53 protein-coding genes and 2 pseudogenes (1 of these 55 running past the window's edge) are annotated in these 56,362 nt (G+C 62.0%); 41 read left to right on the top strand and 14 right to left on the bottom strand.

All coding sequences use genetic code 11. The features are described 5' to 3' along the window. Positions 1-4,008, top strand: partial view of a CheR family methyltransferase gene (locus ACIP02_RS11185; protein ID WP_400616245.1) — the 3' portion only. 141 nt of this gene lie to the left of the window's left edge; the window shows 4,008 of its 4,149 coding nt (coding positions 142-4,149); its start codon lies off the left edge, out of view; its stop codon occupies positions 4,006-4,008. A 91-nt stretch (positions 4,009-4,099) separates the two neighbouring features. Here the strand turns inward: ACIP02_RS11185 and ACIP02_RS11180 are convergent, their stop codons facing one another. Then, on the bottom strand, positions 4,100-4,333 hold the full coding sequence (locus tag ACIP02_RS11180; RefSeq protein ID WP_400616243.1) for a hypothetical protein: 234 nt from the start codon (positions 4,331-4,333) through the stop codon (positions 4,100-4,102). 143 nt (positions 4,334-4,476) lie between these two features. Then, a complete protein-coding gene (locus ACIP02_RS11175; protein ID WP_400616240.1) occupies positions 4,477-5,271 on the bottom strand; it encodes an OBAP family protein in 795 nt (264 codons plus the stop codon). Positions 5,272-5,449: 178 nt separating this feature from the next. On the opposite strand from ACIP02_RS11175, the gene ACIP02_RS11170 reads away from it, so the two are divergent. The 5 genes from ACIP02_RS11170 to ACIP02_RS11150 all read left to right on the top strand — a co-directional run bounded on the left by ACIP02_RS11170 (position 5,450) and on the right by ACIP02_RS11150 (position 8,488). Continuing rightward, positions 5,450-5,959 carry a ferritin-like domain-containing protein gene (locus ACIP02_RS11170; protein WP_400616237.1) on the top strand — a complete coding sequence of 170 codons (510 nt, stop codon included), beginning with the start codon at positions 5,450-5,452 and terminating at the stop codon, positions 5,957-5,959. 188 nt (positions 5,960-6,147) lie between these two features. After that, positions 6,148-6,366, top strand: a complete 219-nt coding sequence (locus ACIP02_RS11165; protein ID WP_400616235.1) for a hypothetical protein — start codon at positions 6,148-6,150, stop codon at positions 6,364-6,366. A gap of 12 nt (positions 6,367-6,378) precedes the next feature. Further along, on the top strand, positions 6,379-6,621 hold the full coding sequence (locus ACIP02_RS11160) for a hypothetical protein (RefSeq protein WP_400616233.1): 243 nt from the start codon (positions 6,379-6,381) through the stop codon (positions 6,619-6,621). A 51-nt stretch (positions 6,622-6,672) separates the two neighbouring features. Next, positions 6,673-7,422, top strand: a complete 750-nt coding sequence (locus ACIP02_RS11155) for a gamma-glutamyl-gamma-aminobutyrate hydrolase family protein (protein ID WP_400616231.1) — start codon at positions 6,673-6,675, stop codon at positions 7,420-7,422. A gap of 769 nt (positions 7,423-8,191) precedes the next feature. After that, positions 8,192-8,488, top strand: coding sequence for a hypothetical protein (locus tag ACIP02_RS11150; RefSeq protein WP_400616229.1), 297 nt, complete (start codon positions 8,192-8,194; stop codon positions 8,486-8,488). A 6-nt stretch (positions 8,489-8,494) separates the two neighbouring features. Here the strand turns inward: ACIP02_RS11150 and ACIP02_RS11145 are convergent, their stop codons facing one another. Continuing rightward, positions 8,495-8,638: a hypothetical protein gene (locus ACIP02_RS11145; protein WP_400616227.1), complete on the bottom strand. Its 144-nt coding sequence runs from the start codon at positions 8,636-8,638 to the stop codon at positions 8,495-8,497. A 131-nt stretch (positions 8,639-8,769) separates the two neighbouring features. Between ACIP02_RS11145 and ACIP02_RS11140 the strand changes: the two genes are divergently transcribed. Continuing rightward, entirely contained in the window at positions 8,770-9,522 is a 753-nt protein-coding gene (locus tag ACIP02_RS11140) for a DUF72 domain-containing protein (protein ID WP_400616452.1), read from the top strand. On the opposite strand, the gene ACIP02_RS11135 is transcribed toward ACIP02_RS11140, so the two are convergent. Next, positions 9,491-10,399, bottom strand: a complete 909-nt coding sequence (locus ACIP02_RS11135) for a LysR family transcriptional regulator (RefSeq protein WP_400616224.1) — start codon at positions 10,397-10,399, stop codon at positions 9,491-9,493. The genes ACIP02_RS11140 and ACIP02_RS11135 overlap by 32 nt on opposite strands. Before the next feature lie 93 nt (positions 10,400-10,492). Between ACIP02_RS11135 and ACIP02_RS11130 the strand changes: the two genes are divergently transcribed. The 10 genes from ACIP02_RS11130 (at position 10,493) to ACIP02_RS11085 (ending at position 19,683) form a co-directional block, all read left to right on the top strand. Continuing rightward, positions 10,493-11,440 (top strand): ketopantoate reductase family protein, encoded by a 948-nt coding sequence (locus ACIP02_RS11130; protein WP_400616221.1) that lies wholly within the window; start codon positions 10,493-10,495, stop codon positions 11,438-11,440. Next, on the top strand, positions 11,437-11,835 hold the full coding sequence (locus ACIP02_RS11125) for a VOC family protein (RefSeq protein ID WP_400616218.1): 399 nt from the start codon (positions 11,437-11,439) through the stop codon (positions 11,833-11,835). The genes ACIP02_RS11130 and ACIP02_RS11125 overlap by 4 nt, the downstream gene beginning before the upstream one ends. After that, on the top strand, positions 11,832-12,287 hold the full coding sequence (locus ACIP02_RS11120) for a MaoC family dehydratase (RefSeq protein WP_400616216.1): 456 nt from the start codon (positions 11,832-11,834) through the stop codon (positions 12,285-12,287). The genes ACIP02_RS11125 and ACIP02_RS11120 overlap by 4 nt, the downstream gene beginning before the upstream one ends. Beyond that, positions 12,284-13,516, top strand: coding sequence for a CaiB/BaiF CoA transferase family protein (locus ACIP02_RS11115; protein ID WP_400616214.1), 1,233 nt, complete (start codon positions 12,284-12,286; stop codon positions 13,514-13,516). The genes ACIP02_RS11120 and ACIP02_RS11115 overlap by 4 nt, the downstream gene beginning before the upstream one ends. After that, on the top strand, positions 13,513-14,331 hold the full coding sequence (gene aroE, locus ACIP02_RS11110; protein WP_400616212.1) for a shikimate dehydrogenase: 819 nt from the start codon (positions 13,513-13,515) through the stop codon (positions 14,329-14,331). The genes ACIP02_RS11115 and aroE overlap by 4 nt, the downstream gene beginning before the upstream one ends. A gap of 4 nt (positions 14,332-14,335) precedes the next feature. Beyond that, complete coding sequence (gene aroQ, locus ACIP02_RS11105) at positions 14,336-14,773, top strand: type II 3-dehydroquinate dehydratase (protein ID WP_400616209.1); 438 nt, start codon at positions 14,336-14,338, stop codon at positions 14,771-14,773. Positions 14,774-15,017: 244 nt separating this feature from the next. Further along, complete coding sequence (locus ACIP02_RS11100) at positions 15,018-16,430, top strand: MFS transporter (RefSeq protein WP_400616207.1); 1,413 nt, start codon at positions 15,018-15,020, stop codon at positions 16,428-16,430. Between the two features lie 177 nt (positions 16,431-16,607). After that, positions 16,608-17,429: an ABC transporter substrate-binding protein gene (locus ACIP02_RS11095; protein ID WP_400616205.1), complete on the top strand. Its 822-nt coding sequence runs from the start codon at positions 16,608-16,610 to the stop codon at positions 17,427-17,429. Further along, positions 17,426-18,271 (top strand): amino acid ABC transporter permease, encoded by an 846-nt coding sequence (locus ACIP02_RS11090; protein ID WP_400616202.1) that lies wholly within the window; start codon positions 17,426-17,428, stop codon positions 18,269-18,271. Before ACIP02_RS11095 ends, ACIP02_RS11090 begins: the two co-directional genes overlap by 4 nt. A gap of 35 nt (positions 18,272-18,306) precedes the next feature. Next, entirely contained in the window at positions 18,307-19,683 is a 1,377-nt protein-coding gene (locus ACIP02_RS11085) for an LLM class flavin-dependent oxidoreductase (protein ID WP_400616200.1), read from the top strand. Positions 19,684-19,745: 62 nt separating this feature from the next. Here the strand turns inward: ACIP02_RS11085 and ACIP02_RS11080 are convergent, their stop codons facing one another. Together ACIP02_RS11080 and ACIP02_RS11075 are read right to left on the bottom strand one after the other, a co-directional pair. Further along, positions 19,746-20,753 carry a zinc-binding alcohol dehydrogenase family protein gene (locus tag ACIP02_RS11080; RefSeq protein WP_400616197.1) on the bottom strand — a complete coding sequence of 336 codons (1,008 nt, stop codon included), beginning with the start codon at positions 20,751-20,753 and terminating at the stop codon, positions 19,746-19,748. A 133-nt stretch (positions 20,754-20,886) separates the two neighbouring features. Then, positions 20,887-21,681: an SDR family NAD(P)-dependent oxidoreductase gene (locus tag ACIP02_RS11075; protein ID WP_400616450.1), complete on the bottom strand. Its 795-nt coding sequence runs from the start codon at positions 21,679-21,681 to the stop codon at positions 20,887-20,889. A gap of 107 nt (positions 21,682-21,788) precedes the next feature. Between ACIP02_RS11075 and ACIP02_RS11070 the strand changes: the two genes are divergently transcribed. Beyond that, entirely contained in the window at positions 21,789-22,739 is a 951-nt protein-coding gene (locus ACIP02_RS11070) for a GlxA family transcriptional regulator (protein WP_400616195.1), read from the top strand. 170 nt (positions 22,740-22,909) lie between these two features. On the opposite strand, the gene ACIP02_RS11065 is transcribed toward ACIP02_RS11070, so the two are convergent. Both ACIP02_RS11065 and ACIP02_RS11060 read right to left on the bottom strand, forming a co-directional pair. Then, positions 22,910-23,263, bottom strand: a complete 354-nt coding sequence (locus tag ACIP02_RS11065; protein ID WP_400616447.1) for a DUF5329 domain-containing protein — start codon at positions 23,261-23,263, stop codon at positions 22,910-22,912. Positions 23,264-23,319: 56 nt separating this feature from the next. Beyond that, entirely contained in the window at positions 23,320-24,906 is a 1,587-nt protein-coding gene (locus tag ACIP02_RS11060) for a phospholipase D family protein (RefSeq protein ID WP_400616192.1), read from the bottom strand. 640 nt (positions 24,907-25,546) lie between these two features. Here ACIP02_RS11060 and ACIP02_RS11055 point away from each other — a divergent pair. From ACIP02_RS11055 to ACIP02_RS11045, 3 genes and pseudogenes are all read left to right on the top strand, one after another. Beyond that, on the top strand, positions 25,547-25,789 hold the full coding sequence (locus ACIP02_RS11055) for a hypothetical protein (protein WP_400616190.1): 243 nt from the start codon (positions 25,547-25,549) through the stop codon (positions 25,787-25,789). 84 nt (positions 25,790-25,873) lie between these two features. Continuing rightward, positions 25,874-26,143 carry a DUF3077 domain-containing protein gene (locus ACIP02_RS11050; protein WP_400616187.1) on the top strand — a complete coding sequence of 90 codons (270 nt, stop codon included), beginning with the start codon at positions 25,874-25,876 and terminating at the stop codon, positions 26,141-26,143. Positions 26,144-26,147: 4 nt separating this feature from the next. Next, positions 26,148-26,258: pseudogene (locus ACIP02_RS11045) on the top strand (IclR family transcriptional regulator); the annotation flags it as partial. Positions 26,259-26,367: 109 nt separating this feature from the next. Here ACIP02_RS11045 and ACIP02_RS11040 read toward each other — a convergent pair. From ACIP02_RS11040 to ACIP02_RS11030, 3 genes are all read right to left on the bottom strand, one after another. Next, entirely contained in the window at positions 26,368-26,829 is a 462-nt protein-coding gene (locus tag ACIP02_RS11040) for a type II toxin-antitoxin system YhaV family toxin (RefSeq protein WP_400616184.1), read from the bottom strand. After that, the gene (locus ACIP02_RS11035; protein ID WP_400616182.1) at positions 26,829-27,146 is read right to left on the bottom strand and encodes a type II toxin-antitoxin system PrlF family antitoxin; all 318 of its coding nucleotides are present in this window, start codon (positions 27,144-27,146) and stop codon (positions 26,829-26,831) included. Before ACIP02_RS11035 ends, ACIP02_RS11040 begins: the two co-directional genes overlap by 1 nt. Positions 27,147-27,344: 198 nt before the next feature. Then, positions 27,345-28,259: a LysR family transcriptional regulator gene (locus tag ACIP02_RS11030; RefSeq protein ID WP_400616180.1), complete on the bottom strand. Its 915-nt coding sequence runs from the start codon at positions 28,257-28,259 to the stop codon at positions 27,345-27,347. A gap of 206 nt (positions 28,260-28,465) precedes the next feature. On the opposite strand from ACIP02_RS11030, the gene ACIP02_RS11025 reads away from it, so the two are divergent. From ACIP02_RS11025 to ACIP02_RS11015, 3 genes are all read left to right on the top strand, one after another. Then, positions 28,466-29,488, top strand: coding sequence for a zinc-dependent alcohol dehydrogenase family protein (locus tag ACIP02_RS11025; RefSeq protein ID WP_400616177.1), 1,023 nt, complete (start codon positions 28,466-28,468; stop codon positions 29,486-29,488). A 494-nt stretch (positions 29,489-29,982) separates the two neighbouring features. Further along, positions 29,983-31,362 carry a hypothetical protein gene (locus tag ACIP02_RS11020; RefSeq protein ID WP_400616175.1) on the top strand — a complete coding sequence of 460 codons (1,380 nt, stop codon included), beginning with the start codon at positions 29,983-29,985 and terminating at the stop codon, positions 31,360-31,362. Next, positions 31,362-32,723: a GntR family transcriptional regulator gene (locus ACIP02_RS11015; RefSeq protein ID WP_400616444.1), complete on the top strand. Its 1,362-nt coding sequence runs from the start codon at positions 31,362-31,364 to the stop codon at positions 32,721-32,723. Before ACIP02_RS11020 ends, ACIP02_RS11015 begins: the two co-directional genes overlap by 1 nt. A gap of 746 nt (positions 32,724-33,469) precedes the next feature. Here ACIP02_RS11015 and ACIP02_RS11010 read toward each other — a convergent pair. Both ACIP02_RS11010 and ACIP02_RS11005 read right to left on the bottom strand, forming a co-directional pair. Further along, positions 33,470-34,777: an MFS transporter gene (locus tag ACIP02_RS11010; RefSeq protein ID WP_400616173.1), complete on the bottom strand. Its 1,308-nt coding sequence runs from the start codon at positions 34,775-34,777 to the stop codon at positions 33,470-33,472. A gap of 65 nt (positions 34,778-34,842) precedes the next feature. After that, complete coding sequence (locus ACIP02_RS11005; protein WP_400616171.1) at positions 34,843-36,156, bottom strand: L-fuconate dehydratase; 1,314 nt, start codon at positions 36,154-36,156, stop codon at positions 34,843-34,845. A 101-nt stretch (positions 36,157-36,257) separates the two neighbouring features. Here ACIP02_RS11005 and ACIP02_RS11000 point away from each other — a divergent pair, with 101 nt between their 5' ends. The 8 genes from ACIP02_RS11000 to ACIP02_RS10965 all read left to right on the top strand — a co-directional run bounded on the left by ACIP02_RS11000 (position 36,258) and on the right by ACIP02_RS10965 (position 47,922). Continuing rightward, the gene (locus ACIP02_RS11000) at positions 36,258-37,205 is read left to right on the top strand and encodes a LysR family transcriptional regulator (RefSeq protein ID WP_400616169.1); all 948 of its coding nucleotides are present in this window, start codon (positions 36,258-36,260) and stop codon (positions 37,203-37,205) included. A 28-nt stretch (positions 37,206-37,233) separates the two neighbouring features. Next, complete coding sequence (locus ACIP02_RS10995) at positions 37,234-38,190, top strand: LysR family transcriptional regulator (protein ID WP_400616166.1); 957 nt, start codon at positions 37,234-37,236, stop codon at positions 38,188-38,190. Between the two features lie 298 nt (positions 38,191-38,488). Further along, positions 38,489-40,030 (top strand): UxaA family hydrolase, encoded by a 1,542-nt coding sequence (locus ACIP02_RS10990; RefSeq protein ID WP_400616164.1) that lies wholly within the window; start codon positions 38,489-38,491, stop codon positions 40,028-40,030. A gap of 34 nt (positions 40,031-40,064) precedes the next feature. Then, positions 40,065-41,123, top strand: a complete 1,059-nt coding sequence (locus tag ACIP02_RS10985; RefSeq protein WP_400616161.1) for an Ldh family oxidoreductase — start codon at positions 40,065-40,067, stop codon at positions 41,121-41,123. Positions 41,124-41,143: 20 nt separating this feature from the next. Beyond that, complete coding sequence (locus ACIP02_RS10980; RefSeq protein WP_400616159.1) at positions 41,144-42,361, top strand: fumarylacetoacetate hydrolase family protein; 1,218 nt, start codon at positions 41,144-41,146, stop codon at positions 42,359-42,361. A 100-nt stretch (positions 42,362-42,461) separates the two neighbouring features. After that, complete coding sequence (locus ACIP02_RS10975) at positions 42,462-43,754, top strand: MFS transporter (RefSeq protein ID WP_400616442.1); 1,293 nt, start codon at positions 42,462-42,464, stop codon at positions 43,752-43,754. Between the two features lie 254 nt (positions 43,755-44,008). Beyond that, on the top strand, positions 44,009-45,658 hold the full coding sequence (locus ACIP02_RS10970) for a VRR-NUC domain-containing protein (RefSeq protein WP_400616157.1): 1,650 nt from the start codon (positions 44,009-44,011) through the stop codon (positions 45,656-45,658). Continuing rightward, positions 45,655-47,922, top strand: coding sequence for an ATP-dependent DNA helicase (locus ACIP02_RS10965; RefSeq protein ID WP_400616154.1), 2,268 nt, complete (start codon positions 45,655-45,657; stop codon positions 47,920-47,922). The genes ACIP02_RS10970 and ACIP02_RS10965 overlap by 4 nt, the downstream gene beginning before the upstream one ends. Positions 47,923-48,136: 214 nt before the next feature. Here the strand turns inward: ACIP02_RS10965 and ACIP02_RS10960 are convergent. Then, positions 48,137-48,727, bottom strand: a pseudogene (locus tag ACIP02_RS10960) (NnrS family protein); the annotation flags it as partial. 215 nt (positions 48,728-48,942) lie between these two features. Here ACIP02_RS10960 and xerC point away from each other — a divergent pair. The 9 genes from xerC (at position 48,943) to ureG (ending at position 55,805) form a co-directional block, all read left to right on the top strand. Continuing rightward, on the top strand, positions 48,943-49,857 hold the full coding sequence (gene xerC, locus ACIP02_RS10955) for a tyrosine recombinase XerC (protein ID WP_400616152.1): 915 nt from the start codon (positions 48,943-48,945) through the stop codon (positions 49,855-49,857). A 378-nt stretch (positions 49,858-50,235) separates the two neighbouring features. After that, positions 50,236-51,069: an urease accessory protein UreD gene (locus tag ACIP02_RS10950; protein ID WP_400616149.1), complete on the top strand. Its 834-nt coding sequence runs from the start codon at positions 50,236-50,238 to the stop codon at positions 51,067-51,069. A 9-nt stretch (positions 51,070-51,078) separates the two neighbouring features. Beyond that, positions 51,079-51,381 (top strand): urease subunit gamma, encoded by a 303-nt coding sequence (locus ACIP02_RS10945; RefSeq protein ID WP_003256923.1) that lies wholly within the window; start codon positions 51,079-51,081, stop codon positions 51,379-51,381. Positions 51,382-51,400: 19 nt separating this feature from the next. Beyond that, positions 51,401-51,718 carry an urease subunit beta gene (locus tag ACIP02_RS10940; protein ID WP_400616440.1) on the top strand — a complete coding sequence of 106 codons (318 nt, stop codon included), beginning with the start codon at positions 51,401-51,403 and terminating at the stop codon, positions 51,716-51,718. Beyond that, complete coding sequence (gene ureC, locus ACIP02_RS10935; protein WP_400616146.1) at positions 51,715-53,418, top strand: urease subunit alpha; 1,704 nt, start codon at positions 51,715-51,717, stop codon at positions 53,416-53,418. Before ACIP02_RS10940 ends, ureC begins: the two co-directional genes overlap by 4 nt. Positions 53,419-53,428: 10 nt before the next feature. Continuing rightward, positions 53,429-53,932, top strand: coding sequence for an urease accessory protein UreE (gene ureE, locus ACIP02_RS10930; RefSeq protein WP_400616144.1), 504 nt, complete (start codon positions 53,429-53,431; stop codon positions 53,930-53,932). Positions 53,933-53,950: 18 nt separating this feature from the next. Then, positions 53,951-54,496 carry a HupE/UreJ family protein gene (locus ACIP02_RS10925; RefSeq protein ID WP_400616142.1) on the top strand — a complete coding sequence of 182 codons (546 nt, stop codon included), beginning with the start codon at positions 53,951-53,953 and terminating at the stop codon, positions 54,494-54,496. Next, positions 54,496-55,170 carry an urease accessory protein UreF gene (locus ACIP02_RS10920; protein ID WP_400616139.1) on the top strand — a complete coding sequence of 225 codons (675 nt, stop codon included), beginning with the start codon at positions 54,496-54,498 and terminating at the stop codon, positions 55,168-55,170. The genes ACIP02_RS10925 and ACIP02_RS10920 overlap by 1 nt, the downstream gene beginning before the upstream one ends. Before the next feature lie 11 nt (positions 55,171-55,181). Further along, entirely contained in the window at positions 55,182-55,805 is a 624-nt protein-coding gene (gene ureG / locus ACIP02_RS10915; RefSeq protein WP_400616136.1) for an urease accessory protein UreG, read from the top strand. Positions 55,806-56,362: the final 557 nt, after the last annotated feature.

Genomic DNA, 56,362 nt, shown 5'->3' with positions numbered 1-56,362 from the left:
GCTGACAGCGGAATGTCGTTTGTCATTATTCTGCATTTGTCGCCAGACCACGAAAGCGTGGCCGACAAGATTATCCAGGCGTGTACGTCGATGCCTGTTTTGCAGGTAACGGACACCGCACCCATTGAGCAAAACAGCGTTTATGTAATCTCGCCCGCCAGCCAGCTGGCCATGAACGATGGCTATTTGAAAGTGATGGCAGCCAATCGCCCGGCCGGCAGCCATGTGGCTATCGACCTGTTTTTCCGCGATCTGGCTGACGTGCACAAGGAATTTGCTTACTGCCTGGTGCTGACCGGCACGGGCAGCGACGGCGCCGTGGGCCTGTCACGTATCAAGGAGCAGGGCGGCATCACCATTGTGCAGAGCCCGAATGATGCTGAATTCGACGGGATGCCCCTGGCGGCAATCGCGACCGGCATGGTCGACGCTGTGCTGCCGGTATCCGAGATACCCAACAAACTGCTCGAGCTGTGGCGTAACACGCGGGCGATCAAGATCCCCGCACCGCACGACATGAAGGTTGCGTCCGCTTACCCCGAACTTGAGCGCGAAGTCGCCGAGCGGGTTCTGCTGGATATTCTGTTACTGCTGCGAACCCGCACCGGGCACGATTTCAAGCACTACAAGCGGGCGACGGTACTGCGGCGTATCGAGCGGCGCCTGCAGGTAACGGCCCAGCCTGATTTGCCCGCGTACTACCAGTACCTCGAAAACACGCCCGAGGAAGCCAAGCAGTTGTTGGGGGACATGCTGATCGGCGTGACCAACTTCTTCCGAGACCGAGAGGCCTTCGAGGCGCTTGAGCGGCACGTGCTGAGCCCTTTGATGTCCACAAGCGATGACAAGGCTCGCCCCGATGAGGTGCGCATCTGGTCGGCTGGATGTTCGACAGGGGAGGAGGCATACAGCCTGACGATCCTGTGCACCGAGCACCAGAAGCTTGAGATCAACCCGGTCAAGGTCCAGGTGTTTGCCACGGATATCGACGAGCGCGCCATTGCGGTCGGCCGGACGGGCGCATACCCGGAAGCGATCATCACCGACGTGCCACCTACGCGCCTGCGGCAGTATTTCATGAAAGAAGGCGAGCACTACCGCGTCCGCAAGGAAGTGCGCGAGAAAGTCTTGTTTGCCAAGCACAGCCTGCTGTCCGACCCGCCATTCTCGCAAATCGACCTCATTGTCTGCCGCAACCTGCTCATCTACCTGGACCGCGACATCCAGCGTGAAATGCTACAGATGTTCCACTTTGCACTTAAGCCGGGTGGTTATCTGTTCATGGGCTCGTCCGAGTCGGCCGATGCCTGCCCAGACCTGTTCACACCGGTCGACAAGCGCAACCGGATTTTCCGGGCGCGAGCCGGCGCCAATATCAATCGCCGGGCGCCTTCCATGCCCCGTGGCGGCTTTGCGCTGTCCAGCCTTGCTGCGCCGCCGCCCATGCTGCCGCCCGCACGCAAATTTTCCTACGCCGATATCCATCAGCGGGCGATGGCCGAGCAGATGCCGCCGAGCATGATTGTCGACCCCAATGGCGACATCCTGCACATGAACGAGGGTGCTGGCAGATTCTTGCGTTACGTCACCGGGGAAGTGGGGCGAAACGTTCTGGTGCTGATCATGCCGCAGTTGCGCCTTGAGCTTCGCACCACGCTGTACCAGGCCCAGCAAAGCGGTAAAGCGACACTGTCCCGCAAGATCCGCGTGAACGACCCTGAAGGCGATTACCTGGTCGATATCACGGCGCGTCCTTTCAAGGACGAAGCCACCGATCAGGACGTGCGAACCATCGTGTTCAACGTCACGTCCATCGAACCGGGCTCCGACTTGCTCGACCTGGATTTGCAGACCGAAAACAAGGTGCTGGCCAGCCTCGAAAACGAGCTGCAGCGAACCAAGACCCACTTGCAGGAAACCATCGAGCAATCGGAGGTCTCGAGCGAAGAACTCAAGGCGTCCAACGAGGAAATGCAGGCCATCAACGAGGAGTTGCGCTCCGCGACCGAAGAGCTGGAAACCAGCAAGGAAGAACTTCAGTCGATAAACGAAGAGCTGCTAACCGTCAACTACGAGCTCAAGACCAAGGTCGAAGAAACCGACAAGATCAACGACTATCTGGCTAACCTCATTGCCTCTACGGATATCGCCACGGTGTTCGTTGACCGCAACATGCATATCCGCTGGTTCACGCCCCGCGCCAAGGAGATTTTCAGCATGTTGCCCGTGGATACCGGGCGCTCGCTGCTGGACATCACCCATCGCCTCAATTATCCGGAATTGGCCGAAGACGCGACGTCCGTTTACGAATCGCTGACCATGCTGGAGCGGGAAGTCAGTAGCGCCGATGGCCGCTGGTACATTGCCCGGCTCCTGCCGTACCGTTCCAGCGAAGACCATATCGATGGCACGGTGTTGACGTTCATCGACATCACCAAGCGCCGCGAGGCCGAAGAAGATCTGCGCCTGGGCCAGGAGCGCATGCGCCTGGTCGCCGAAAGCACCCACGATTTCGCCATTATCATCCTGGATGAGCACGGCAAGATCACGGACTGGAACACCGGGGCTCAGCTGATCTTTGGCTATACCGCTGAAGAAGTCATCGGCTCCTCCTACGCGCTGATTTTCTCCGCTGAAGATCGCAGCGCCGGTGTTCCGCAAAATGAGATGCGCAATGCCCGTGAGCATGGCCGCGGAGAGGATGAGCGTTGGCACGTGCGCAAGGACGGTAGCCGGTTCTTCTGCAGCGGGGAAATCGCCTTGCTCCGTGCCGAAAGCGCGCTGGGGTACGTGAAGATCGCGCGTGACCTGACGGGCCATAAACGGCTGCACGATGAGCAGAGCAAGAAGCTCGCCGAGACCCAAAGTACCATCCTCATGAAGGATGAGTTCTTTGCGGTCATGTCGCATGAACTCAAGCACCCGCTCAACCTGATTCAACTCAACGCAGAAATTCTCCGAAGGCTTCCCGCCGTTCGCAACACCGAGAATGCCAGCAAGGCGGTCGGTGCCATTGGCGAGGCTGTTACCAGCCAGGCGCGCATTATCGATGATTTGCTCGATGTGGCCCGCATTCGCACGGGCAAGCTGAAGTTGAAGACGCGTCTGCTCGACCTTGGCGCCATGCTGAGTGATATCCACGCTGTGATCACCGAAGAATATCCCGACGCAGAGATTTCGCTTGAGAAACCCAGCGCTGAGGCGCCGGCGATGATCATTGACGGCGATCCGACCCGCCTGGAACAAGTGATCTGGAACCTGCTGCAGAACGCGCTGAAATTCAGCGGGGAAGACGCCAAGGTACGTATTGTGCTCAGCAAGGCGGACAAGCATGCCAACATCGATATCATCGACAACGGTGTCGGGTTGCCTACTGCCGACCTTGAGAATGTGTTCGACTTGTTCAAGCAGGCCAAACCCAGACATGCCAGCCATCAACGAGACGGATTGGGCATTGGCCTCTCGCTGGTTCGCCAGCTGGTGCATGCGCATGGGGGCTCGGTAGTGGCCTGGTCTGCGGGTATTGGTCATGGGTGCAAGTTCAGTGTCTCGCTGCCGCTTTCCCAGGAGCAGATCAAAGAGCCGAAGGATGGGCATGAACCCGGCGAGCCCGAGGGGCGACTCAAGGGCCTCAAAGTGCTGCTGGTCGATGACTCGCCAGAAGTCCTGGGGGTGATGCGTATGCTGCTTGAAATGGAAAGTGCGCAGGTGAAAAGCTACAGCGATCCTGCCCAGGCACTCGAGCACTCACTCCAGGAGCGTTTCGATGTCATTCTTACCGACATCGGGATGCCAGAGATGGATGGTCATGAGCTGATCAGTGCCCTGCGAGCTGGCAAGGTTCATCAGTTCACGCCTGCCATTGCGTTGAGTGGTTATGGGGTGGCAACTGACCCCCACAAGCGCAAAGACATGCAGTTTGATCGGCATCTGACCAAACCTGTTCAGTACGACGACCTGGTCGGCACTATCGAGTCGCTATGTAGCGTCGCTTCTTCAGGCGGCTAAGGTTAGCCCTCAGCCCTGATTCCCTCTGGGCTGAGGGTCGCTTCATTTTCCCACGAGCCAGCCAATCTCTTGTTTCACCGATGCTAGAACGTCACTCGTGTTTTTCCAGCAGCCATGCCCACTCAGCGTTGCTGGGGTCGGCTGGCTTCTGCGCGTAGTTCAATGCTTTCAAGGCCTTGAATTGGAACTCCGCTCGGGTGCGCAGTTTCACAGCATCCGTACAACCGCTGTCTGATACCCCCCTGTCACAGGCTCGCAGGGCGCTCATTGCTTGGTTGCAGGCGTTAAGTTGTGCCGTTATCCGACTTGCGTCCGTGTTAGTCATGATCATGCCTCCCGTGTCCTACGCGGTTGGTTTCATTTCTGTCCACCCTAACAGTTGTCGGTCAAATTTCTCGCTCACCCGACGATTGTCCGACAGGCGGCTACGGCGCTACTGAGGTGCATCCCTACACGCTACAGGGGCAGTCAATCGCTTGAACGGCTGTTGGCAGCTGCCGGTGTTGAAGTGGCGGGTCGATGCAAATGAGCGCCTGTTGGGTCGATGATCTGGATAACATTGCCGTGCCGCCAAGCATCCGCCCTGGAATCAGCCGTAGGGACGGGGATGTCAGCTCGCTGAGCTTTGGTTTTTGCCGCGTCCACACCCAGGCGTCGATTGCGCTGGTCGATCATCGCTGCATCAGCCTGGCCATCTGCAGTGAAACCCATCATCAGCTGCGGAACGCCCACCGGTAGCGCTTTGTCTTGATCGGTGTGCCACGTGTGCCATGTCTTGCCATAGGTATGGGCAAGCCGTTTCATCAAGGCGTGCTCGGCAGGCGCGGGAATACCGGGGGCAATCAACTGCCCGGAAGACACTTCGTAGCCATGGCTGTGCCACAACGCTTTCTCCTTGGCCGGTAACCCGGTAAAGAGCCGCTTGTCGATGATGTACTCGACACCCATGATTTTCGCTTCCTTGGTATTGCCGTCGAAGATGACGCACTGAATGACATCGTCGTTGAGGATGGAGCAGTAGTGATGCGCCTCCATCTGCACGCCGGGATGGCCGTTATAGAAGTGGAAGCCGTCCAGGTAGGCGTTGATAGCCTCGATGGGCGGCTTGGCCTGCAGTGTCGCTGCCCCGGCTTCCAACAGCTGAGTCGTCGCTGATTCCGGCCTGCCGGGTGCCTTCACAGGCGACTTCGTTTCGGGAGCGGAACACGCCCACAGCAAAGAGCAGGCGAGGGTAAGGGTTATCGATCGAGATAGCTGTCGCATGGGAATGGCTCTGGCTGGTGTCCTCGAAAGACAGCCCGGACGCGCGATGCAAACAGCCCAACAGACGAATGGTCTGATTGCTACTTCGTAAAATACTCCCTTTCGTCGGTTCAACCGACTAAGGCACCGCTGAGCATTCTCTGAAGAAATACCTATCACTGGATGCGAGGTATTGAGAATGGCAAATCCAAAGGAAAACCTGCTCGACTGGCTGCGTGATGCCCACGCGATGGAGCAACAGGCTGAGAGCATGCTGAAAGGTCAGGCTGAGCGCTTGGAGCACTACCCTGAACTGAAAGGTCGAATTGTTCAGCATATCGAGGAGACGCAAGGGCAACAGCGTTTGCTGGTTGAATGCATCGAGCGTCTGGGCGGTAGCACATCAACCTTCAAGGATCTTGCGGGCAAGCTCATGGCTTTTGGGCAGGCTGTAGGCGGGATGACCATGAGCGACGAGGTGGTCAAAGGTGCCATGGCAGGGTACGTGTTCGAAAACCTGGAAATTGCGTCCTACACGGTGCTGATAGAGGCCGCTGAAGCGGTCGGCGACAGTGCGACTGCGCAAGCCTGTCGCTCGATCCTCAAGGAAGAAGTCGCCATGGCTGAATGGCTGAAGGAGCATTTGCCGGAAGTGACGCGTGCATTCCTGGCCCGGTCGGCCGACCCTGAGGCAGAAGCAAAGCGTTAAATGCGTCACCTGCGCCGGATGAGCTCCGGCGCGGGTTCCTTCCACAGCTGTTCACCTTTTCATCTTTTGCTCCAGCCGGCGTTGGCGCTGTGGCTACGCCATACGTCAAACGGGTGGAACGGATGCTACCGCGTCAGGCTCAACCCAATAGATTCGTTTCTTACTCCATCTGCCTGGGGACCTTCAAAATGGCCAGCTACCTGTACTTGATCAGCTACATCCTCGACAACCAGCCCGGGACTTGCGAGTTCCGCAGCCAGCAGGAGGACCTGAGCCGCGAAGCTGCGCGCGAATATTTGCAAGGCTTGCATCGAAACGAAGCGTCATCATTCACCGACGTACAGGTTCAGCGTCTAGAGCATGATCATGAGCCAGGCACATCGCCAGGACATTACCAGCAACCCTGACGGGCTATCGGCATGAACGCGGTTAGCGAACAGATAAGCCAGGAACAGCGCCGACTCGTTGCAATCAACAAGTGGTTTCTGCTTTATGACGACGTGAAACAACGATGTGATTGCCCGAGTACCCATCATGAAGAACTGCTTCGTCAAGCCGACGAGATGGACCGTCTTGGGCTGGTGGACTGGCGTGAATGGCGAGACCTGCGCAGGCTTGCAGATAGAGGCTTTCTCAAAGCCATTGCAGGTTGTGATAACTAGTGTAGCCATGCGCTCCGGCTGCAGCGACAACAGGCCTGGCAAGGGGGATAAATGTCACGGCTGCCAATAATCGGGGTGACGGCCTGTAGCTACAAGGTCGGCCCGCACGCAGTGCAATTGAATGATGACAAGAATGCGCGGGCGGTGGCCACTGCTGCCCATGGTTTGCCGTTGATTCTGCCAATGTTTCCAGAGCTCCTGAACATAGCAGACATAATCGAGGGCCTGGATGGGCTGCTGTTCACCGGTTCACCGTCCAATATCGAGCCTCACCATTACCATGGTCCGCCCAGCCCGCCGGGTACCCAAAAAGACGCCGCCCGTGATCACCTCACTCTGCCGCTGTGGCGTGCGGCAGTAAAAGCGGGGTTGCCCGTGCTCGGCGTGTGCCGGGGTTTTCAGGAGATGAATGTGGCTTTCGGCGGCACCCTCGTCCAGCAGCTCCATCAACCTGGCGTGGATCATGAGCCCCCGAGCAACGAACCTCTTGAAGACCAGTACGCACCCGCTCACAGGCTCACGGTGCGAGCAGGTGGGGTATTACAAGGGCTGGGGTTTCCCGAGGTAATCGAAGTCAACTCGGTACATGGGCAAGGTATAGAGCGGGTCGGCGAAGGTTTGCGCATCGAGGCTGTGGCAACGGATGGCCTCGTTGAAGCATTGTCGGTGGAAGGAAGTCGCTCATTTGCCCTCGGCGTGCAGTGGCATCCGGAGTGGCAAGTGATGTTCTATCCACAATACCGTGCGATCTTCGAGGCGTTCGGAGCCGCCTGCCGAGTGCGGGCGGCATACCGGCAATAAGCGTCTACCGGTCTGTCGTGAATCCGTAGATAGGAAAAGATCAAGCCACAGTATGGCCCGCTGTGGACGTGGCACACCGCCGCGTCCACAGGTATGGCGTCAGCTTTGCGCGGGGCAGCCGGTATCAACCTCCGGACCCACCGCTGCCCGAGCCACCACCGCCAGCGCCACTTCCGGTTCCGCTACCAGTGCCGGACCCTGTACCTGAACCCGAACCGTTGCCCGTGCCAGTCCCCGTACCGCCACTTCCCGATCCGTCCATCCCGGGAGCACTGCCCGAGCCGTTGGTAGTGCCGTCGCCACCGGTATTGTCGGTGCCATTGCTGCCGGTACCGCTAGATCCGCTACCTATGCCATCACCCGGTGTTCCAGACCCGCTGGCTCCACCGTTCATTTGGCCATCTTCTTGCGTTTGCGTGCCAGGAGCGCGTTGATCGTTCATGTTGGTAGCCGACAGCACGATGGGTGCGTTTAGACCCAGGCACAGCGCCAACAGCCAGGTATGAGGCTTCATTATCTTCATGTTGAATCTCCTTTTTCGCGGTGTTCGCCTTGTGTTCGGCCAACGGCGGCCTGGGCCGTGCAATGCCGTCGACGGACGGGCCTACCGTTCAGACGCTTCTGATTTTCAGGCCCTTACGGCCTGCCCTCGGTTGTACAAATTCCGCGTTTCGTACAGCTAGGCCGGCTGTCTGAAGGTCCTGATTCATTTCGACCGGCACGGCGGATCGGGTGATCTACCGTCGACAACATCGGCGAGGGCAGACACATGAAACGAAGAGGCAAGACCTACAGGCAATGGCGCGACCCGATCCTGCATCATCAGACTCATGAAGAGACCCTCGACGACGGCACCTGCCTGGAAGTGCAGACGCGCCTTTCGCGCACCGGTGCGACGCAGTTGTTCATCGGTGTGTACCGTGCTGACGGGACGGTGCTATGTGAGCGGGCCTACGCCCAGCGCGCCGGTGAAAGCATGAGCCGGGCGCTGGTGTGGGGGGTGGGGTATGCCAGGCGAGTGGCGGTGGAAGGTACAGCGAGCCGCGCCGAGCCTGCGAGCAACTGACCTGCATCAGCCGTCGGACTGTTCCTCAGGTGGAACCTGGCCATCAGGCCAGTCCGGCGCCTCTTGTTCCGTGTCAGGTGCAGGCACAGGCTCGCCCGGGTTATGCGGCACTTCGTCAACGTAAGGGTCGGGGTGGTTAGGGTCAATCATGTCAAGTCCTCCAGGGTGATTACCCGGTTTAGGTCGCGCTGTTGCGGTGGCTGTTCCATGCGAATGCCAACTGAACGATGACCGGCGCTGACGACTCCATTGCAGCAACAGCGTGCTTTTGGAGTGCCATGATGATTCACCTGGGGTGCGCGGGGTGGAGCTTGTCCCGCCAGTACGCCGATGAGTTCCTGCAACCGGGTAGCCACCTGCAGCGCTATGCAGGCCGGCTTGATGCCGTCGAGATCAACAGCGCCTTTTACCGGCCGCACCGGCCCGCGACCTATGCCCGTTGGGCGGCGTCGGTACCGGAGCATTTTCGCTTTTCCGTCAAACTGCCCAGGGTCATCACCCACGAGCTGCGCCTGGAAAATTGTGAGGTTGCGCTTGATGCGTTTCTTGGCCAAATCCAGCACTTGGGTTACCGCCTGGGTTGCCTGCTGGTACAGCTGCCTCCATCACTCGCCCATGATGCCCGCCGTGATCGGTACTTTTTTGAAGCCCTTCGCCGACGCCATGCCGGCCCGGTGGCGGTTGAGCCCAGGCACGCCAGTTGGCAAGCGGCGGGGTCAATGCTGACTGACTTGTGCATTGCCCAGGTCGCAGCGAGCCCTTCACGTTTCGCTGCCGATGCGCAACCCGCTGGCTGGCCTGGGTTGGTCTACTGGCGTCTGCACGGTGTGCCGCGGATCTATCACAGCGAGTATTCGCAACAGTGCCTGCTACAGCTGGCTGAACGGCTGCAGTGCAGCCACGGCGCAGGTGCAGAAACCTGGTGCATCTTCGACAACACGGCCTCCGGTGCAGCACTGGGCAACGCGCTGGCGCTTCGACGATGGGCCAGCGCAACGTACCCTAGCTTGCTGGATGAAACAATTCACGAATGACTTCCCTCAACCACCGGTTCCCACTGTCCTGATGATAGCGGGCATGCCAATGCTGTTTGACTGTGAACCCTTCCACTTCAAACGGGCAGTCATGCACCCTTAACCCATGCATGTCAGCCAGTGTCTGCCCGATATGTCGCGGCAAGGTGGCCAGCAGATCCGTCGTCCCGATTATCATCCCCAACCCGAGAAACGCCGGCAGCTCCAGCATGATCCGCCGTTCGATCCCGGCACGTGCCAATCCTGCCTCCAGCAATTTCTGCCCAGTGCCGAAACTGATCTGCACATGCCCCTCGGCGCGGTAGCGCGGCAAGCTCATGCCGTTGCCCAGGCGCGGATGCTGCGCGTTGCTCAGGCATACCCAGTCCTGCTCGAACAGCATCTGCTGGTACATCCCCCCACCCATCCAAGGCACGAAGCCAATGGCCAGGTCCGCTTCGCCTGATTCCAGTGCGCGTTCGGTATTGCCATCGATCCGCGCCGCCTCCAGGCGGATACCCGGCGCATGGCTGCGCAGGTGGTTGAGGATACTCGGCAGCAGGGTGATATGGCTGGCATCACTGACACATAGGCGAAAACGCCGCTGCGCCGTGGCTGCCATGAACTGCGGCTCCCATGCCGTTAGCCTGCGCAAGGACTCCAGCACCTCGCGGCACGGTCCGATCAGTTGATCGGCCCGTGGCGTAGGGGCCATGCCCCCAGGCGTGCGCACGAACAACGGGTCGCTCAGCTGCTCGCGCAGGCGCGCCAGCCAAATGCTGATGGTCGGCTGGCTCTGCCCCAGTTGGTCGGCCGCGCGGGTCACACTGCGGCAGTGGTACAGCACGTCGAACAGTTGCAGAAGCTTAGGTTCGGGCAGAGCCTCCAAGGCATGCATTATTGCAAATCTCAATAGTTGTATTGAGGTCATTGTATAGCCCAAATAACCCTCGCTGCATAAGGTAGTCGCAAACCACAGGAGGTCTGCGACGTGAAAATCTGCATTCTGGGCGCCGGTGCCTTGGGTTGTGCCATTGGTGCGGCCCTGAGCGAGGCGGGGCATGAAACCTGGCTGTTGAACCGTGGCCGCGCCCACGTCGAGGCAATGAACCTGTATGGGTTGCAGGTGCATGACGAGCGTGGCGAGCGCAAGGTGCGGGTCAATGCGGCCATCGACGCCGAAGACGTGGGTGTGGCCGACCTGGTGGTGGTGCTGGTCAAGTCGTTCCACACTGGCGAAGCCATCGCTGGCGCAGCTGCACTGGTCGGGCCGCAGACGCTTGTGCTGTCGCTGCAGAACGGCTTGGGCCACGAGGACATCCTGGCCGAGGCGGTGGGGCGTGAGCGGGTGCTGGCCGGCAAGACCTACGTCGGCGGCGTGCTGTTGGCGCCGGGCTCGATCCGCGCCGGTGTGGCGGGCAAGCAGACCTTCATCGGCGAACTCGATGGCCAGTTGACGCCACGTGTACAAGCTATCGCCGATGCGTTCAATGCCGCCGGGCTGGCCACCACGGTCAGCGACAACATCCTTGGCACCATGTGGGACAAGTTGCTGGTCAATGTCGCCACCGGCGCGCTGAGCGGTATCACGATGCTCAGCTACGGCCAGCTGTACAGCGAACCGCTGCTGGAAAGCACTGCCAAGGCAGCCGTGGCCGAAGCCATTGCCGTGGCCAAACGCGCCGGTATCCGCCTTGGCCTGAGCAGCCCCGAGGCCGCCTGGGCCCTGGCCGCCGAGGGCCTGCCGGCGAGTTTCCGCACCTCGATGCTACAGAGCCTGGAAAAGGGCTCGATCACCGAAATCGACTTCATCAACGGCTCCGTCGTGCGCTGGGGCCAGCGCCATGGCGTGGCCACACCGGTCAACGCGACCTTGGTGGCCTGCATCAAGGGCATCGAGCGCGCCATGGCAGATCACCAGAAGAAGGAAACCCCATGAGCCAGCCAAAAGCCTACCTCGAACACGTGGCGTTCTGGGTGCAGGACATCCAGTGGCATATCCGCTTTTTCAGCGAAGTATGTGGTATGACCATGCGTGAAGTGCAAGGCGACGTCGAGCAACCGGTGCAGTACTGGACCCTCGGTGGCCTGCAGTTCATCCATCAGCCGGACTTCGCCGGGCCGGAAGGCCGCATGGCGCACCTGGGCATCATGTGCGAGGACCTGGAAGCTGCGCTGGCCGCCGCCCAGCGCTTCGGCGTCAGCGAAATGCCCCAAGGCCGCAACTGGCTGCGTCTCCCCGATGGCCTGGCGGTCGAGTTCATCCAGGCGCTGCCGGCCAAATGCGTGACCCAGGCACTGGCCATCGACCCGCGGGCGGAGGTGCAGGCATGAGCGTGATTGAAAAGTATTGGGACGATGCCCGTGAAGGAGACGAGTGCATCAGCCCCACTTACACGGTCACGCGCGAACGTATCCTGGCTTACGCCGACCTCACCGGTGACCACACCCCGGTGCACGTCGACGAGGAATACGCCAACGCCAGCCACTTCGGCTGCCTGGTTGCCCATGGCCTGTTCGGCCTGTCGATCGCCGATGGCCTGAAGACCCAATGCGAGTACCGCTTTCTGCCGGGCATGTCGCTGGGCTGGACCTGGGACTTCGTACTGCCGATCAAGGTCAACGATGTGCTCCATGTGCGCATGCGCGTTGGCGCAATGCGCCCGAGCAATAGCCGACGTGGTTGGGGCATCGTGGTGTTGCCATCGGAACTGATCAACCAGCACGGCGAAGTCGTGCAACGTGGCGAGCATCGGCTGATGGTGCCGCGGAGGGTAGAAGCATGAGCCAGGCATTACCCTTGGCGGGTATCCGCGTCATCGACTACAGCCACTTCCTCGCTGGCCCCTATGTCGGGCGCTGTCTGGCGGCGCTGGGCGCCGAGGTGATCAAGGTCGAGCGGCCGGGCAGCGGCGACGCGGGGCGGCAGCATGCCTACACCCTGGACGACCAGCAGAGTGGTTATTTCCTGCAGTTGAACATGGGCAAGCAGGGCGTCAGCGTGAACATGAAGGACCCGCGCGGTAAAGCCTTCATGCAGCGCCTGACCGACTCGGCCGACGTGTTCATCGAAAACTACCGCCCCGGCGCCCTGCACAAGCTGGGCCTGGGCTATGCCGAGCTGGCGGCGCGTAATCCGCGCCTGGTGTACTGCTCGATTTCTGCCTACGGCCACACCGGGCCGGACGCCCACCGCGCCGGCTTCGGCCTGATCGCCGAGGCGAAGAGCGGGATCATGCAGATGGTCGGCGTACCGGGCGAGGCGCCGCCGCTGCTGCGTATTTCCCTGGGCGACATGTACACCGGTATTCACGCGGTGGCGGCAATCAATGCCGCGTTGCTCGGCCGGGTCAGCAGTGGCCGCGGCCAGCACATCGACATGGCTTTGTACGACACGCTGGTGTCGATGCACGAATACGCAGTGCAGTGCTACACCCTGTCGGGCGGCACGGTGCTGCCGCAGCAGAGCGGCCACGACATGCCCACCTCGACCCTGTACGGCGTGTTCCGCGCCGCCGATGGCGACCTGGTGATCGCCGCCCAGGTCGACGACGCCTGGCAACGGTTTGCCACCCTGCTCGAAACCCATGGCGGTCCACCCGGTTTTGGCAGCGACCGCCGCTACCATAGCCTCAACGGCCGCAACGCCCACCGCGAGGCGATCCTGGCGGTGGTCCGCGACTGGGTCGGTGCACGTCGCGTAGCCGATATCCTGGCGCTGCTCGACGGCATCGACATCCCCAGCGCCAAAGTGCAGCGCATCGACGAGGTGCTGGCCGACCCGCAGATCCAGGCACGCAACATGGTCATCGAACAGCAGCACCCGCGCTACGGTACCTTGCGTTTGCCCAACCTGCCGTTCCGCTTTTCCGACTGCGACACCACGATCCACCAAGTGGCACCGGACCTCGGCCAGCACAATGCAGAAGTGGCCGCCGGGCTTGGCTTCAGCCCTGAAGAAATCACCGCGATGCAGGCAGACGGTGTGCTGTTCACCCACGGAGATGCACGATGAGCGACCGCTATGCAGTGATCGGCCGGCCGATCAACCACACCAAGTCCCCTCTGATTCATGGCCTGTTCGCCCAGGCCAGCAGGCAGCAGCTGGAATATGGCGCGATCGAAGGCTCGCTGGACGACTTCGAGACACAGGTGCTTCAGTTCCGCAGTGAAGGCGGGCTGGGCATGAACATCACCGCGCCGTTCAAACTGCGCGCCTTCGAACTGGCCGACCGGCGCAGCGAGCGCGCCCAGCTGGCCCGGGCAGCCAATGCATTGAAGTTCGAGGACGGCCGTATCGTGGCCGAGAACTTCGATGGTATCGGCCTGCTGCGGGACATCGAAGAGAACCTCGGCGAGCCGCTGCGCAACCGTCGTGTGCTGATGCTGGGGGCCGGTGGCGCGGTGCGCGGTGCTCTGCTGCCGTTCCTCCAGGCAGGGCCGTGCGAACTGGTGATCGCCAATCGTGACATGGCCAAGGCATTGACGCTGCGCAACGAGCTCGACCACCCGCGCCTGCGCATCAGCCGCTATGAGGAACTGCAAGGGCAGTCGTTCGACATTGTGGTCAACGCTACCTCCGCAAGCCTGACCGGGGAATTGCCACCGTTACCCGGCAGCGTACTGGGCGACACTCGCCTGGCTTACGAACTGGCCTATGGCAAAGGCCTCACACCGTTCCTGCGCCTTGCCAATGAGCAGGGGGTGGCGCGCCTGGCCGATGGTGTCGGCATGCTGGTAGAGCAGGCGGCGGAGGCATTTGCCTGGTGGCGCGGGGTGCGGCCCGAGACACGGGCGGTGATCGATCAACTGACGATCCCCCTGGAGTAGTGCCATGGTCGCCAAGGTGCTGATGCTGCACGGCATCAACCACAACATGTTCGGCAAGCGCGACCCGCGCCAGTATGGCACCGCAACCCTGGCTGATATCGACCAGGCCTTGCAGGCGCTGGGCGAAGCGCTGGGGGCTCGGGTCGAGAGCTTCCAGAGCAACTTCGAGGGCGCCATGTGCGAGCGTATCCACCAGGCCTATGAGGACCGGGTGGATGCGGTGCTGATCAATGCCGGAGCCTGGACCCACTACAGCTACGGCATTCGTGATGCGCTGGCCATTCTTGAGGTGCCGGTGGTTGAAGTGCACATGTCGAACATCCATGCGAGAGAGCCATTCCGTCATCACTCGGTGTTTGCCGAGATCGTGCGCGGGCAGATCTGCGGGTTCGGCGTCGAGACGTATCTGCTTGCGCTGCGCGCAGCGCTGAATATGATCTGAAGGCTTTTCCGGAAAACCTGTGGGAGCGGGCTTGCCCTAATGCCGGTCCGTTAAGCAATTGGGGCCGCGTTGCGGCCCATCGCTGGCAAGCCAGGCTCCCACAGATATGGCGCATGGCTTGAATTCATGCGGCCGGTGTGGGAGCTGGCTTGCCGGCGACGGGCCGCAACGCGGCCCCGGCAGTCTCACCTGATTGGCATTAGGGCTTGCCCGGGGCCCGTGATAACCAGAAGGAACTGTACCCTTGGCCACTCCCACAGCCTCCAATACCCCTCGCCAAGCCACCAGCATCGCCTTGCTGGTGGCTATAACCTTCTTCATGGAAAACCTCGACGCTACCGTCATTGCCACGGCGCTGCCGCAGATGGCCCGTGACTTCGCCGAGAACCCGGTCAGCCTGAACATCGGCATCAGCGCCTACCTGTTGGCAGTAGCGGTGTTCATCCCGCTCAGCGGATGGGTAGCCGACCGTTTCGGCGCGCGCCAGGTGTTCGCCGGGGCCATTGGCCTGTTCACCCTGGCCTCGTGGCTGTGCGGGTTGGCACAGACCCTGGAAACCTTTGTCACCGCACGGGTGCTGCAGGGCATTGGCGGCGCGCTGATGGTGCCGGTCGGGCGCCTGGTGGTGTTGCGCACCACCGAGAAGCAGGACCTGGTGAAAATGCTTGCGGTCATCACCTGGCCAGGGCTGGTGGCGCCGGTGCTTGGCCCGCCGCTGGGTGGGCTGATCGTCACCCACCTGTCCTGGCCGTGGATCTTCTACCTGAATATCCCGCTCGGGCTGCTGGCCATTGTTGCGGCGTGGTGGCTGATCCCCAACACTCGCGCCAGTGAAAGGCGACGTTTCGACCTGATCGGCTTCGTCTTGCTCGCCTCAGCCTGCGCGGCCTGGCTGCTGGGCCTGGAGATGCTCGGCTCGTTGTCGGGTGGCAGCCTCGGTGCAGGTACTGCGCTGGTGGCCGCAGGCGCGCTGCTGACCTGGCTGTCGATCCGCCATTGCCAGCGCCACCCGGCACCGTTGTTGCCGCTAGCCACCCTGGGCATCGCCACGTTCCGCGCCAGCATCGTTGGCGGCGCGCTGTTCCGAATGTCGATCAGCGCCTTGCCGTTCCTGGTTCCGCTGCTGCTGCAGATCGGTTTCGGTTATTCGCCGGTGGATGCGGGGCTGCTGGTGCTGGCAATCTTCGCCGGCAACCTGGCGATGAAACCGTTCACCACCGGGTTATTGCGCCGTCATGGTTTCCGCCGGGTGCTGGTGGTCAATGGCCTAGTCGGCGTGGGCTGCATCCTCGCCTGCCTGGGCCTGCAACAGGACATGCCCTGGTACTGGATGGCGCTGGTGCTGTTCGTCGGCGGGTTGTCGCGCTCGATGCAGTTCACCACCTACAACGCGGTCGGCTTTGCCGAGGTACCCAAGCCCCAGATGGGTGAGGCGTCGACGCTGTTCAGCATGTTCTTCCAGCTGGCGATGGCGCTTGGCGTGGCAGTGGCAGCCTTGTTGCTACGGGTGTCGATGGCGCTGCACGGCGGCGAACAGGCGATGACGATCAGTGACTTCCACTGGGCCCTGATCGGCGTGGCGCTGGTCGCTTGTATCGGTCTGCTCGATGCCGTGCGTCTGCCAGGCAATGCCGGTGCACAGGTATTGCGCACGTAGCGCAGGCCGCCGGCGACCGGTTCATTTGGCGCTGGATCCCAGCGATGTGAAGAGGCCGGTAACGGCCTCTCGTCAAGGATATAGCTGAGCAATCCATTGATATTCCATAAAGTTAGTTCGAAAGGATTTTATATTGCGTTTTAATATTTAGATCCTTTCATATCGGAGTATCTGTCGTTGAAAGCCATTTCTCTCCTTCCTGCAGGTCTGGCGCTTCTTGCTGCCTGTTCATCTGCCTTCGCCGGCTCGACCCTTGAACGTGTAGAAAGCAAAGGCGAGCTCACCGGCGTACTGATGGAAAACTACCCCCCGTTCTCGTTCCTGAATGAACAGAACCAGCTCGACGGGTTCGACGTAGATGTCGCCAAGGCAGTGGCTGAACGGCTCGGGGTGAAGCTCAAGCTCGAAACACCTTCGTGGGATGTGATTGCCGCTGGACGCTGGAGTGGGCGGTACGACATTTGTGTCTGCTCCATGACGCCAAGCAAGGCGAGGGCAGAGGTATTCGATTTCCCGGTCGAGTATTACCGGTCACCCGCGGTAATCGTGGTCAACGCCAACGATAACGGCATCAGCTCCGGTAAAGCGCTGTCAGGCAAGAAGGTGGGGGTAATCAGTGCGTCCACCTATGAAGCCTATCTGAACAAGGATCTCGTTATCGAGGGTGCAGAGGAGAAACCCCTGACTTACCCGTTTGACACCGTTCAGGTTGCGCCCTATGACAACGAAACCGTGGCATTCCAGGACCTGGCACTAGGCACCGGAGTGCGGCTGGATGCCATGGTCACCAATCTGATTACGGCTAAAGAGCGCATCGCCCAGGATCCTCGCTTCAAGATTGCGGGTGAGACCCTGTATGCCGAGCCCAACGTAGTCGCCGTGGAGAAAAACGACCGCCAGTGGAGTGAGAAGGTCGCCCAGGTTGTGACTGAGCTCAAGGCTGACGGGACGCTGGCGAAGATCTCTGAAAAGTGGATTGGCGCCGATATCACTCAATGACAGCCCTTAATCCACATCCGGCCAAAACCGCGCTGGCGTCGAAGACCCAGTCGGATCGCATTCGGCAAATATTGGGTTTCAAAACCCGTTTATACCTGACTTGGGCAGCGTTGCTCGGCGCCTGTGTGTTTTTCTTCCTGAGCTTCGACCTCAAGTTCTCGATCATTCTTGATAAGCTGCCAAACCTGGTTGGACTCAAGCTGGGGCCCAATGGGTTCCTGCAGGGCGCAGCACTGACCTTGTTCCTCTGCGCTTGCTCGATCTGGCTGTCGCTGGTGCTGGGCTTCGTAACAGCGCTGGCGCGACTGTCTCGAAGCGCTGTGGCTTTCGGAGTGGCGAGCTTCTACGCCTCTTTTTTCCGGGGCACGCCGTTGCTTATCCAGATCCTGCTTATTTACCTGGGGCTGCCACAGCTCGGCGTAGTGCCCGGCGCAATCAGTGCAGGCATTATCGCGCTGTCCCTCAACTACGGGGCCTACCTGAGCGAGATTTTTCGCGCCGGTATCATGGCTGTTCCGCCAGGGCAAAGACAGGCAGCAGTCGCGCTGGGCATGACACCGACCGCCACCTTTTTCCACATCATCCTGCCTCAGGCGATGCGAACGATCATCCCGCCTACCACCAGCCAGTTCATCTCCATGCTGAAAGACTCATCGTTGATTTCAGTAATGGGCGTATGGGAAGTGATGTTCCTGGCGCAGTCCTACGGCCGGTCTTCTTACCGCTACATCGAAATGCTGGCCACCGCCGCACTCATCTATTGGCTTCTGTCCATTGGGCTGGAGCTTATCCAACACCGGCTCGAGCGCTACTACGGCAAAGGCTTTCAGGATCAGCGATAAGTTGATCGCTGACACCCATGATTACAGGAACAGTGATGTCCGACCCTAAACCCTTATTGTTTGCCCTCTACGAACAAGCCAGCGTCGGCTGTGGTGGCGCGCCGAGCTTGTGGACGCATCCGGCCGACGAGCGACTGGCCGCCAACACCTTCGAGTTCTGGGCCAACCAGGCACGCATCGCTGACCAGGCCAACCTCGACATGCTGTTCTTCGCAGATGTGCTGGGCTTCTACGATGTATTCGGCGGTAACGCGGAGGCAGCGGTGAAGTGGGCTGTCGAGGCGCCTGCAAATGACCCTCTGATGATCATCCCGGGGTTGGCAGCGATTACAAAGAATCTGGCGTTCGGCGCTACTGTGTCCACGACCTATGAGCATCCATTTGCCCATGCCCGTCGCTTCAGTACCCTGGATCACATGACCAATGGCCGAATCGGTTGGAATATCGTCACGTCGTATCTTTCCAGTGCCGCGCGCAATTTCGGCCTGGAAGAAATGCTCAAGCATGGGGACCGGTATGAGCGCGCGGAGGAGTTCATGGACGTGGCCTACAAGCTTTGGGAGGGCAGTTGGGCAGACGACGCAGTCGTCGCCGATAAAACCCGGCAGGTGTACGCCCAAGGTGACCGGGTCAAGCCCATCAACCATGTGGGTGAGCGCTATCGGGTTTCTGGGCCTCATCTGTCCGCTCCGTCCCCACAGCGAACACCCCTGCTGATCCAGGCGGGCTGGTCTGGGCGAGGGCGCGAGTTCGCGGCCAAACATGCTGAGCTGATCTTCGTAGCCAAGTCGAACCCACATGAAATCCGTCAAGGGTTGGAAGAAATCTGGACGATGGCGCAGGCACGTGGCCGTGCCAGGGATGATGTCCAGTCGCTGACCGTGCTGCGAATTGTGACGGCAAAAACCGAGATTGAAGCCCAGCGCAAATACGACGAGCTCCAGAGCAACTATCACCTGGAAGCCCAACTCGTCAGCTATGCCGGCGACACAGGCATCGACCTGAGCCGCTACGCGGACAGCGATGCGTTGTCGACGCATACCGAGGGCCTTACTTCTTACATGATGCGACCCGACGGAAGCGGCAACCCTCTAACCGCCGGAGACGTCAGGAAGCGATTTGCCAATGTCACACGGGGCACCGATCTGATCCTGGTGGGCACTCCGGAGCAGGTCGCAGACAAAATCGAAGAGCATGCACGGATCTCGGGTACGAGTGGCTACATGCTCAACCCGTTAACGAGCCCTGGCACATTGGAGGATTTCGTAGAATGGGTAGTGCCAGCGCTGCAAAAGAGAGGGCTCTACCGAACCCGTCCCCAAAGCGGGAGTTTCCGGTCCAGGTTGAGGGCTGACGGATCAAGCCGCCTGCCAGGGTCCGCCTACGGAGCTTCTTTCCGCTCACCCGCCTGAGCAAGGCATGCTGGCGCTCATGCCCTGGTTAAGATTGAGCGCCAGCTTGCCTGGCGCTGCGATCAGAAGCCTTCCAGAACAATCTTGCCCCGCGCTTTGCCGCTTTCGATCAGGGCATGAGCACGCTTGAGGTTGTCGGCGCAAATCGTACCGTAGTGCTCGCCCACCGTCGTCCTGAGAACGCCCTCATCAACCAGCTTGGAGACCCTGTCGAGCAGGTGGTGTTGATTGATCATGTCCTCGGTCTTGTACAGCGAGCGGGTGAACATGAGCTCCCAGTGCAAGGACAGCGATTTGCGCTTGAGCGGCATGACATCCAGCTGCGCCGGGTCATCGATCAGTGCGAGTTTGCCTTGGGGGCGAAGCACTTCGACAAGCTGAGGAAGGTAAGTGTCGGTGTGCGTCAAACTGATCACATAATCGACCGGGTTCAGCTTGAGTTTCTCCAGCTGAAGAGCGATCGGTACTGTGTGGTCGATGACATGGTGGGCTCCCTGCGCCTTGACCCACGCTTGGGTCTCTGGTCTGGAGGCTGTACCGATGACAGTGAGCTGGGTCAGCTTGCTGGCCAACTGAACCAGGATCGAACCCACCCCACCCGCGGCACCGACTACCAGAAGGCTTTGGCCTTTGCCGCCATGCTCGTCAATGCCCAAACGATCGAACAGCAGTTCCCAGGCAGTGATGGCGGTGAGAGGCAGAGCGGCGGCGCTGGCATTATCCAGGCTGCGAGGCTTGTGCCCCACGATGCGTTCATCCACGACGTGAAGTTGGCTATAGCTGCCAGCACGATCAATGGCGCCCGCGTAGAACACTTCATCACCTGGTCGGAACAGCGTGACTTGCGGTCCAATCTCACGTACGACGCCGACCGCATCCCATCCCAGCACCTGGGGTTTGTCGCCGCCGCGACTGGCCCGAATCTTCGTGTCGACCGGGTTCACGGCAATGGCGCTGACTTCGATCAGCAGATCACGGGGGCCGGGTTCCGGATCCGGGATATCCGCGTCAAACAGCGACTGAGCCTCCTGGATAGGTAATCCTGGTTGGGTGTAAACAACAGCCTTCATAGCGCTACCTCTATGGATAATCCGATTGGTCGTAGGCTAATCGCTTCGATTCACTCGAAAAACAGCCTAAAAGCAGTAAGACTTTCTCACTTGCAATGAAACTGAGGCGCTGGTGACCCGTCCACACCGCCCATCATGTTGTGTAACGCGGGGCGAGCTGGCGCTTGGAAAGCTGGCCAAGCAGGGCTTGCCGGCTGGCCTCGTAACGCTCGAAAGCCTCCAGGTCATGCAACGACGGCAGGGAAATCAATATTTCCTTGTCGAAGTCCTGCAAAGCGCCAGCCACCAGATCCTGGGCGGACATCACGATGCCGGGGTCAAGGCTCTCGAGGGGTAAGCCGCCGATCTGCCAGAAGTCGGTTGCAGTGGCACCCGGCAGCACTGCCTGGATCTTGATGCCCTGGTCCGCAAGTTCCCTGTGCAGGGAATGGGTAAAGGCGGTGACATACGCCTTGCTGGCGCCGTAAACGCCATTGAGCATCTCTGGCGCGAGGCTCACGACGGACGAAATGTTGATGACGGCGCCGTGCTGGCGCGCAACGAACCCTGGGATGGCGGCGTAGCTCAGGCGGGTGAGGGCGGTGACGTTGAGGTTGATCATCTCGGCCATGCGCTCCACATCGCTGTCCAGCAAACGGGTATGGGTACCAATACCGGCATTGTTGACCAGCATCGTGATGCTGGCGTCTTCCTGCAGCTTGCGCTCCACCTGGCGCAGGCCCTCGGCATCAGCCAAGTCTGCTACGAATACCTCCACAGCCTGTTGGGTCTGGGCAGTGAGCCGACCGGCTAACGCATTGAGTCGCTCACGGTTGCGTGCAACAAGCACCAGGTCGTAGCCGCGACGAGCAAGATGCTCCGCATAGACCGAACCGATCCCGGTGGAAGCGCCTGTGATGAGCGCGGTGCCTTTGAATTCCTGCGTCATGGTCATGCTCCAGCCTATGGGTGTGAAGTCATGATGTTGGAACATGCTTTCGTCTTAAACGACGTATATGCTACGTTTTTAGGTCATCACATCGTGGAGCCTCAACCATGCACCGGGTTGGCTACCTCATTACTGAAGGTTTCCAGGTCATGTCACTGGCGACTCAGGCTGTATTCGAGTTCGCCAACATTGTTGTCGGCGAAACGGCTTACAAGATCCAGAACTTCTCCATAGAAGGCGGTACTGTCCGTTCGTCTCTCGGGATGTACATGGATACGCTTGCCTTGGGGGCTCCAGGCCTGGCCGACACGTGGATGATTACGGGGACATTGACCCCTCTGACACCGCCCGGTGATGACGTGTTGGCGAGCGTGCGTGGCTTTGTGGGCGGCGCGAGGCGCACGGCAGGCCTATGCACGGGCTGCTTCGTGCTGGCGCAGGCAGGCGTGCTCGATAACCGCAGGGCAACGACCCATTGGGCCTATGCGAACAAGCTTCGCGAAATGCACCCGACGATCGAAGTCGAGGAAGACCGTATCTTCATCGTGGATGGGCCAATATGGACGTCTGCAGGTATGACTGCCGCTCTGGACATGGCGCTGGCCATGGTGGAGAAGGATCTAGGCAGCGAGATTGCACGGTCGGTGGCGCATAAGCTGGTCATGCATCAGCGCCGCTCCGGTGGTCAATCACAGCACTCCGAGCTGCTTTCGCTTTCACCAAAATCCGATCGTATTCAGAAGGCGCTGGATTACGCCCGTATGCACCTTACCCGTCCACTTGGTGTGGATGAACTTGCTGAAGTCGTACATTTGAGCCCTAGGCAATTCTCGCGTGTATTCACCGCCGAGACGGGGCAGTCACCGGCGAAAGCCGTGGAACGCCTGCGTCTCGAGGCTGCCCGATTGATGATTGAGCAGAGTCGGCTCAGCCTGGAGGTGGTAGCCCGCGAGACCGGTTTCAGGGATCGCCGACACCTGCGAGAAGTGTTTATCCGCGGTTTTGGTGTACCGCCTCAAGCCGTGCGCAGGGATGCCCGGCAGGTCGTATCGGCCTGAGACGTCTACCGCTTCGACACGCCGTAACGGTATATACGGAATGCCGCACCTTTAATGGCGGCTGTGTGGGGGGCACGCTTGCGTGCGCCGGAACGAAGCATTGCTGTCTGTTGCCGCCTATTGACGCTTGGCAGTTGACGTCCCAGCCACCTCCTGGCTGACGATGAGATTTAGTGAAATTCCCGTTCCCTCTGCAGCTCTCGGTGCAACCAGATACCTGCCGGCTCCTTACCCTCTGAGCAACGCACCTCATAGGCACGGCCACTCATACTGCTTTTAGTCGCAGCAAGGTCAATGAAGTCTTCCGCGCTTTTCACCCTGTTCTTGCTTTCGAGATAATTAAGCTTCTGCTCCAGGTGCGCTCGGGCTCGGGGGCCTGAGTATTCGGCGCCGTTGCGAATAAATGTGCAGTCACTCTTCTCTACAAACTCTAGCAATCCCCTTATTTCAGCAGCGGTTTGAGGTACGGCTACCACCCGCGTATCAACGATGATTGCGATAACCCCAATACTCACCGTCACCATCAGTTGGCTGATAACCCGCTTGGGGCCTTTAATCCACATGATTTGTCTTTCCAACGCTATAGCATCTTTTCAAGCCCTATCGTGCTGCTTAGCCACGAATTGAAGCGCCGCCACCACCCCCCCGGTTCCGTGGTCAACGTGCGTTGTTGGCCATTGTCTTCGGTGAACCAGACCAGATGATCATCTTTCAGCCGGGCCTGGTAACTCAGAGCGGGCGCCATGCCCTCCAGAGCGAGTTCGCGCACCCGTCCGGCGAGCTTCGGATCATCAACCAGGACCCCGACCTCGGTGTTCCACAGCAAAGAGCGCGAATCGAAATTGAACGAACCGACAAACGCTTTTTGCTGGTCGAAAACCATCGCCTTGGTATGCAGGCTGGAGTCGGAGCTGCTGGAGGGGGTGCTGGAGGAGCCCTTGCGAGAGAAACGCGGCCTGGTATCGCTGTCGCTACGATCACCGGCTTGGCGACGCAGTTCGAACAACTGCACACCATGCTCGAGAAGGGTCTTGCGATAGGGCGCGTACGCACCGTGCGAAGCCGGTACGTCGGTGGCCTCCAGAGAGTTGGTCAGCAAGCTGATCGACACGCCGGCGTCGGCTCGACGGGTCAGGTACACCACACCGGGATGGCCCGGCACCATGTAGGCCGACACCAGGATTAGCTCCTTGTTGACCCCGTTGAGCTCGGGTGCCAACTGGGTGGCCAACAGCAAGTGCGCAGCGGGTTCGCCCTTTGCCAATACCTTGCTCGGCGCATCCCACATCGCTTTATTCCAGGCCCAGATCAACTCCCTGCGCCAATTGTTCAGGCGTGGCTGGGTGGTGTACTTCATCAACTGTTGATAAAGCCCATGGTTTTGTCTGCGCGTTTCTTCCAGGGAATCGTCCAGTCTATTGCGAAGGTCTCTCAGATCTCTGCTCGTCGGCTTGAACGATATAAACTGCTCGATGGGCTTGCTGAGGACACTGTTCCAGTACTCATCAAAACTATGCCCCAACTGTTCTGCGACCGGGCCGACACTGAGCATGTCGATGTCAGTAAAATTTCTGTTGGGCTCTGCATCGAAATACTCGTCCCCCAGATTGCGCCCTCCGACGATGGCGACACAATTGTCCACCACCCACAATTTGTTGTGCATACGCCGGTGTTGCTGAGAGAGGTTGAAGAGCCGGCCCATCGTGCGTGTCACGACGGTACTGCGGCCCAAATGGAGGGGATTGAACACTCGTATCTGTAAATGCGGATGCATCGCCAGTGTCGCGATTATCTCTTCTAGATCATCGCTGGTGGTGTCATCGAGCAGAATCCTGACGCGCACGCCACGGTCGGCAGCGACGAGCAATTCGCTCAGCAGTATCCGAGTGCTTATGCCGTCGTGGACGATGTAGTACTGCAGGTCAATGCTGCTTTGAGCACTGCGAATCAGCTCGGCCCGGGCGGCGAAAGCCTCGGAGCTCTCCGGGAACAGGCGAAAGCCCGATTGACCTTCATGGGGGGCAACCTGGGCCTGAATGGATCGGCCGAACGCCGAATCGTTCGCAGGCAAAGCGTGACTGGGTTCGTAGGGAATGTCGGCTGTTGTACAACCACCAAAGAGAAGCGTAAGCGACAGGAGGGCAAACTGCAGCTGTTTGATTCTCACGGAGCGCACCCCGACGATGGTGATGAGGGTCTCGGATCCCGAAGAATGGCCATTCCCTTACCACCCGCATTCGGCCTTAAAGACCGCCTGCAATGCGTCTTCGATCTGCGGTGTTGTTCTGTAGCGTAGTTCATCCCCAAACATTGCGACGTTGGGCCTGTGACGGTGGTAGCTTGGCACCTGCGTAATGGCTGATGTGTTCGCCTGGTCGGTTAGCGAGACCGGTTTCTAGGATCGCCGACACCTGCGAGAAGTGTTTCTCCGAGGATCTGTACCGCCCAAGCCGTGCGCCGGGGGGGCGGCAGGTCGTATGGGCCTGAGACGTGTTGCGCTTTGCTCCGAAAAATAAGAATTTTTCGCTTTCTTATAGGATGTTTCCCAAAGATACTATTGCCGCCTATTTTCCGTTGCGGGTGCCCTGTCAGGGCTCTAGTCTGGGCTTGTCGCTGCTCATCAGTGACACGGCTTTGACAGGCCGTAACGGTACATAGTTTTTCAGTTCGTCTCATGGCGGCTGTATGTGGGGCATGCTTGCATGCGCCGGAACTTGCTATGTCCGCCGGTCTGTCAACCCATGTACAGCTGCCACCCAACCTGTTTGACAGCAGGCGGGTGGTACCACTAAGAAAGGACATACGCAATGCTTAAAATGGTCCCCGATCCACCCCATACGCCCCATTCCCTCGAAGACACCATCGTCCAGTCCGCAGAATATGCCGTCTGCGCACTCGCCATTTCGCAACAGGTGTTGCTGCTACAGCCAAAATCGCCTGCCGCGATTCTGACGATGGCGGCAATACATGAACTCGAGTCTCTACGCTACCTGCTTGAGTCCGCATTGGTTCTGGTGAAAATGCCGAATCAGCCGCGAACGCCGCACTAAGCCTACAACCAGGTATTGCCTGGGTCGGGCTTGTCACTGGCACAGCTGTCAGCCCAGGCGCTAGACGATCAAGGAGATGGACCCATGACGACTGACGAATCGAACGAAAAAACCACCGTAGGCAAGACCACCTTCTACCAGGGAGAGAACCAGACTCATCCGCTGTTTCGCATCGAGGCCGGCATACCTTGCAAGAGTGCGCGTGAGCAATCTTCGGAATTGATGGGGTACGTGCGGGAACTGACGATTTTCGGGTTGATGGATGAAAAGCCGATGATGATCTGGGCTGCGCATTACTTGGCCGCGCTTGCGAAAGCGCTGATGGATGATGCAGAGCTGGGATTGATGAGCTGATTTCATCGGTAGGGCCAGGGCAGCCATTGTCCCTGGCCTGATCAAAAGCACGATCATGTGTGTGATGGTTTCGCTCGAGAATGATCGATTCATCACACGAATGGCCGATGGTCGCAGCCTGCCCCCCCCCCCCCCCGAATGTACCCTTTTTAAGCAGCTACGAGTGGACTACAGTGGACGCACCGAGGGGGGCAAACGTGCAATCCCTCACCCAGTCGCGCAGCTTATGCTTTGGGCTCGTCCCAGTCGCCACGCGTTGCAGCAATCAGCGCATCCCAGTCATCAGGAGGGTTGCCGCGGCCCAGCATCTTCTCGAATACGGCGTAGGGATCGGATTTGCTGCCTGCAGACCGGAGGGTATTTTCGTCGTTGACCCATGCATAGACGATGACCTTGGACCTTGAGTCGTAGCGAAAGAACAGCCGAAAGCGCCTGCCGATCTTTGCCCGCCGCCAATGTCGGTAGGCGGTGCCCAGCGTGTTGCCTAGGCGGAACTCATCACGGCCCGGGTCGGCAGGCACAGCCTCCATGATCAGATGGCTCAATGCCCGAAACAGCTTGACGTTGGCGTTGCTCTCAAAACCTTGCGGGTCGTTCTGCTCGGCCCGGGCGGCGGCTTCTTGCAATTTGCGTAGCTGTAAAGTCACACCTTCATGGAACAACAGTGTCCAGCCATTTCGCAGCATCAGATCGCGACCTCACCATCGATATCTTCGTCCAGGTTTACGGTGTGGTTTGCGTTGGCGAGCATGGTTTGCGCCAAGTCTTCCGGCAGGGTGGTGAGGTTGCGGCCGCCTCGGATATCAGCCTCCAACAAACCCAGGAACGCACCGATGGCAGGGTCTTCGTGGGTGGTTTCTACGCGGCTGACCACGATTTCACCCCCGCGTACGTCGAATGCAATCTTGCCGCCTGTGTCTATGCCCAAAAGCTGGCGAACGGATTTGGGCAGTGTGACCTGCCCCTTCGAGGTTAGCGTTGCGATTTCGTGGATGGCAGGCATGTGCGTTCTCCCGGATGTATTGATTGAAGGGTAAGGAATAATCCTTACAAGGTCAATCCTGGTTTTCTGCTGATCAAGCATAAGCGGGGTGGCCGCTCAATAAAGCCGCAAGATGAGTTACACGACTTCCAGGGACACCATCCTCCATGGTCTATGAAAGCCAGACATGATCAGCTAAATAGCCTGTTTCAACGAGAACTAAAGACTCTCAGGGTCGCCAAAGAACATCTGTATCCTGGAACGCAACCAGCGCTCCGCCGGGTCATTGTCCTGCGCCCCGCGCCAAGCCATATGCAACTCGAAACTGCGCACCGGTATCGGCAGGTCCTCAGCCCGCAACCCACCCGCTGCCGTCAGCGCATCCGCGGTGTAATCCGGCACCGTGGCAACAATATCGGTCCCCGCCAGCAAGCTCCCCAACCCGTTGAACTGCGGCACAGCCAGCACCACATGGCGCTTGCGGCCAATTTCTTCCAGCGCTTCGTCAATAAAGCCCGACAAGTCCCCGGCAAACGAAACCAGCGCATGCGGCCGCGCGCAGAAATCGTCCAGGGTGATGCTGCCGGGCACGCTGTCGGCGCGCAGCAGTTTCGGCATGCTGCGGCGCAGGATCTTGCGTTTGGCGTTGGCCGGCAGGTCGCTGGTGTAGCTGACACCCACCGAGATCTCGCCCGAGGCCAGCAGCGTTGGCATCAGCAGGTAATTGACCCGTCGCACCACCAGCACGATACCAGGGGCCTCGGCGCGGATGCGCTTGAGCAATTGCGGCAGCAAGGCGAACTCGGCGTCATCCGACAGGCCGATGCGGAACACCGCATTGCTGGTGGCCGGGTCGAATTCGGCGGCGCGGCTGACGGCAGTGGAAATCGAATCCAGCGCCGGCGACAGCAGGGCGAAGATCTCGTGGGCCCGGGCCGAAGGCTCCATGCTGCGGCCGGTACGGACGAACAGCGGGTCGTCGAACAGGTTGCGCAGGCGCGACAACGCCGCGCTGATGGCCGGTTGGCCGAGGAACAGTTTTTCCGCGGCACGGGTTACGCTGCGTTCGTGCATCAGCGTTTCGAACACGATCAGCAGGTTGAGGTCTACACGACGCAGGTCGTTTCGATTCATCGGTGCGCTTCGCCTAAAGTGGGGCAGGGGTGAATCTTAAGGCCAAAGGCTGTTACCCTGCACGGGTTTACAGGGACCAATTGCAGGGAAAGTCAGGTGCCCAATCGATGACAAGCATGTCGACTATTAATGACCGCTGATGGTCTTACCGGCAAAGCCCGGATAAAGTCAGTGGTAATTAGAGGTTCACAAAGGCGAGGTATGCGATGTCCCGCATGATCCGTTTCCACAAGTTCGGCGCTGCCGATGTGCTCCGTTGCGAGGAGCAGGCCGAACCGTCACCCGCTGCCGACGAAGTGCAAATTCGCGTCGAGGCGGTTGGCGTCAGCTGGTATGACGTGCTCTGGCGCCAGAACCTGGCACCCTCCCAGGCGCGTCTGCCCGCGGGTATCGGCCATGAAATGGCCGGGGTGGTGACGGCAGTCGGTGAAGGCGTGGAAGACATTGCCGTAGGGGACCGGGTTGCCAGCTTCCCGGCCACCAGTGCCAATGATCACCCGGTATATGGCGATGTCATCGTGCTGCCGCGCACGGCCATAACCCGCTACCCCGCTGTGCTCACCCCGATCGAGGCCAGTGTGCACTACACGCCGCTGCTGATCGCTTATTTCGCCTATGTTGACCTGGCACGGGCCAAGGCTGGGCAGACTGCGCTGGTGACCGATGCCAGCCATTGTGCCGGGCCTGCATTCGTGCAGCTGGGCAAGGCGCTGGGGCTGAAAGTGTTTGCCGCCACCAAGGAGGCCGATCAGCGCGAATACCTGTTGAGCCTGGGCGCCGACAAGGTGATCGTCACCGAAGAGCAGGACCTGCTGCTGCAGGTTGGCAAGTACACCGATGGCCGTGGTGTGGACATGGTCCTTGACGGCATGGGCGGGCCACAGATGTCGCTGTTGGGTGATGTGCTGGCACCGCGTGGCAGCCTGGTGTTGTATGGGCTGCAGGGAGGCAACCAGACGCCGTTTCCGGCCTGTGCGGCGTTCCAGAAGAACATCCAGTTCTACGTGCATTGCATCGGCAACTTTACCGGCAAGCCAGAGCTTGGCATCAGCCAGGACCAGGTAGCGCTGCAGCGTGCCCTGCGCGACATCAATCAGTTCACTGCCGACCAGTTGCTGACACCGCAGATCATCAAGGTGTACCCGTTCGAGCAGGTGGTGGAAGCGCATCGCTACATGGACCAATGCCCATGTGGTGGGCGAGTGGTGTTGGACATGGCGCACCATTGAAGGCTGTCTGCATGATTGAAAAACCCGGGCTGAGTCCCGGGTTTTTTATGGGTGCTAGCAAATGATTGATTCGTGAAAAGTAGGAACTTTCCTACAATAAAAGGCGATACGGACTACATATAAATTTAAGGTTGAAGGGTGGCGGGAAACATTCCGCCAACTATTTGGGGTTGTATGCTTTTGGCGTGGGCGTCAATGTGTTTTTGCATCTTTGCTGAATGGTTTTTTTACCCGTATCTGTATCTTCAATTCGATTCACATCACTCGATAATGGCCCAATGATAGTTTGCGCAAGGAGCGTGGAATGAGTATGGCTATGTCCGAGTCAGGGCACTGCAGGGGCGGGTACTTCTCCATGGCTTGGCGACAGAGATGAATTACGTCATGACTTGCATTTAGTTGTAGGAAATTTCTTCTGGAAATGCATGGCGCATATCGAGCTTGAAGTGTTTGCTTCGCTGTGCGTTGGCTGCATGAAGTGTGTGAGGTGATTCGTGACGGTTATTCACGACCAGGCAATGCAGTATATCTACCGACAAGTGCTCGAACGTTTGTTGAGCCATATGTCCCAGGCGCAGCGCGCCTCCCTGCAGTTACTGATACAACGGTTGCTGGTTGCCGCAGGCGGGCCCGAATACATAGGCACTTTTCGCTTGCAGGTATTGCAGGGCAGCGATCGCCAGAGTACCCGCCTGCTGGCAATGCTGCGTGCCGCGCAACTCAGCATCGCCATGCGTGCGCCGGTTACCTTTCAGTTGCGCGTCTTGGTGGTCAGCCTGCCGGTAGCGGGTAGCGCCACGCTGGAAGGTCATGAGCTCAGTTTCAGCGCCCTGTTCCTGCAGGATGACCCGCGGGTGCAGTTGCAGATGATCGAGGGGCGCGAAGTGGTGCCGTTCAGTTGTCGGCGCTCGGTGACGTCCGAGCGCTGGTTGGCGACCCGGGACGCCATGCTGATGTTCGGCCATCAGATCGATGCCCGGCCCGAGTCGCTGTTAGGTAGCCGCCTGCACCTGCTACTGGCGGCGGCTGTAAGCGCTACGCTGCAGGGGCAGGCGTGTGCCGATGCATGGGTCACCGCGATACCTGGGTTGCAGAGGCGCCGTTATCTGGCGTGGGCCCGGCGTAGCCAGCGTCTGGCCGGTGAGCGTGGCCCTTACGCGGCGCACCATTGCCTGGCAACACTGGCCCACGGCCTTGCCCGCTTGCACGGTGCTGTCGGGGTGGCACGCGATAGCCTGGCGGAGCATGCAACGGGCACGGCGCCGAGGGATGTACATGTGCGGCTGATTGCGATTGATGACCTGCTACCACCTTTGCTGGAGGGGCAGCAGCTTGATGCCATGCTGGGTTGGCGTTTCAAAGCCGACGATGAAACTGGCTGGCCATTGTCGGCGTTTGTCGACCCGCTGGCGGCGGCCCAGCTGCAAGAACTGCGCGCGCGCAGCCTGGAGCCGCATGCCACCCGCCCGGCGCTGTGCCTGGTGGGCGCTGGCAAGCAGCGCGAGGTACCCACACTGCATTTGGGCAAAGCTTATGGCATCAGCCAGACACAAATGGTGTGCCTGCTATTCAAGCCATTTGCCAGGCAGGGGAAAAACCTCGAACGCTTCCTGCGCTGTCGGCATGCCGACATGCTGGTGGCGTTGCCTTACCTGCACAGGGCCATGCAAGGTAAACCCTGCCCTGATGCAGTAAAAGCCTGGCTAGTGAACACCAGTGGCCTGTCACTGGGGCAACTGCGGGCGATTTATGGCGGTAAGTTGCCGCTATCAGCATGGCGCCTACTGAGTGCCTTGGCTCGTCGCGATGCCCACCTGCGGTTGTTGCCGCGGCAGGCGAACGGGCGGCGATACGGGCCGGCGAGGCGGCCATGATGGGGCGAGCGGCAGCTGGCGAGTTTGCTTATCGGCGGGTCTACCGCTACCTGGAGGCGTTGATTGACCAGGCGGCAGAGGGTGGCCCATGCCGGTTACCGTCATTGCGCATGTTGTCCCGGCGGCTACGGGTGTCCCTGGCGACAGTACAGAGTGCCTATAGCCTGCTGGAGGAGGAGGGGCGCGTACAATGCCTTCCGCGGTCGGGCTATTTCATCCAAGCGGCTGACGAGCAGCAGGCCATGGCCATGGCTCGGCAGCCTCCCTTGCCAGCACAGCCATTACTGGAGCGCGCTCTGCTAACCCACGAACGGCGTCTGGCCCGCCAGCGACAGCGCAGTGCTGCGCCTTGGGATGTGCTGGGCAGCGCCCGTCTGCGCCATGCGGTGGCGGAGCGCTACACCCGTTGTTCCAGCCAGTATTGGCGTGCCGAGGACGTGCAGTTGGCGCCGGATGTGCCGGCGTTGCTGGAAACGCTGGTTGCGGCGCTGGCCATGCAAGGGGGGACGGTGCTGGTGCAGTCGCCTTGTTGCTGGCAAGTACTGCGCGCCTTGACGCGGGCCGGCATGCGGGTGCTGGAGGTGCCACTGGATACCCGTGGCAACCCGGATCTGCATGCCTTGGCCAGGCTGTTGGGGAGCGAGCCGGTACGCCTGCTGGTGATGCCTTCCTGCCTTGGCATGCCGCAGGGGAGACTGGTTACCATGCATTACCAGCAGCAGCTTGGCCTGCTGCTTGGCCAACACCCCGTCTGGCTACTGGAAAATGACGTGGATACCGAGCTTTGCTACAGCGGGCCACCCAGCACACGCTTGCGCGACTGGGTCGACCCGCACCGGCTGTTGGTGGTGGGGGCGTTCGAGGCAGCGGTGGGTGCCGAGGCGCCGTATGCTTATCTATTGAGCCTCGATACCGTGTTGGCCAAGGCGTTCGCCGAGCGTGCGTTCCGGCTTGCGCCATTGCGGCTGCTGGCGCTGGCGCACCTGCTGGGCAAGGGTGATATCGAGGCGCAACTGGTGGCACTGCGCAGCAACCTGCAACAGCGCACGCATAGCCTGTCGCGTGCGCTGGCGTCGCAGTTCGGTCAGCGGGTGGTTGTGGAAATGCCACAAGGCGGGCGCATGCTGTGGGTGCGCTTTCAGCAGCCGCTGGCATGGGATGCCATTGTCGCGGCATTGGCCGGGACCGCGTTGCATGCGGTACCGGGCGAGCAGTTCAGCCTGCAGAGGCGTTACCAGCAGTATCTGGCGCTGGTTTGGCTGGGCGATCAGCCAGGCGACCTGCAGCAGGTGGTGGGGCGTTTGGCGCAAGCGTTGGAGCCGCGTTGTGGGCGGCGCCCGCTGAGAACCAGATCAATGTAGGAGCGTGTTCATCGAGGCGTCGAACCGCGGCGAATACGATGGTGGCTGCGACGGTGAATGGCCGGTGGAAACTGGCCGGCAGGTCCGGCCTCTTCGCGGGTAAACCCGCTCCCACAACGGGCGGTGCCAAACCTGCGATGTTGGTGTGCACCACTGATCAGTGTAGGAGCGGGTTTACCCGCGAATGCGGGGGCGGTTGCGGCGGTGAATGGCCGATAGAAATTGGCCAGCAGGCCTGGCCTCTTCGCGGGTAAACCCGCTCCCACAACGGGCGGTGCCAAACTTGCGATGTTGGTGTGCACCACTGATCAGTGTAGGAGCGGGTTTACCCGCGAATGCGGTGGTGGCTGCGACGGTGAATGGTCGGTAGAAATTGGCCAGCAGGCCTGGCCTCTTCGCGGGTAAACCCGCTCCCACAACGGGCGGTGCCAAACCTGCGATGTTGGTGTGCACCACTGATCAGTGTAGGAGCGGGTTTACCCACGAATGCGGTGGCGGTTGCGGCGGTGAATGGCCGGTAGAAATTGGCCAGCAGGCCTGGCCTTTTCGCGGGTAAACCCGCTCCCACAACGGGCGGTGCCAAACCTGCGATGTTGGTGTGCACCACTGATCAGTGTAGGAGCGGGTTTACCCGCGAATGCGGTGGCGGTTGCGGCGGTGAATGGCCGATAGAAATTGGCCAGCAGGCCTGGCCTCTTCGCGGGTAAACACGCTCCCACAGCGGCCACTGTTCTCTACCAGGCAGCTCAGCGCCGCCCTTGTTCCTGCCCCTGGCGCAAGCAGGTGCTGACCAGTGCCGCAACTACCAGCAATGCTGCAATGATCCACAAGCCATTTCGCGTGCTGCCGGTGGTCTGTTCGATCAACCCCATTACTGACGGCCCGACAAAGCCGCCAAACAGGCCGCAGGTAGTGACAAAGGCCAGGCCCGCTGCCAATGCGCTACCGCTCAGGCGGCTGGAGGGGAAGACGAAGATGATCGACTGCACCACGAACAACATCAGCGCGGTCAGGGAAAACCCGATCAGGCCGATGAACGAGTTGGCCAGTGATGCCAGCAACAGCCCGGCCGCCATGGTCAGCAAACCGAAGCACAGCAAGGTGCGGCAGCGACGCGGCGAGGTGGCCAGGCGCGGGAAGGTGGCGGCGCCGATGGCGGCGGCAATCCACGGTACGGCAGTAAGCAGGCCGACCTGGAACGGCGACAGCGCCGCGTAGGTGCCAATGATGCCCGGCAGGAAGAAAATAACCGTATAGATGGTGATCTGGTGCACGAAGTACACCACGATCGCCAGCCAGATCTGCCGGTCGCGGAACATCTGCCCCAGGCTGCTCTGCTGCGGTGCAGCGGCCCGCTCGGCGGCTAGCCGGCGTTCGATGTCCTGGGCGTCGGCAGCCGACAGCCAGGGCGCAGAGGCGGGGCCGTCTGGCAGCTTCTTCCATACCACGAAGGCCAGGGCCACGGCCGGCAGGCCTTCGAGCACGAACAGCCACTGCCAGCCATGCCAGCCCAATACCCCGTCCATTTCCAGCAGGGCGCCGCCCAGCGGCCCGCTGAGGATATTGGCCAGGCATACACCCAGCAGGAAGTAACCGGTGGCACGGGCGCGCTGTTCGCGGTCGAACCAGTAGGTCAGGTACAGCATTACGCCGGGGAACAAGCCAGCTTCAGCCACCCCCAGCAGCAGGCGCATGATGTAGAACGAGGTTTCACCCTGGACGAAGGCCATGCCTGCCGAGAGCAGGCCCCAGGTGATCATGATGCGGGTGATCCAGAAGCGTGCGCCAACCCGGTGCATGATCAGGTTGCTCGGCACCTCGGCCAGGGCATAGGTGAGGAAGAACAGGCCTGCGCCCAGGCCGTAGGCCGCCGCTGACAGGCCAAGGTCGATGCCCATGCTGGCCTTCGCCAGGGCGATATTGGTACGGTCAAGAAAGCTCATCACGTAGACGATGATGAGCAATGGCATCAATTTGCGTAGCAGCAGGCCATTCAGGCGCTGCTCGGTGCTGGCGGCAGGGGCCGAAGCCGCTGCACGGGTGAGGGTTGTCATTGTTTTTTTCCCCGTAAAAGTGCTGGTGGTGCGCCGCGTTATGGCGGCACACCCCGTTGTGTCGGTCAGGAACGGTTGATGTCGAGCCACACTGCGCCGTTGGGGTACTGATAGCGCTCCAGGGTTTCGGCGTGCATTTCGATGCTGTAACCCGGGCGTTGCGGCGGCATGTAGCGGCCACGGCGGATTACTACCGGGTCGATGAAGTGCTCGTGCAGGTGGTCGACGTATTCCAGCACCCGGTTGTGCAGTGAGGCAGATACCGCGATGTAGTCGAACAGGGCGATGTTCTGCACATACTCGCACAGGCCGACGCCACCGCCGTGCGGGCACACCGGCACGTCGTACTTGGCGGCCATCAGCAGCACGATCAGCACCTCGTTCAGGCCACCCAGGCGGGCAGCGTCCAGCTGGCAGAAGTCCAGCGCACCGGCCTGGAACATTTGCTTGAACATCACCCGGTTGTGGCAGTGTTCACCGGTAGCCACGCCAATCGGCGCGATGCGCTGGCGAATGCTGGCGTGGCCAAGGATGTCATCGGGGCTGGTCGGCTCCTCGATCCACAGCGGCGCGAAGGCGGCCAAGCGGCGCATATTGGCCACCGATTCCTCGACGCCCCATACCTGGTTGGCATCCATCATCAGGGTGCGCTCCCAGCCGATTTCGTCGCGCAGGATGCTGGCGCGGCGGATGTCTTCTTCCAGGTTGGCGCCGATCTTCTGCTTGATGTGGGTCCAGCCGGCTGCCACTGCTTCGCGGGCCAGCTTGCGCATCTTTTCTTCGCTGAAACCCAGCCAGCCCGGCGCCGTGGTGTAACCGGGGTAACCCTCGCGCAGCATCTGTGCCTCGCGTTGGGCCTTGCCGGGTGCCTGGCGGCGCAGCAGGGCCATGGCTTCTTCAGGGGTGAGCACGTCGGTCACGTAGCTGAAGTCCAGGCAGCGCACCAGTTGCTCGGGCGTCATGTCGGCCAGCAGCTTCCACACTGGCTTGCCCTCGTGCTTGGCCCACAGGTCCCACACGGCGTTGATGATGGCCGCCGTGGCCAAATGGATCACGCCCTTTTCCGGGCCCAGCCAGCGCAACTGGCTGTCGCTGACGGTGAAACGATGCCAGAACGCGCCCATATCGGCGGTGATTTCTTCAAGGCTGAGGCCGACAATCAGCGGCGCCAGCGACTGCACCGCTGCGGCGCAGATCTCGTTGCCGCGGCCGATGGTAAAGGTCAGGCCGTGGCCTTCGAGGGTTTCGCTGTCGGTGTGCAGTACCACATAGGCCGCCGAGTAGTCCGGGGCACTGTTCATGGCATCGGAGCCGTCCAGCGACAGCGAGGTGGGGAAACGGATGTCGCGAACGCTCAGGTGGGTAATACGTATGCTCATGGTCGGCTCTTGTTCTGTTCAAGCACTGGGAGCGCTGACTGTAGGTTGTCGAGCGATACAGGCATAATCGCCAAATCTTAACCAGCGATACCGGATTCGATATGTCTCGCTTGCCGCCCGATAGTGCCCAGACGCCCGCCAGCCTGGGGGCACTAAAGATCTCCAGCCGGCAGATCACGCTGCTCAATGCCTTGGGCGAATTCGGCAACCTGCGCCGCGCTGCCGCCGCGATGCATACCACCCAGCCCGCGGCCAGCCTATTGCTGCAGCAGCTTGAGGAGCGCCTGGGTGTACGCTTGTTCGAGCGCCTGCCACGGGGCATGCAAGCCACGCTGTATGGCGAGGTGATGATCCGCTATGCGCAGAACGCGTTGCACGAGTTCGAGCATGCCCAGGCGCAGATCGCCGAACTGGCGCGCGGGGCCCAGGGCCTGGTTCGGGTGGGCAGCGTCATGGGCCCGGTACCCAGCGTTCTGACCAAGGCGGTTTTGGCTTACAAGCGCGACTACCCCAAGGTGCGCATCTCGCTCGAAGTCGGTACCAGCGATACCTTGCTACCGGCCTTGCTGCGGGGCGACTTCGACATGGTGGTGGGGCGCCTGCCCGACCAGAGTGACAGCCAGGAACTGAATATCGAGCTGTTCGAAGGCGGTGAGCAGATGCGCGTGATTGCCCGCGCTGGGCACCCCTTGGCGGCAGCTGTGAGCCTGCAGTTGGCCGACCTGGTGAGCCAGACCTGGATCCTGCACCCCATCGGCAGCCCGATGCGCCGCCGCGTCGAAAGCGCCCTGCAGGCCGGCGGCATGGTGCAGTCGCTGGACATTGTCGAAACCGCTTCGATCCTGGCAACCACCGCCATGCTCGAGGCCTCCGAAATGATTGCCGTAGTACCCAACGATGTGGCCGAGCATTATGCCCGCTATGGCATGGTCGCCATCCTGCCGGTGGAGCTGCCACTGGCCATGGCCAACCTCGGCGTGCTGACCTTGCGTTCACGGCCCAAGTCGGTCGCCCTCGATACCTTGCTGCGCTACTTGCGGGCACAATGACTTCCACCCTGCATGAGGCCCTGCGTGTATGCCGCCGGACATGACCCACTCCAGTTTCTGCAACTGGATCCGCTACAAGCACTTGGTGCTGATCGACACCCTGGCGCGCACGCGCAACATGCACGCGACCGCCACCCGCATGAACCTGAGCCAGCCGGCCCTGAGCAAGATGCTGCGCGACCTTGAGGAACAGTTCGGCTTTGCCCTGTTCGAACGCCTGCCGCGCAGTATGCCGCCCACCGAACTGGGTGAGTACGTGGTGCGTTATGCCCAGAGCGCGCTGGCCGAATCGCAACAGTTCATCGACCAGGTCAACCGGCTGCGCAACGGCGGCCACGGCTTCATCCGCGTGGGCGGTATCTTTGCCGCGACCGCATTGGTGCTGCCACAGGCCATCGCCGCGATCAAGGCGCGCAGCCCACTGCTGTCAATCGAAGTGGTGGAGCATTCCAGCGATCACCTGCTGACCATGCTTGAGCAAAACAAGCTGGACATCATGATTGGCCGTTTTACCGAAGAGCGTTTCAGCCATCTGTTCGACTTCCAGCCGCTGGAGCCTGAGCCGTTCAGCCTGGTGGTCAACAGCGAACACCCGCTCAACCAGCTCGACAGCACACCGCTGGAGGTATTGGGCGACTGGCCGTGGGTGTTGTACCCGGTCGGCACCCCGATCCGCAACCGCCTGGAGCAAGCGTTCCGGGTGGCCGGTATCGCCACGCCGGCCGACAGCGTAGAAACCATCTCCATGCCGATGTTCCTGCAGCTGCTGCAGTCGGCGCCGATGATCGCCATGTTGCCGCGCTCGATGGTTGCCGCGCAGCTGGCCAGCGGGCAGTTCAAGGAGCTGTGCAGCCCGTTGCATGTGCCGGCGCTGGAATATGGCGTGGTCACCCGCAGGGATGAGCCGCTGAGCGCCTCGGCCCGGGCGTTTGTCGAGATCTTGCTGGAAGGTGCGCAGACTCGCCAAGAAGAAGCAAGCCCATAAGCAGCTGGTTGCGCGCACACCTGTAGGAGCGGCCTTGTGTCGCGAAAGGGCTGCGAAGCAGCCCCAGGTTTTCAGTGCTAGTGCATAAATTGCCGGGGCTGCTTCGCAGCCCTTTCGCGACACAAGGCCGCTCCTACAGGGGACCGTGTTTAGCGGCAGGCGATTGATAGCCAGACGTCGGTGCCACGTTGCGATAACACCAGGTTATCGCTCGATCCGATCATCTCATTGGGAATCCGGCGCAAGGCTTCTTACAGTGGCTTCAGCCATAACAAGAAGCACCGCCCTGAGAGGTCCCATGCAACTGATTGCCAAGTCCGGTGACCCTGCCGTCATCCGCCTCAACCCGCTGGATAACGTCCTCATCGCCCGCCAGGCCCTGGCCCAAGGCCTGCGCCTGGAGAACGAGGCGATTACCGTGCGCCAGCCAATCCCCTCGGGCCACAAACTCGCCACCGAACGTGTAGAGCAGGGCCAACCGCTGCGCCGTTACGGCCAGATCATCGGTTTTGCCTCGCAAGCCATCGAAGCCGGCGACCACGTGCATGTGCACAACGTACAGATGGGCGACTTCGCCCGTGACTACGCCTTCGGGGCCGATACCCGCAACCAGCCGAGCAGCACCGCGCAGTTCCAGGGCATCGTGCGCGCCGATGGCCGGGTCGCCACCCGCAACTACATCGGCATCCTGACCTCAGTGAACTGCTCGGCAACCGTGGCCCGCGCGGTGGCCGACCATTTCCGACGCGACATCCACCCCGAGGCCCTGGCCAACTACCCGAACATCGACGGCGTGGTGGCCCTGACCCACGGCGCCGGCTGCGCCGTGGACCCCAGCGGTGAAGCCCTGGGGCTGTTGCGCCGCACGCTGGCCGGGTATGCCGTACACCCCAACTTCGCCGCGGTGCTGATCATTGGCCTGGGCTGCGAAACCAACCAAATCGAAAGCCTGCTGGAAACCCAGGGCCTGCAGGCCAGTGCGCAACTGCGCGCGTTCACCATCCAGGGCATCGGTGGCACGTCGAAAACCATCGCTGCCGGTATCGAACAGGTCAAGGCGCTGCTGGCCGAGGCCAACCAGGCCCAACGCCAGGCAGTCAGTGCCCGGCACCTGGTGGTCGGTTTGCAGTGCGGTGGCTCCGATGGCTACTCGGGGATCACTGCCAACCCGGCACTGGGCAATGCCGTTGACCGCCTGGTGGCAGCCGGCGGTACTGCGATTCTTTCTGAAACCCCCGAGATCTACGGTGCCGAGCACTTGCTGACGCGCCGCGCCGTCAGCCGCGAGGTGGGCGAGAAGCTGGTAGCCCGCATCCGCTGGTGGGAGGACTACTGCCAGCGCATGAACGCCGAACTGAACAACAACCCCTCGGCTGGCAACAAGGCCGGGGGCCTGACCACCATCCTCGAAAAATCGCTGGGTGCGGTGGCCAAGGCAGGCTCCAGCAACCTGGTCGATGTGTACCAGTACGCCGAGGCGGTGCGTGCCCAGGGCCTGGTGTTCATGGATACCCCCGGCTACGACCCGGTTTCGGCTACCGGCCAGGTGGCAGGCGGGGCCAACCTGATCGCCTTCACCACCGGCCGTGGCTCGGCCTACGGCTGCGCCCCGGCGCCGTCGATCAAGCTGGCTACCAACAACCGGGTGTTCGAGCACCAGCAAGAGGACATGGACGTCAATTGCGGCGGTATCGCCGACGGCTCCACCAGCATCGAGGAGCGCGGCGCCTACATCTTCGAACAGATGCTGCGCATTGCCTCCGGCGAGCGTAGCAAGAGCGAACAGCATGGTTATGGGCAGAACGAGTTCGTGCCGTGGCAGATCGGTGCCGTGACCTGATCGAGCGCGCCCGTCCCTTTTCGAGGCAACTGCAATGACTCCAACCACACGCTACAACGTGCAAGCGCTCAGCGCCTTTGTCGAGCAACTGTTCACCAAGGCCGGAGCTGATGTCGAAGTCGCCCAGGTCGTGACCCGGGTACTGCTCGAAGGCGAACTGCTTGGCCACCGTACCCATGGGCTGAACCTGGTCAGCCGCTACATCGATGGCATCCTGAGCGGCCATGTAAAAGCCAGTGCGCAAGCGCTGGAACAGGTCTCGGACAGTGGCATTTCCAGCCTGTTCGACGGCCACTACCTGCTCGGGCCGTACTGCGTCAGCCGTGCCTTGGACTGCGCGGCAAAAGGCGCGACGGCGCAGGGTATCGGTATCGCCGTGGTACGCCGCGCTGCCCATATCGGCTGCCTGGCCGCTTACCTCAAGCCCTATACCGACCAGGGCCTGGTGGCCTTGGTGTATTCCTCGGACCCGTCGGTGGGGGTGGTCTGTGCCCATGGCGGCATCGACCCGGTGTACACCCCGAACCCGATCGCGGCCGGTATCCCGACCCAAGGCGAGCCAATCCTGCTTGACGTCAGTATGTCGACCGTCACCCTCGGGCTAGTGGGCCAGTGCCGCGATGCCGGCAGCCGGCTGCCACACCCGGTGCTGGTGAGCAATGACGGGCAATTGAGCGACAACCCGGGCGACTTCTTTACTCAACCGCAAGGCAGCATCCTGCCCCTGGGTGGTCAGGCCTTTGGCCACAAAGGCTTTGCCCTGGCGCTGTTGGTCGAAGCGCTGACTTCAGGGCTGGCCGGCCATGGCCGCAAGGATACACCTGACCAGTGGGGCGCCTCGGCCACTGCCGTGGTGATAGACCCACGCTTCTTCGGTGGCCTGCAAGCGTTCAGCGACGAAACCAGTTTCCTCGGCCGCCTGGTCCTCGCCAGCCGGCCGCTCGACCCCGCGCGCCCGGTGCGCCTGCCCGGGCAGGCAGGCCTCGCGCTCCGCCGTCAGGCCCTGGAGCAGGGCGCCAGCCTTGCGCCACAACTGGTGGCCGACCTGGACCGGCTGGCTGGGCAACTGAACCTGCCGACACTTTCCCAATGATGCACAGTAAGGGTACACCGATGACTGATCGATCGAATGCCAATCAACCCCTGTCGCTGAGCCATGATGCCAGCGTGTTCGACAAAGGCAGTTGGGTAGGGCGGGTGTGGCTGCCGAATCAGGGGCCGGCGGTCGTGCTGGTGAAGGCCGGCGCGGTCTACGACATCAGCCAGCATGTGGCGACGGTCTCGGCCCTGCTGGAAGTCGCCGAGCCGGTGGCCTACTTGCGCGCCTTGCCGCTTGGTGCGCCGCTGATTGCGTTGCCGGCATTGCTGGGTAACAGCGACCCGGCCCAGCGCGACCCGCATCAGCCATGGCTGTTGGCACCCATCGACCTGCAGGCCGTCAAAGCCGCTGGCGTAACCTTCGCCACCAGCTTGCTGGAACGCGTGGTCGAAGAGCAGGCCAAGGGCGACCCGGCCAAGGCCGACGCCATCCGTGACACCCTGGCCAGCCGCATTGGCGCCGACCTGTCGCAGATCGTACCGGGCTCGGCCCAGGCCGAAGCGCTGCGCAAGGTGCTGGTAGAGCAGGGCCTGTGGTCGCAGTACCTGGAAGTGGGTATTGGCCCGGACGCCGAGGTGTTCACCAAGGCCCAACCGCTGTCGGCGGTCGGCCACGGCGCCGACATCGGCATCCATCCCAAGTCCAGCTGGAACAACCCGGAACCGGAAGTGGTATTGGCGGTGTCCAGCGATGGCCGCATCAAAGGGGCGATGCTCGGCAACGACGTCAACCTGCGTGACTTCGAAGGGCGTAGCGCCTTGCTGCTATCCAAGGCCAAGGACAACAACGCCTCCACGGCCCTGGGCCCGCTGCTGCGGCTGTTTGACGAAAGCTTCAGCCTGGACGATGTTCGCACTGCCGAGGTGGACCTGCGCGTCGAAGGCGAGGACGGCTTCATCCTCTCCGGGCGCAGTTCCATGCGTCAGATCAGCCGCGACCCGCAAGACCTGGTGCAGCAAACGGTCAATGAAAACCATCAGTACCCCGACGGCCTGGTGCTGTTCCTCGGTACCTTGTTTGCGCCCAAGCAGGACCGCGACCAGCCGGGCAACGGCTTCACCCACAAACCCGGCGATGTCGTGAGCATCAGCAACCCGCAACTGGGTACCCTGTGCAACCGAGTGACCACCAGCGACCAGGCACCGCAGTGGCAGTTCGGCCTGCGCGCGCTGATCGACAACCTCGGCCAGCGCGGCCTGCTGCAGGTTGCAGCTGCCGCCCGCCAACCCTGAACGCCACGCTGCGCCAGGGAAGGGGCGCAGCATCCCCGAGGGATCGCCAAGGCGCAGACAGCGCGGCAACAATAATAATAAAGGTCGACACATGAACCCTATGAAGAAGTACCAGCGCATTACCGTTGTGTTCCTGCTACTGATCGGCATCGTCAACTACCTGGACCGTAGCGCGCTGTCGATCGCCAACACCTCGATCCAGAAAGACATGATGATCAGCCCGTCGCAGATGGGCATTTTGTTGTCGGCGTTTTCCATTGCCTATGCCTTCGCGCAGTTGCCCATGGGCATGATCATCGACCGCCTGGGCAGCAAGATTGCCTTGGGTGCCTCGTTGCTCGGCTGGTCGGTCGCCCAGGCGGCGTTCGGCATGGTCAGCAGTTTTGCCGGCTTCATGGGCTTGCGGGTACTGCTGGGCATTGGCGAGGCGCCCATGTTCCCCTCGGCGGCCAAAGCCCTGTCGGAATGGTTCGATGCCAACGAGCGCGGCACCCCGACCGGGGTGGTCTGGTCCTCAACCTGCCTGGGGCCCTGCCTGGCACCGCCCTTGCTGACACTGTTCATGGTCAACTTCGGCTGGCGCGGCATGTTCATCATCACTGGCGTGATCGGTATGGTGCTGGCCGTGTGCTGGCTGAGCTTCTACAAGAGCAAGGCACGCTACCTGGCCGAACTCGCAGCCGAAGGCAGGCCGTTGCCCAGCGAGCAGCCTGCTCCGGCAGCAGCGCAAGCACCGAAAACCTCGTATTTCGCTGGCTGGCTTGATCTGTTCAAGCACCGCAGCACGTGGGGGGCGGTGCTGGGTTTCATGGGCGTGATCTACATGCTCTGGCTGCACCTGACCTGGCTGCCGGGCTACTTCGAGCGTGAGCACGGCCTGGACCTGTACAAGACCGCCTGGGTGGTGTCGCTGGCCTACGGCTTTGGTGCAGCAGGCACGATCGTGGCCGGGCGCTTCTGCGACTGGCTGGTCAAGCGCGGCCTGAGCGTGCTGGGCAGCCGCAAGTTCAGCGTCATCACCGGCCTGGTGCTGGCGGCACTGTTCACCTTGCCGCTGTCGTTTGTTACCGGCCTGACCGGTTGCACTATCCTGCTGTGCCTGGCGTTGTTCAGCATCAACATGGCCAGTGCCACGGCGTGGATGATTGTCAACACCATCGTCGACAGCCAGCGCGTGGCGTCGTTTGGTTCGATCCAGAACTTCGGCGGTTATATCGCCGGTTCCGTGGCGCCCATCGCTACAGGTTTCAGCATCCAGTATTCGGGGTCGTTCACCACGGCGTTCATGATTAGTGCGGTGGTGGCACTGTGTTCGGCGGTGGCGTATTTCCTGCTGCTGCAGGCGCCGATCGGCAGTGCCAGGGTCGAGGCGGGGGAGCTGGCCAGGGCTTGACCGCTGCTCTACAGGTACTGCGCTGTCCTTTCAGGCACCGCGGTACTTGTAGGAGCGGGTTTACCCGCGAAGCTGTCGACGTAGTGTATGGCACCGGCTGCGCCGGTGTTCGCGGCTAAAGCCGCTCCCACAGTGACCAATGCAAGCCTCTGCTTTTGCATAAGGCAGTCGAATCGAACTGACCCACGGCTCTTGTCAGGCACATGGGTCTGTATGTATAACCAGTGCCTGTTCCCGCAACTTGACCCCAACCCGTGATCGCCCATTCCGTCGACGACCCGTTCTACTACCTGCACAACTTCCGCCAGGTGCTGCTATGGGTCGAACAGCGCTACGCAGACCTGCTCGATGAGCATGAACTGGCCTTCATCCATACGTTCAGCCAACTGCAGGCGCCAGCCCAGGCGTTGCTGGTGCGCATGGTCATGCGCAAAGGTGAGCTGTTTCGCAGTGACCGGCTGGACTACGCCGAAATAGGCGACACCGCGCTGGCCCTGCAACCGCTGCGGGCGCTCGGCTGGGTGCGCGAACCTGAGCAACTGGCACTGGAACAGCTGTTCGCCTTGCTGCGCAAGGACGAACTGGCCCGCTGCTTCACCGCGCAACTGAGCCGCCCGCGCGCCACCAAGCATGAGCTGTTGGCCCAGCTGCAACCCTTGCAGATGGCCGCCCGCTCTCTGGCCGACTGGTTCCCCGACAGTGAGGTGCGCATCCTCCAGTGGTGCCTGCAACCGCTGTGCGACCGCATGCGCCTGCTGTTCTTCGGCAACCTGTACCAGGACTGGTCAGACTTCGTTCTCGCCGACTTGGGCCTGCTGCGTTACGAACAGGTGCCGTTCAGCCCCGATTCACGTGCCTTGCAGCAACGCGCCGATCTCGACCTGGCCATGGCCCTGCACCACTGCACCGAGCGGCTGGAGCAGGGCGACGATCCTGAGTCGATCCTTGCCGTGATGCACAGCCTGCACAGTGACAACCCATGGCTGGCCCGGCGCCGTGCGCGCCTGCAATTCGCCCTGGGCCAGCAATGCGAGCGCCTGGGTGAATGGGACCAGGCCATGGCCGTGTACGCACAGTGCAACCATGCCCAGGCACGTATCCGCCAGGTGCGGGTACTGGAGCGCAGCGAACAGTGGCCCCAGGCCCACGCACTGGCGTTGCAGCTGGCCGAAGCGCCGGCCAACGCGCTGGAGGTGCAGGCACTGGCGCGCATGCTGCCGCGCCTGGCGCGCAAGCTCGGCGGCCCGCCACAGCGGCGCCAGCGTGTCGCGCCGCTGGAGCTGATCGAGCTGGAACTACCCCGCGAGCAGGCCGCGCTGGGGGTGGAGGAAGCGGTGCGGCAGCACCTGGCGCGCGAGGGCGGCCAGGCGCATTACGTGGAAAACACCCTGTTCAACAGCCTGTTTGGCCTGCTGTGCTGGGAGGCGATTTTCGCGCCGGTGCCAGGGGCGTTCTTCAACCCGTTCCAGGCCGCGCCACAGGACCTGCACGACAGCGACTTCCTGCTACGGCGCAGTGCGCTGTTCGAGCAATGCCTCGGGCGGCTGGATGATGGCAGCCACCGCCAGGCGATTCTCGACTGCTACGCGGCCAAGCTGGGCCTGCAGTCGCCATTCGTGTTCTGGCCCATGCTCAGTGAAGAACTGCTGACCCAGGCCTTGGCCTGCCTGCCGGCCGCCCAGCTGAAACAGTGCTTTCTGCGCCTGTTGCAGGACATTCGCAGCAACCGCGCGGGCATGCCCGACCTGATCCAGTTCTGGCCCGAGCAGGGGCGCTATCGCATGGTCGAGGTCAAGGGCCCCGGTGATCGCCTGCAGGACAACCAACTGCGCTGGCTGCAATTCTGCCGCGAACACGGCCTGCCAGTCGCGGTGTGCCATGTGCGCTGGAGCGAAACGCCTTGAGCTACAGCGTGGCGGTACGGGCCTTGTGCGAGTTCAGCGCCAAGGTCGGCGACCTGGACCTGCGCTTCACGCCATCGCCCACCGCCCAGGAGGGTATCGAAGGGCATCAGCGGGTGGTGGCTCGGCGAGCGGCGGGCTACGAGTCCGAAATCACCCTCGAAGGCCAGTTCGAAACCCTGCGGGTGCGCGGCCGCGCTGATGGTTACGACCCCGCCGGCAACCGGCTGGAAGAGATCAAGACCCACCGCGGCGACCTGGCGCGGCAGCCGGCTAATCACCGTCAGTTGCACTGGGCGCAGGCCAAGGTCTATGGCTGGCTGATGTGCCAGGCTCGCCAACTGCCGGCCATTGAGGTAGCGCTGGTGTACCTGGATGTCGATAGCGATAGCCAGACCTTGTTCAGTGAGCACTGCACTGCGGTTGAATTGCAGCGCTTCTTTGAAGCCCAGTGCCAGCGCTTTCTGGGGTGGGCGCAGTTTCAGCAAGGCCGTTTGGCCGAGCGCGACCACGGCCTGCAAGCGCTGAGCTTTCCTTACCCGCAGTTCCGGCAGGGCCAGCGGCAACTGGCCGAAACCCTGTACAAGGCGGTAAGCACCGGCCGTTGCCTGATGGCCCAGGCCAGCACCGGCATTGGCAAGACACTCGGTACTTTGTTCCCGTTGCTCAAAGCCATGGTGCCGCAGCAACTGGACAAAGTGTACTTTCTCACGGCCAAGACCCCAGGCCGGGCGCTCGCCCTTGATGCCGTACGCCAGATCACCGACGCCACGCCGCAGCCCGCCTTGCGCACGCTGGAGCTTATCGCCCGCGACAAGGCCTGCGAGTACCCGGACAAAGCCTGCCATGGCGAGTCCTGCCCGTTGGCCGCTGGCTTCTACGACCGATTGCCGGCTGCGCGCGAAGCCGCGGCAGCAGTGCCGTTGCTCGACCGCGCCAACCTGCGCGATGTGGCCCTGGCGCACCAGGTATGCCCGTACTACCTGGGCCAGGAAATGGCGCGCTGGGCCGACGTGCTGGTCGCCGACTACAACTACTACTTCGACGCCCATGCCTTGCTGTTCGGCCTGGCCCAACTCAACCAGTGGCAGGTTGCGGTGCTGGTGGACGAAGCCCACAACCTGGTCGAGCGGGGGCGCGGCATGTACAGCGCCAGCCTCGACCAGGGCCAGTTGCTGGCCCTGCGCCAAAGCAAACCGCAGGGGCTGGTCAGCGCACTGGACCGCCTGAACCGGCAGTGGAACGCCCTGTACAAGGAACAACGGGCGCCGTACCAGGCCAGCGAAGCGCTGCCCGAAGGCCTGCTGCGTGCGTTGCAGCAGTGCATCGGGCTGATTCAGGAACAGATGAACCAGTCACCCGCGCACATTGACCCGCAGGTGCTGCAGTTCTTCTATCAGGCCTTGCAGTTCAGCCGGGTCGCCGAGCTGTTCGACGAGCATTTCCTGTTCGATATCAGCCAGCGCCAAGGCCCACGCAATCGGCGGCTAGCCACGTTGTGCCTGCGCAATGTCACCCCGGCGCGGCTGCTGGCGCCGCGCATGCGGGCGGCGCGCAGTGTGACGCTGTTTTCAGCCACGCTGAGCCCGCCGCATTTCTACCGTGACCTGCTGGGCATGCCGGCCGATACCGCCTGGCTGGAAGTGGCCGCGCCGTTTCGTGCGGAGCAACTGGAGGTGCGCATTGCCAGCCAGGTGTCCACGCGGTACCAGCAGCGCCAGGCTTCGCTGGCGCCGATTGTCGAGCTGATTGCCCGGCAGTACCAACAGATGCCGGGCAACTACCTGGCGTTCTTCAGCAGCTTTGAATACCTGCAGCAGGTGGCCGGGTTACTGGCCGAGCGGTATGCACAGATACCGCTGTGGGCGCAGGCACCCGGCATGGACGAGGCCGCCCGGCAGGCGTTTCTGGATCGCTTCGTTGCTGATGGCCGAGGTGTCGGTTTTGCTGTGTTGGGCGGTGCATTCGGCGAAGGCGTGGATTTGCCGGGTACCCGGTTGATCGGTGCCTTCGTTGCCACCCTCGGGCTGCCCCAGGTCAACCCGGTCAACGAGCAATTCAAGCAGCGCTTGGGGCGGCAGTTTGGCGCAGGGTTCGATTACGCCTACCTCTACCCGGGGGTGCGCAAGGTGATCCAGGCGGCGGGCCGGGTGATCCGGGGGGACCAGGACCGAGGCGTGTTGGTGCTGATCGATGAACGCTTTGCCGAGCCACGGGTGCAGCAGATGTTCCCGGGCTGGTGGCCAGCCGCCGAGCACTGCCCCTGACCGGTACGCGGTCCTTTGTAGGAGCGGCCTTGTGTCGCGAAAGGGCCGCGTAGCGGCCCCAGTATCTTCGCGCAAATGCATGAATTGCCGGGGCCGCTCTGCGGCCCTTTCGCGACACAAGGCCGCTCCTACAAGGGACCGTGTCAACCTGTCAGCTGCAAGCTGTTACCCAGGCATGCCATCCACCCGTGGCATCCAGCGGTGTGAGCAGCGGCAGAATCACCCGCGCCATCATCGCCAGGATCAGCCCGCTCATGGCGCCAACGGTCAGGGCGTGGGTCACCAGGCTCGGGTTCACCGCCATTCCGGCGTGCCACAGCGCCATGCCCAGGCAGGCGAGGGCGATCCAGGCATAAGCCAGGTGCAGTGACCACAGCAGCGGCACGCGCCACAGGCCACGGTCGTGCCACAGCACCAAGCGTGCGGCGTGCAGCGTGAACAGGGCAAAAAACAGCACGGCCAGGCTTGTGTGTGGTGAGTCGCCCAGCCCCTTGGCAAAGGCCAGTGGCACCGCCACGCTGAGCAGCAAGCATGCCCGGTCCAGCAGGCCAGGGATACCGCTCCAGTTTTGCGCGGCGGTCAGCAGGAAACCGGCGATGATGGCGGCGGCAAAGCCGAAGAGCATCTCATGACGGTGCCAGGCCAGCATACCGCCGGCCGGTGTCCGGGCCAGCGCGCCGGCCAGCACCCCGGCCCAGAGCAGCAAGGCGAGCAGCGCAAACAGGCTGCCGCCCAAAAAGAACGGACGAAAACCCAGGCCCCAGACAGCCTGGCGTGGACGTGAAGCGACGGGTTGCACAAGCATGGGCAGTCCTTGGTTCGTTCAGAGGGCTTCAATTGGGTTAAGATCACGATTCGTGCCAATTGCAAAGCCCTTGAATATCAAGGTGATGGCACTTCTCCGAGTCTGAATAACATGCGAACTCTGTGGTCATTCAGACTTGCTTGTATGTCGTTTAAACTTGCTTCAGGGTTGGCCCGCTGCGCTGCCGGCCAACGCTTCGCTACAGGATTCACGCTTTGTCCGACCTCTCGAAAAACCCGCTGCTGCAGTACATGGCCCGCCTGGCCCCATCCAGCCAGCAAACCATGCGCTACATCCTTCAGGACGCCGCCGACCGGCTCGGTTTTGTCGACTGCAATATCGTCGACGTGCCTTGGCATCGGCTCGAGCCCGGCCACGTGATCGCACTGGTGGCGGCCCTGCGTGCCGACGGCTACGCACCCAACAGCTCATCGTTATACGTCAACGCCATCCGCGGGGTGATGAACGAGGCCTGGCGCCAGGGCCTGATCGCCCATGAGCAGTTGCTGCGCATTCGCGAAGTCAAGCCGGCCACTGGCACCCGCCTGCCGCCCGGGCGCAACCTGCGGCGCAGCCTGATTCGCGAGTTGATGGACGTGTGCGCGGCCGACCCACGCCCACAAGGCGTGCGCGACGCGGCGATCATTGCCTTGCTGTATGGCACAGGCATGCGCAAGTCGGAGTCGGTCGACATCAACCTTGAGCAGGTCGATTTCGAGGCCCGCAGCCTGCAGGTGGTGGGCAAGGGCAACCACCAACTGGTCAAGTACGCACCCCCTTGGGCATTCGAAAAGTTGCAAGCATGGCTCGACCTGCGCCGCCAGGACTTGCCGGCCGGCGCCGAGGACGACCCGTTCCTGTTTAACCGTATCCGCCGCGGCAGCCACATCACCCGGGCGCGCATCACCAAGCATGCAATCTACTACATTGCCCGCCAGCGCGGTGCGCAGGTGGGGGTGAAAATCATGCCGCACGACTTCCGCCGGGCCTTTATCACCCGGGTGATCGAAGAGCATGACCTGTCGATTGCGCAGAAGCTGGCACACCACGCCAACATCCAGACCACGGCTATCTACGACCGGCGCGACGACAACGAACGCCGCCGGGCGGTGGACCGTTTCGACTACTGATATCAGGCCTGTTACGCGTCCTTTGTAGGAGCGGGTTTACCCGCGAAGAATCCAGCACGGCGTATGGCACGGGCTTCGCCCGTGTTCGCGGGTGAACCCGCTCCTACAAGGATCGCGCAAGGCAATGAATCATCACCGGGTGGGGCTGGCACCGAAACAGGGCCAAACCACGCCCCTGCTTTGTGCGCCATCCCCCCGTATGCCCGATGCCAGAGCGGCCGCGATAAAAGTTTCATCTGCCTTCACCTGCGGAGTTGGCCCGCAACCTGCTATATCCAGCCTGCGAATTTGATCGAGTGGTCAGGCCGCGCGCGCTGACAGGCGCCCGTGGCGGACTCTCTAAACGGCCAGCAGGCCACGGATTTCAGGGGCCGCAGGATGTCGCTCGCGGAGCAGATCGAACAACCACAAGACACTGCAGGCTGGAGCGCCCACCTGCAGTTGCGCTTTGTCCGGCGTGAGGGTGTGACCCGCCTTGGTGCGTGGAAACATTTCGGACCTCTTTTGGTGCAACGGCCCTTCTACCCGGAAGGTGCACCGTGCCATGTCTATGTGCTGCACCCGCCGGGCGGCATCGTCGCGGGCGATCGCCTGGACCTGGACATTCAGCTGGAGCCCGGCAGCCACGCGCTGCTGACCATGCCAGGTGCCAGCAAGTTCTACCGCAGCATCGGCCCGACCGCGCGGCTGGCCCAGCGCTTTCAGCTGGCTGCCGGCAGCACCCTGGAGTGGCTGCCACAGGACAGCATCTTCTTTTCCGGCGCCCGCGCCAGCCTCGCCAGCCGCTTCACCCTTGAACCCGGTGCCCGCCTGCTGGCCTGGGAAACCCTGTGCCTGGGTCGTCCGGTGATGGACGAGCGTTTCGACCACGGCGCCCTCGACAACGTTTTGCACATCGAGCTCCCTGGCGAGGTTGGCCTGCACGAGCGCTTGCGTATCGAAGGCGGGCAGCTGGACAAGCTCGGCGGCCACCCGCTGCTCGCCACCTTCTGCGCCGCACCGGCCGACCAGGCCGTGCTGGAGCAGGTGCGCCCGCTGCTCGACAAATTGGGCAACCCGGCCGGCGCGACCCTGCTCGGGTCGTTGCTGGTGATTCGCCTGCTTGATCATGACAACCAACACCTGCAACACACCCTGCAACGCCTGTGGCATGTACTGCGCCCGGCCATTCTTGGCCTGCCAGCCTGCCCGCCGCGTATCTGGGCCACCTGAGAGAGCGCCATGGAGCTGACCCCGAGAGAGAAAGACAAACTGCTGCTGTTCACCGCCGCACTGCTGGCGGAGCGGCGCCTGGCCCGCGGCCTGAAACTCAACTACCCGGAGGCCGTGGCGTTGATCAGTGCCGCCGTGCTGGAAGGCGCCCGTGATGGCCGCACCGTGGCGGAACTGATGAGCCTGGGGCGCGAGGTGCTAAGCCGTGAGCAGGTGATGCCCGGCATCGCCGAAATGCTGCACGACGTGCAGGTGGAAGCGACCTTCCCGGATGGCACCAAGCTGGTGACCGTGCATGACCCCATCGTCTGAAACCGCCAAGGAGCGCCGCATGATCCCAGGTGAAATCCAGGTCGCCGCAGGCGACATCGAGCTGAACAGTGGCCGGGCAACGGTCAGCGTCAGCGTGGCCAACCACGGCGACCGGCCGGTGCAGGTCGGCTCGCATTACCATTTTTACGAAGTCAATGAGGCGCTGGTGTTCGAGCGCGCGCCGACCCTGGGCTTTCGCCTGGACATCCCGGCTGGCACCGCCGTGCGTTTCGAGCCGGGCCAGGCGCGCACCGTGCAACTGGTGGCCTACGCCGGCAAGCGTGAAGTCTACGGCTTTCAGGGCAAGGTGATGGGCGCGCTGGAGGGCAGGTCATGAGCCGTATTTCCCGCCAGGCCTACGCCGACATGTTCGGCCCCACAGTGGGCGACCGCGTGCGCCTGGCCGACACGGCGCTGTGGGTCGAGGTAGAAAAAGACTTTACGGTCTATGGCGAAGAAGTGAAGTTTGGCGGCGGCAAGGTCATTCGTGATGGCATGGGGCAGGGCCAGATGCTGGCGGCCCAGGCCATGGACCTGGTGCTGACCAATGCCCTGATCATCGACCACTGGGGCATCGTCAAGGCCGATATCGGCATCAAGCACGGGCGCATCGCCGTGATCGGCAAGGCCGGCAACCCCGATGTGCAACCGGGCGTCAACGTGCCGGTCGGGCCGGGCACCGAGGTGATCGCGGCCGAAGGCAAGATCGTCACGGCTGGCGGTGTCGACTCGCATATTCACTTCATCTGCCCACAGCAGGTGGACGAGGCGCTGAACAGCGGCGTCACCACCTTCATCGGCGGCGGCACCGGCCCGGCCACCGGCACCAACGCCACCACCTGCACGCCCGGGCCCTGGTACCTGGCGCGCATGCTGCAGGCCGCTGACAGCCTGCCGATCAACATCGGTTTGCTGGGCAAGGGCAATGCTTCGCGCCCTGAAGCATTGCGCGAGCAGATCGCCGCAGGCGCGGTCGGCCTCAAGCTGCATGAAGACTGGGGTTCGACACCCGCAGCCATTGACTGCTGCCTGGGCGTGGCCGAAGAAATGGACATCCAGGTGGCGATCCACACCGACACCCTCAACGAGTCCGGCTGCATCGAAGATACCCTGGCAGCGATCGGCGACCGCACCATCCACACCTTTCATACCGAAGGTGCCGGTGGCGGCCATGCGCCAGACATCATCCGTGCGGCAGGGCAGGCCAACGTGCTGCCGTCCTCGACCAACCCGACCCTGCCGTACACCATCAACACCGTGGACGAGCACCTGGACATGCTCATGGTCTGTCACCACCTGGACCCGAGCATCGCCGAGGACGTGGCCTTTGCCGAGTCGCGCATCCGTCGCGAAACCATCGCCGCCGAGGACATCCTCCACGACATGGGCGCGTTTGCCATGACCTCGTCCGACTCCCAGGCCATGGGCCGGGTGGGCGAAGTGGTGCTGCGCACCTGGCAGGTGGCGCACCAGATGAAGCTGCGCCGCGGGCCGCTGGCGCCGGATACCCATTACAGCGATAACTTTCGGGTCAAGCGCTACATCGCCAAGTACACCATCAACCCGGCACTCACTCATGGTATCGGTCACGAAGTGGGGTCGGTCGAGGTCGGCAAGCTGGCAGATCTGGTGCTGTGGTCCCCCGCGTTCTTTGCGGTCAAACCGGCCCTGGTGCTCAAGGGCGGGATGATCGTCACCGCGCCGATGGGCGACATCAACGGCTCCATCCCCACGCCGCAACCGGTGCATTACCGGCCGATGTTCGGCGCGCTGGGGGCCGCGCGGCATGCCACGCGCATGACCTTCCTGCCCCAGGAGGCCATGGCCCGTGGCCTGGCCGAGGAGCTGAACCTGCGCAGCCTGATCGGTGTGGTCAACGGCTGCCGGCGGATACGCAAGCCGGACATGGTCCACAACACCCTGCAGCCGCTGATCGAGGTCGATGCGCAAACCTACCAGGTGCGCGCCGATGGCGAGTTGCTGGTTTGCGAGCCGGCCACCGAGCTACCGCTGGCCCAGCGCTATTTTCTGTTCTGAAGGAGCACCGATGATTGTCTTGACCCGCCGTATTACCGAACCCGGCACGCATGCTGTCAGCGGCACCGTCACCCTTGACGTCGACAGCCGAATCAAAAGCCGCCTGCGGGTAACCCTGGACGATGGCCGCGAAGCCGGGTTGATGCTGGAGCGTGGCCACCTGCTGCGCGGTGGCGAACTGTTGGCCGATGCTGATGGCAGCCAGTTGATCCGTGTGCTGGCAGCGCCCGAGGCGGTGTCCACGGTGCGCTGCGCCGACCCGCACTTGCTGGCCCGTGCGGCGTACCACCTGGGCAACCGCCATGTACCGCTGCAGATCGAGCCCGGCCTGCTGCGTTTTCAGCACGACCATGTGCTGGACGATATGCTGCGTGGCCTGGGCCTGACGGTGGAGGCCGAGCACGCCCCGTTCGAACCTGAAGCGGGCGCTTACCAGAGCGCGCCGCATGGCCACGGCCACAGCCATGCCCATGGCCACGATCACCCGTTCGTGCGCCTGCCTGCCCATTCCTGAACTGCCCTGGAGCAACCGATGAAAAAGACTTTCGCCCTGTTTCTGCTGATGCTGGCGTTGCCGGCTTTCGCCCACCCTGGCCATGACAGCAACCCGTTGCAGGACGGCCTGCTGCACCCGTTGACCGGGCTTGACCACCTGCTGATGCTGCTTGGCACCGGCGTGCTGGCCGCGCTGACCCGGCGCAACCTGACGTTGCCGCTGGCGACCTTGGCGGCGATGTTCGGGGGTGCGGTGTGTGGCCATCTGTTCGGTGACGTGCTGGGCATGGAAACGCTCATCGCCGTGTCGCTGCTGGTGGCTGCCGGCGCGGTGCTGCTGCCGAGCCGCCAGTTGCTGTTGGCCACGGCCATGCCGGTGTTCGCCCTGTTCCACGGCTGGGCCCATGGCGTGGAAGCCACGCCAAGCGCGTTCTGGCAGTTCAGTGCCGGCTTTGTCGCGGTCAGTGGCCTGCTGCTGGCGGTCGGCTTCGCGGTCGGTTGCCTGTTGCGCCGCCACAGTGGTTTGCAGAAAGCCTTCGGCGGCGGCCTGCTAGCCGGCGCCGCGCTGGTGCTGGCAGGCTGATGAACAGCGACCTCGCGTTGCTGCGCCTGCTGCAGTTGGCCAGCCCTGGCTTGCCGGTGGGCGGCTTTACCTATTCGCAAGGCCTGGAGTGGGCGGTCGAGGCGGGCTGGGTGGTGGGTGTGGAGGGCTTTGCTGCCTGGCAGCGTGAGCAGCTTCACGACACCCTGGCCTGCGTTGACTGGCCGGTGCTGGCGCGCCTGTACCACGCCTGCCAGGCCGGGGATGCACAAGCGTTCGGCCAGTGGAGCCGCTTCTTGCTGGCCAACCGCGAAACTGCCGAGCTACGCCTTGAAGAACAGCAGCGTGGCGCGGCGTTGGCGCGGCTGCTCGACGGCTGGCAACTGGGCCAGGCCCCGGCCTGGCGGGCCAGCCTTGAGCTGACCCAGCTGGGCGGCATGGCCTGGCTGGCCGCGCACTGGGCCATCCCGCTGCGCCAGTTGGCCTTGGGCCATGGTTTTGCCTGGCTGGAAGGCGCGGTCATGGCCGGGGTCAAGCTGGTGCCGTTCGGCCAGCAGGCTGCCCAGACCTTGCTGCGCGACCTCGGTGCCGACTTGCCCGCTGCCCTCGACCACGCCCTGGCCCTGGGCGATGACCAGCTTGGCGGCGGCCTGCCGTTGCTGGCCATTGCCTCATCGCGTCACGAAACCCAATACACCCGTTTGTTCCGTTCCTGAGGACTGCCTGCATGCAAAGCTATCAACAACCCCTGCGCGTCGGTGTCGGCGGCCCGGTCGGGTCTGGCAAGACCGCACTGCTGGAAGCGCTGTGCAAAGCCATGCGCGATCACTACCAGATCGCCGTGGTCACCAACGACATCTACACCAAGGAAGACCAGCGCATCCTCACCGAGGCCGGCGCCCTGGAGCCCGAGCGCATCGTCGGCGTAGAAACCGGCGGCTGCCCGCACACGGCCATTCGTGAAGACGCCTCGATGAACCTGGCGGCGGTCGAAGCCCTGGCGCGCAAGTTCGGTAACCTGGAAGTGATTTTCGTCGAGAGCGGCGGTGACAACCTAAGCGCCACCTTCAGCCCGGAACTGGCCGACCTGACCATCTACGTGATCGACGTGGCCGAAGGCGAGAAGATCCCGCGCAAGGGCGGCCCAGGCATTACCAAGTCGGACTTCCTGGTCATCAACAAGACCGACCTGGCGCCGTATGTAGGTGCTTCGCTGGAGGTAATGGAGCGCGACACCCAGCGCATGCGCCCGCAGCGGCCATGGACTTTCAGCAACCTGAAGAAAGGCGAGGGGCTGCAGGCGGTGATCGACTTCATCGTCGAGCGCGGGATGTTGGGGGGGCGCGCCTAAAGGGCCATCAGCTGTTGCAGGCCCGGCCTCTTCGCGGGTGAACCCGCTCCTACATCGATCGGTGGTATGCACACATCAGTGGTTCGACACCGCCCATTGTAGGAGCGGGTTCACCCGCGAAGAGGCCGAGCCTGCGGCCAACAATCACCGGTCCGACACCGCCCATTGTAGGAGCGGGTTCACCCGCGAAGAGGCCGAGCCTGCGGACCAACAATCACCGGTCCGCCCATTGTAGGAACGGGTTCACCCGCGAAGAAGCCGAGCCTGCGGGCCAACAATCACCGGTCCGACACCGCCCATTGTAGGAGCGGGTTCACCCGCGAAGAGGCCGAGCCTGCGGGCCAACAATCACCGGTCCGCCCATTGTAGGAACGGGTTCACCCGCGAAGAGGCCGAGCCTGCGGACCAACAATCACCGGTCCGACACCGCCCATTGTAGGAGCGGGTTCACCCGCGAAGAGGCCGAGCCTGCGGGCCAACAATCACCGGTCCGACACCGCCCATTGTAGGAGCGGGTTCACCCGCGAAGAGGCCGAGCCTGCGGGCCAACAATCACC

The sequence above is a fragment of the Pseudomonas sp. NPDC089408 genome (genome assembly GCF_044749445.1).
Lineage (GTDB): Bacteria > Pseudomonadota > Gammaproteobacteria > Pseudomonadales > Pseudomonadaceae > Aquipseudomonas.
Note: the sequence above shows the minus strand (reverse complement) of the source record. Positions and strands in the feature narration are given on the sequence as shown.

Excerpts from the sequence above, each read along its gene's own strand:
- ACIP02_RS11180 (WP_400616243.1), bottom strand. The coding sequence starts at position 4,333 with ATGACTAACACGGACGCAAGTCGGATAACGGCACAACTTAACGCCTGC.
- ACIP02_RS11175 (WP_400616240.1), bottom strand. The coding sequence starts at position 5,271 with ATGCGACAGCTATCTCGATCGATAACCCTTACCCTCGCCTGCTCTTTG.
- ACIP02_RS11170 (WP_400616237.1), top strand. The coding sequence starts at position 5,450 with ATGGCAAATCCAAAGGAAAACCTGCTCGACTGGCTGCGTGATGCCCAC.
- ACIP02_RS11165 (WP_400616235.1), top strand. The coding sequence starts at position 6,148 with ATGGCCAGCTACCTGTACTTGATCAGCTACATCCTCGACAACCAGCCC.
- ACIP02_RS11160 (WP_400616233.1), top strand. The coding sequence starts at position 6,379 with ATGAACGCGGTTAGCGAACAGATAAGCCAGGAACAGCGCCGACTCGTT.
- ACIP02_RS11155 (WP_400616231.1), top strand. The coding sequence starts at position 6,673 with ATGTCACGGCTGCCAATAATCGGGGTGACGGCCTGTAGCTACAAGGTC.
- ACIP02_RS11150 (WP_400616229.1), top strand. The coding sequence starts at position 8,192 with ATGAAACGAAGAGGCAAGACCTACAGGCAATGGCGCGACCCGATCCTG.
- ACIP02_RS11145 (WP_400616227.1), bottom strand. The coding sequence starts at position 8,638 with ATGATTGACCCTAACCACCCCGACCCTTACGTTGACGAAGTGCCGCAT.
- ACIP02_RS11140 (WP_400616452.1), top strand. The coding sequence starts at position 8,770 with ATGATTCACCTGGGGTGCGCGGGGTGGAGCTTGTCCCGCCAGTACGCC.
- ACIP02_RS11135 (WP_400616224.1), bottom strand. The coding sequence starts at position 10,399 with ATGCATGCCTTGGAGGCTCTGCCCGAACCTAAGCTTCTGCAACTGTTC.
- ACIP02_RS11125 (WP_400616218.1), top strand. The coding sequence starts at position 11,437 with ATGAGCCAGCCAAAAGCCTACCTCGAACACGTGGCGTTCTGGGTGCAG.
- ACIP02_RS11120 (WP_400616216.1), top strand. The coding sequence starts at position 11,832 with ATGAGCGTGATTGAAAAGTATTGGGACGATGCCCGTGAAGGAGACGAG.
- ACIP02_RS11115 (WP_400616214.1), top strand. The coding sequence starts at position 12,284 with ATGAGCCAGGCATTACCCTTGGCGGGTATCCGCGTCATCGACTACAGC.
- aroE (WP_400616212.1), top strand. The coding sequence starts at position 13,513 with ATGAGCGACCGCTATGCAGTGATCGGCCGGCCGATCAACCACACCAAG.
- aroQ (WP_400616209.1), top strand. The coding sequence starts at position 14,336 with ATGGTCGCCAAGGTGCTGATGCTGCACGGCATCAACCACAACATGTTC.
- ACIP02_RS11090 (WP_400616202.1), top strand. The coding sequence starts at position 17,426 with ATGACAGCCCTTAATCCACATCCGGCCAAAACCGCGCTGGCGTCGAAG.
- ACIP02_RS11085 (WP_400616200.1), top strand. The coding sequence starts at position 18,307 with ATGTCCGACCCTAAACCCTTATTGTTTGCCCTCTACGAACAAGCCAGC.
- ACIP02_RS11080 (WP_400616197.1), bottom strand. The coding sequence starts at position 20,753 with ATGAAGGCTGTTGTTTACACCCAACCAGGATTACCTATCCAGGAGGCT.
- ACIP02_RS11075 (WP_400616450.1), bottom strand. The coding sequence starts at position 21,681 with ATGACGCAGGAATTCAAAGGCACCGCGCTCATCACAGGCGCTTCCACC.
- ACIP02_RS11070 (WP_400616195.1), top strand. The coding sequence starts at position 21,789 with ATGCACCGGGTTGGCTACCTCATTACTGAAGGTTTCCAGGTCATGTCA.
- ACIP02_RS11065 (WP_400616447.1), bottom strand. The coding sequence starts at position 23,263 with ATGGTGACGGTGAGTATTGGGGTTATCGCAATCATCGTTGATACGCGG.
- ACIP02_RS11055 (WP_400616190.1), top strand. The coding sequence starts at position 25,547 with ATGCTTAAAATGGTCCCCGATCCACCCCATACGCCCCATTCCCTCGAA.
- ACIP02_RS11050 (WP_400616187.1), top strand. The coding sequence starts at position 25,874 with ATGACGACTGACGAATCGAACGAAAAAACCACCGTAGGCAAGACCACC.
- ACIP02_RS11040 (WP_400616184.1), bottom strand. The coding sequence starts at position 26,829 with ATGCTGCGAAATGGCTGGACACTGTTGTTCCATGAAGGTGTGACTTTA.
- ACIP02_RS11035 (WP_400616182.1), bottom strand. The coding sequence starts at position 27,146 with ATGCCTGCCATCCACGAAATCGCAACGCTAACCTCGAAGGGGCAGGTC.
- ACIP02_RS11030 (WP_400616180.1), bottom strand. The coding sequence starts at position 28,259 with ATGAATCGAAACGACCTGCGTCGTGTAGACCTCAACCTGCTGATCGTG.
- ACIP02_RS11025 (WP_400616177.1), top strand. The coding sequence starts at position 28,466 with ATGTCCCGCATGATCCGTTTCCACAAGTTCGGCGCTGCCGATGTGCTC.
- ACIP02_RS11015 (WP_400616444.1), top strand. The coding sequence starts at position 31,362 with ATGGGGCGAGCGGCAGCTGGCGAGTTTGCTTATCGGCGGGTCTACCGC.
- ACIP02_RS11010 (WP_400616173.1), bottom strand. The coding sequence starts at position 34,777 with ATGACAACCCTCACCCGTGCAGCGGCTTCGGCCCCTGCCGCCAGCACC.
- ACIP02_RS11005 (WP_400616171.1), bottom strand. The coding sequence starts at position 36,156 with ATGAGCATACGTATTACCCACCTGAGCGTTCGCGACATCCGTTTCCCC.
- ACIP02_RS11000 (WP_400616169.1), top strand. The coding sequence starts at position 36,258 with ATGTCTCGCTTGCCGCCCGATAGTGCCCAGACGCCCGCCAGCCTGGGG.
- ACIP02_RS10995 (WP_400616166.1), top strand. The coding sequence starts at position 37,234 with ATGCCGCCGGACATGACCCACTCCAGTTTCTGCAACTGGATCCGCTAC.
- ACIP02_RS10990 (WP_400616164.1), top strand. The coding sequence starts at position 38,489 with ATGCAACTGATTGCCAAGTCCGGTGACCCTGCCGTCATCCGCCTCAAC.
- ACIP02_RS10985 (WP_400616161.1), top strand. The coding sequence starts at position 40,065 with ATGACTCCAACCACACGCTACAACGTGCAAGCGCTCAGCGCCTTTGTC.
- ACIP02_RS10980 (WP_400616159.1), top strand. The coding sequence starts at position 41,144 with ATGACTGATCGATCGAATGCCAATCAACCCCTGTCGCTGAGCCATGAT.
- ACIP02_RS10975 (WP_400616442.1), top strand. The coding sequence starts at position 42,462 with ATGAAGAAGTACCAGCGCATTACCGTTGTGTTCCTGCTACTGATCGGC.
- ACIP02_RS10950 (WP_400616149.1), top strand. The coding sequence starts at position 50,236 with ATGTCGCTCGCGGAGCAGATCGAACAACCACAAGACACTGCAGGCTGG.
- ACIP02_RS10945 (WP_003256923.1), top strand. The coding sequence starts at position 51,079 with ATGGAGCTGACCCCGAGAGAGAAAGACAAACTGCTGCTGTTCACCGCC.
- ACIP02_RS10940 (WP_400616440.1), top strand. The coding sequence starts at position 51,401 with ATGATCCCAGGTGAAATCCAGGTCGCCGCAGGCGACATCGAGCTGAAC.
- ureC (WP_400616146.1), top strand. The coding sequence starts at position 51,715 with ATGAGCCGTATTTCCCGCCAGGCCTACGCCGACATGTTCGGCCCCACA.
- ureE (WP_400616144.1), top strand. The coding sequence starts at position 53,429 with ATGATTGTCTTGACCCGCCGTATTACCGAACCCGGCACGCATGCTGTC.
- ACIP02_RS10925 (WP_400616142.1), top strand. The coding sequence starts at position 53,951 with ATGAAAAAGACTTTCGCCCTGTTTCTGCTGATGCTGGCGTTGCCGGCT.
- ACIP02_RS10920 (WP_400616139.1), top strand. The coding sequence starts at position 54,496 with ATGAACAGCGACCTCGCGTTGCTGCGCCTGCTGCAGTTGGCCAGCCCT.
- ureG (WP_400616136.1), top strand. The coding sequence starts at position 55,182 with ATGCAAAGCTATCAACAACCCCTGCGCGTCGGTGTCGGCGGCCCGGTC.